The organism is Olleya sp. KKT75, from assembly GCF_055635485.1.
Genome location: NZ_CM145759.1, coordinates 1491614 through 1549284, shown reverse-complemented (window position 1 = coordinate 1549284; position 57671 = coordinate 1491614). Strand labels below are relative to the sequence as shown.

General features: G+C 33.4%; 53 protein-coding genes (2 of these 53 running past the window's edge). 35 read left to right on the top strand and 18 right to left on the bottom strand.

Annotation, left to right across the window (positions count from 1 at the left end; genetic code table 11):
- The 7 genes from ACZ2G2_RS06875 to ACZ2G2_RS06845 all read left to right on the top strand — a co-directional run.
- On the top strand, positions 1-111 hold the 3' portion of the coding sequence (locus ACZ2G2_RS06875; protein ID WP_470394695.1) for a DUF4270 domain-containing protein. It extends 1524 nt beyond the left edge of the window; the window shows 111 of its 1635 coding nt (coding positions 1525-1635); its start codon lies beyond the left edge, outside the window; the stop codon is at positions 109-111.
- A 6-nt stretch (positions 112-117) separates the two neighbouring features.
- Positions 118-1965 (top strand): glutamine--fructose-6-phosphate transaminase (isomerizing), encoded by a 1848-nt coding sequence (glmS, locus tag ACZ2G2_RS06870; protein WP_470394693.1) that lies wholly within the window; start codon positions 118-120, stop codon positions 1963-1965.
- Between the two features lie 193 nt (positions 1966-2158).
- Complete coding sequence (locus ACZ2G2_RS06865; RefSeq protein ID WP_101202093.1) at positions 2159-4957, top strand: TonB-dependent receptor; 2799 nt, start codon at positions 2159-2161, stop codon at positions 4955-4957.
- A 2-nt stretch (positions 4958-4959) separates the two neighbouring features.
- Complete coding sequence (locus tag ACZ2G2_RS06860; RefSeq protein WP_470394691.1) at positions 4960-6561, top strand: SGNH/GDSL hydrolase family protein; 1602 nt, start codon at positions 4960-4962, stop codon at positions 6559-6561.
- A gap of 174 nt (positions 6562-6735) precedes the next feature.
- Positions 6736-8244, top strand: a complete 1509-nt coding sequence (atpD, locus tag ACZ2G2_RS06855; RefSeq protein WP_090836729.1) for a F0F1 ATP synthase subunit beta — start codon at positions 6736-6738, stop codon at positions 8242-8244.
- Positions 8245-8317: 73 nt separating this feature from the next.
- Positions 8318-8596 carry a F0F1 ATP synthase subunit delta/epsilon gene (locus ACZ2G2_RS06850; RefSeq protein WP_470394689.1) on the top strand — a complete coding sequence of 93 codons (279 nt, stop codon included), beginning with the start codon at positions 8318-8320 and terminating at the stop codon, positions 8594-8596.
- Positions 8597-8673: 77 nt separating this feature from the next.
- Positions 8674-9387 carry a hypothetical protein gene (locus ACZ2G2_RS06845; RefSeq protein ID WP_470394687.1) on the top strand — a complete coding sequence of 238 codons (714 nt, stop codon included), beginning with the start codon at positions 8674-8676 and terminating at the stop codon, positions 9385-9387.
- Here ACZ2G2_RS06845 and ACZ2G2_RS06840 read toward each other — a convergent pair whose 3' ends face one another.
- Complete coding sequence (locus ACZ2G2_RS06840; RefSeq protein ID WP_090836731.1) at positions 9388-9828, bottom strand: LexA family protein; 441 nt, start codon at positions 9826-9828, stop codon at positions 9388-9390. It lies immediately after the preceding gene.
- Between the two features lie 353 nt (positions 9829-10181).
- Here ACZ2G2_RS06840 and ACZ2G2_RS06835 point away from each other — a divergent pair, with 353 nt between their 5' ends.
- Complete coding sequence (locus ACZ2G2_RS06835; RefSeq protein ID WP_470394684.1) at positions 10182-10757, top strand: hypothetical protein; 576 nt, start codon at positions 10182-10184, stop codon at positions 10755-10757.
- 8 nt (positions 10758-10765) lie between these two features.
- A complete protein-coding gene (locus ACZ2G2_RS06830; RefSeq protein ID WP_101202096.1) occupies positions 10766-12184 on the top strand; it encodes a flotillin family protein in 1419 nt (472 codons plus the stop codon).
- Between the two features lie 57 nt (positions 12185-12241).
- On the opposite strand, the gene ACZ2G2_RS06825 is transcribed toward ACZ2G2_RS06830, so the two are convergent.
- Genes ACZ2G2_RS06825 through ACZ2G2_RS06815 form a run of 3 tightly spaced genes read right to left on the bottom strand, consistent with a single transcriptional unit; the run spans position 12242 to position 13749 of the window.
- A complete protein-coding gene (locus ACZ2G2_RS06825) occupies positions 12242-12448 on the bottom strand; it encodes a helix-turn-helix domain-containing protein (protein WP_470394682.1) in 207 nt (68 codons plus the stop codon).
- Between the two features lie 3 nt (positions 12449-12451).
- Positions 12452-13267 carry a DUF2975 domain-containing protein gene (locus ACZ2G2_RS06820; RefSeq protein ID WP_470394680.1) on the bottom strand — a complete coding sequence of 272 codons (816 nt, stop codon included), beginning with the start codon at positions 13265-13267 and terminating at the stop codon, positions 12452-12454.
- 2 nt (positions 13268-13269) lie between these two features.
- A complete protein-coding gene (locus ACZ2G2_RS06815; RefSeq protein WP_470394678.1) occupies positions 13270-13749 on the bottom strand; it encodes a hypothetical protein in 480 nt (159 codons plus the stop codon).
- Positions 13750-13906: 157 nt separating this feature from the next.
- On the opposite strand from ACZ2G2_RS06815, the gene ACZ2G2_RS06810 reads away from it, so the two are divergent.
- Both ACZ2G2_RS06810 and ACZ2G2_RS06805 read left to right on the top strand, forming a co-directional pair.
- Positions 13907-14320, top strand: a complete 414-nt coding sequence (locus ACZ2G2_RS06810; RefSeq protein WP_470394677.1) for a putative signal transducing protein — start codon at positions 13907-13909, stop codon at positions 14318-14320.
- Positions 14321-14851: a hypothetical protein gene (locus ACZ2G2_RS06805; protein ID WP_470394676.1), complete on the top strand. Its 531-nt coding sequence runs from the start codon at positions 14321-14323 to the stop codon at positions 14849-14851.
- Here the strand turns inward: ACZ2G2_RS06805 and ACZ2G2_RS06800 are convergent.
- Complete coding sequence (locus ACZ2G2_RS06800; RefSeq protein ID WP_470394675.1) at positions 14848-16347, bottom strand: aminotransferase-like domain-containing protein; 1500 nt, start codon at positions 16345-16347, stop codon at positions 14848-14850. The genes ACZ2G2_RS06805 and ACZ2G2_RS06800 overlap by 4 nt on opposite strands.
- A 76-nt stretch (positions 16348-16423) precedes the next feature.
- Here ACZ2G2_RS06800 and ACZ2G2_RS06795 point away from each other — a divergent pair, with 76 nt between their 5' ends.
- The 3 genes from ACZ2G2_RS06795 to ACZ2G2_RS06785 all read left to right on the top strand — a co-directional run bounded on the left by ACZ2G2_RS06795 (position 16424) and on the right by ACZ2G2_RS06785 (position 19681).
- Entirely contained in the window at positions 16424-18244 is a 1821-nt protein-coding gene (locus ACZ2G2_RS06795) for a TonB-dependent receptor plug domain-containing protein (protein ID WP_470394673.1), read from the top strand.
- Between the two features lie 67 nt (positions 18245-18311).
- Positions 18312-19181, top strand: coding sequence for a cupin-like domain-containing protein (locus ACZ2G2_RS06790; RefSeq protein ID WP_090836747.1), 870 nt, complete (start codon positions 18312-18314; stop codon positions 19179-19181).
- Positions 19182-19186: 5 nt separating this feature from the next.
- A complete protein-coding gene (locus tag ACZ2G2_RS06785; RefSeq protein ID WP_101202101.1) occupies positions 19187-19681 on the top strand; it encodes a DUF6646 family protein in 495 nt (164 codons plus the stop codon).
- Positions 19682-19741: 60 nt separating this feature from the next.
- On the opposite strand, the gene ACZ2G2_RS06780 is transcribed toward ACZ2G2_RS06785, so the two are convergent.
- Positions 19742-20218, bottom strand: coding sequence for a regulatory protein RecX (locus ACZ2G2_RS06780; RefSeq protein WP_090836751.1), 477 nt, complete (start codon positions 20216-20218; stop codon positions 19742-19744).
- A 48-nt stretch (positions 20219-20266) separates the two neighbouring features.
- Here ACZ2G2_RS06780 and ACZ2G2_RS06775 point away from each other — a divergent pair, with 48 nt between their 5' ends.
- Together ACZ2G2_RS06775 and ACZ2G2_RS06770 are read left to right on the top strand one after the other, a co-directional pair.
- Positions 20267-23494, top strand: a complete 3228-nt coding sequence (locus tag ACZ2G2_RS06775) for a lamin tail domain-containing protein (protein WP_470394670.1) — start codon at positions 20267-20269, stop codon at positions 23492-23494.
- Between the two features lie 216 nt (positions 23495-23710).
- Positions 23711-28282 carry a GEVED domain-containing protein gene (locus ACZ2G2_RS06770; protein ID WP_470394669.1) on the top strand — a complete coding sequence of 1524 codons (4572 nt, stop codon included), beginning with the start codon at positions 23711-23713 and terminating at the stop codon, positions 28280-28282.
- A gap of 42 nt (positions 28283-28324) precedes the next feature.
- On the opposite strand, the gene ACZ2G2_RS06765 is transcribed toward ACZ2G2_RS06770, so the two are convergent.
- The 4 genes from ACZ2G2_RS06765 to gdhA form a co-directional block, all read right to left on the bottom strand.
- Complete coding sequence (locus ACZ2G2_RS06765; protein WP_470394667.1) at positions 28325-30733, bottom strand: TonB-dependent receptor; 2409 nt, start codon at positions 30731-30733, stop codon at positions 28325-28327.
- Between the two features lie 4 nt (positions 30734-30737).
- Positions 30738-31460, bottom strand: coding sequence for a DNA repair protein RecO (gene recO, locus ACZ2G2_RS06760; protein WP_470394665.1), 723 nt, complete (start codon positions 31458-31460; stop codon positions 30738-30740).
- Positions 31460-33829 (bottom strand): type IX secretion system anionic LPS delivery protein PorZ, encoded by a 2370-nt coding sequence (gene porZ, locus ACZ2G2_RS06755; protein ID WP_470394663.1) that lies wholly within the window; start codon positions 33827-33829, stop codon positions 31460-31462. The genes recO and porZ overlap by 1 nt, the downstream gene beginning before the upstream one ends.
- 126 nt (positions 33830-33955) lie before the next feature.
- The gene (gdhA, locus tag ACZ2G2_RS06750; protein WP_101202106.1) at positions 33956-35299 is read right to left on the bottom strand and encodes an NADP-specific glutamate dehydrogenase; all 1344 of its coding nucleotides are present in this window, start codon (positions 35297-35299) and stop codon (positions 33956-33958) included.
- Between the two features lie 224 nt (positions 35300-35523).
- Here gdhA and ACZ2G2_RS06745 point away from each other — a divergent pair, with 224 nt between their 5' ends.
- On the top strand, positions 35524-36324 hold the full coding sequence (locus tag ACZ2G2_RS06745; protein WP_470394661.1) for a THC0290_0291 family protein: 801 nt from the start codon (positions 35524-35526) through the stop codon (positions 36322-36324).
- Between the two features lie 90 nt (positions 36325-36414).
- On the opposite strand, the gene ACZ2G2_RS06740 is transcribed toward ACZ2G2_RS06745, so the two are convergent.
- Positions 36415-37554 carry a cystathionine gamma-synthase gene (locus tag ACZ2G2_RS06740; RefSeq protein ID WP_470394659.1) on the bottom strand — a complete coding sequence of 380 codons (1140 nt, stop codon included), beginning with the start codon at positions 37552-37554 and terminating at the stop codon, positions 36415-36417.
- Between the two features lie 73 nt (positions 37555-37627).
- Between ACZ2G2_RS06740 and ACZ2G2_RS06735 the strand changes: the two genes are divergently transcribed.
- A complete protein-coding gene (locus ACZ2G2_RS06735; protein ID WP_470394658.1) occupies positions 37628-38371 on the top strand; it encodes a PdaC/SigV domain-containing protein in 744 nt (247 codons plus the stop codon).
- Here the strand turns inward: ACZ2G2_RS06735 and ACZ2G2_RS06730 are convergent.
- A complete protein-coding gene (locus ACZ2G2_RS06730) occupies positions 38368-38823 on the bottom strand; it encodes a DinB family protein (protein WP_470394657.1) in 456 nt (151 codons plus the stop codon). The two genes, ACZ2G2_RS06735 and ACZ2G2_RS06730, sit on opposite strands and share 4 nt — an antisense overlap.
- A gap of 88 nt (positions 38824-38911) precedes the next feature.
- On the opposite strand from ACZ2G2_RS06730, the gene ACZ2G2_RS06725 reads away from it, so the two are divergent.
- The 3 genes from ACZ2G2_RS06725 (at position 38912) to ACZ2G2_RS06715 (ending at position 40701) form a co-directional block, all read left to right on the top strand.
- Positions 38912-39394, top strand: coding sequence for an OsmC family protein (locus ACZ2G2_RS06725; RefSeq protein WP_470394656.1), 483 nt, complete (start codon positions 38912-38914; stop codon positions 39392-39394).
- Between the two features lie 64 nt (positions 39395-39458).
- Positions 39459-39815, top strand: a complete 357-nt coding sequence (locus ACZ2G2_RS06720) for an arsenate reductase family protein (RefSeq protein ID WP_470394655.1) — start codon at positions 39459-39461, stop codon at positions 39813-39815.
- On the top strand, positions 39805-40701 hold the full coding sequence (locus ACZ2G2_RS06715) for a DMT family transporter (protein ID WP_101202112.1): 897 nt from the start codon (positions 39805-39807) through the stop codon (positions 40699-40701). Before ACZ2G2_RS06720 ends, ACZ2G2_RS06715 begins: the two co-directional genes overlap by 11 nt.
- On the opposite strand, the gene ACZ2G2_RS06710 is transcribed toward ACZ2G2_RS06715, so the two are convergent.
- The gene (locus ACZ2G2_RS06710; protein WP_090836772.1) at positions 40682-41161 is read right to left on the bottom strand and encodes an acyl-CoA thioesterase; all 480 of its coding nucleotides are present in this window, start codon (positions 41159-41161) and stop codon (positions 40682-40684) included. The genes ACZ2G2_RS06715 and ACZ2G2_RS06710 overlap by 20 nt on opposite strands.
- Positions 41162-41277: 116 nt before the next feature.
- Between ACZ2G2_RS06710 and ACZ2G2_RS06705 the strand changes: the two genes are divergently transcribed.
- From ACZ2G2_RS06705 to ACZ2G2_RS06655, 11 genes are all read left to right on the top strand, one after another.
- Positions 41278-42138: a YicC/YloC family endoribonuclease gene (locus tag ACZ2G2_RS06705; RefSeq protein ID WP_232782552.1), complete on the top strand. Its 861-nt coding sequence runs from the start codon at positions 41278-41280 to the stop codon at positions 42136-42138.
- Positions 42139-42149: 11 nt separating this feature from the next.
- The gene (gmk, locus tag ACZ2G2_RS06700; protein ID WP_282069691.1) at positions 42150-42737 is read left to right on the top strand and encodes a guanylate kinase; all 588 of its coding nucleotides are present in this window, start codon (positions 42150-42152) and stop codon (positions 42735-42737) included.
- Between the two features lie 97 nt (positions 42738-42834).
- Positions 42835-43413, top strand: a complete 579-nt coding sequence (gene nadD / locus ACZ2G2_RS06695) for a nicotinate (nicotinamide) nucleotide adenylyltransferase (protein WP_090836776.1) — start codon at positions 42835-42837, stop codon at positions 43411-43413.
- A 193-nt stretch (positions 43414-43606) separates the two neighbouring features.
- Positions 43607-43960, top strand: coding sequence for a DUF6567 family protein (locus tag ACZ2G2_RS06690; protein ID WP_090836778.1), 354 nt, complete (start codon positions 43607-43609; stop codon positions 43958-43960).
- Between the two features lie 277 nt (positions 43961-44237).
- Entirely contained in the window at positions 44238-45191 is a 954-nt protein-coding gene (locus tag ACZ2G2_RS06685) for a Fic family protein (protein ID WP_470394651.1), read from the top strand.
- Between the two features lie 171 nt (positions 45192-45362).
- Entirely contained in the window at positions 45363-46175 is an 813-nt protein-coding gene (locus ACZ2G2_RS06680; RefSeq protein ID WP_470394650.1) for a hypothetical protein, read from the top strand.
- Positions 46176-46502: 327 nt separating this feature from the next.
- Positions 46503-46883: a hypothetical protein gene (locus ACZ2G2_RS06675; protein WP_470394648.1), complete on the top strand. Its 381-nt coding sequence runs from the start codon at positions 46503-46505 to the stop codon at positions 46881-46883.
- Between the two features lie 165 nt (positions 46884-47048).
- Positions 47049-48965, top strand: coding sequence for an ATP-dependent nuclease (locus tag ACZ2G2_RS06670; RefSeq protein WP_470394646.1), 1917 nt, complete (start codon positions 47049-47051; stop codon positions 48963-48965).
- Between the two features lie 365 nt (positions 48966-49330).
- On the top strand, positions 49331-49663 hold the full coding sequence (locus ACZ2G2_RS06665) for a hypothetical protein (RefSeq protein ID WP_470394644.1): 333 nt from the start codon (positions 49331-49333) through the stop codon (positions 49661-49663).
- Between the two features lie 157 nt (positions 49664-49820).
- A complete protein-coding gene (locus tag ACZ2G2_RS06660) occupies positions 49821-50162 on the top strand; it encodes a hypothetical protein (RefSeq protein ID WP_470394642.1) in 342 nt (113 codons plus the stop codon).
- Between the two features lie 113 nt (positions 50163-50275).
- The gene (locus ACZ2G2_RS06655) at positions 50276-50776 is read left to right on the top strand and encodes a DUF4440 domain-containing protein (RefSeq protein ID WP_470394640.1); all 501 of its coding nucleotides are present in this window, start codon (positions 50276-50278) and stop codon (positions 50774-50776) included.
- A gap of 136 nt (positions 50777-50912) precedes the next feature.
- Here the strand turns inward: ACZ2G2_RS06655 and lysM are convergent, their stop codons facing one another.
- Positions 50913-51407, bottom strand: a complete 495-nt coding sequence (gene lysM / locus ACZ2G2_RS06650) for a peptidoglycan-binding protein LysM (protein ID WP_090836797.1) — start codon at positions 51405-51407, stop codon at positions 50913-50915.
- 194 nt (positions 51408-51601) lie between these two features.
- On the bottom strand, positions 51602-52543 hold the full coding sequence (locus ACZ2G2_RS06645) for a nicotinic acid mononucleotide adenyltransferase (RefSeq protein ID WP_090836799.1): 942 nt from the start codon (positions 52541-52543) through the stop codon (positions 51602-51604).
- Positions 52544-52673: 130 nt separating this feature from the next.
- On the opposite strand from ACZ2G2_RS06645, the gene ACZ2G2_RS06640 reads away from it, so the two are divergent.
- Entirely contained in the window at positions 52674-53675 is a 1002-nt protein-coding gene (locus ACZ2G2_RS06640; protein ID WP_090836800.1) for an NAD(P)H-dependent glycerol-3-phosphate dehydrogenase, read from the top strand.
- A 193-nt stretch (positions 53676-53868) separates the two neighbouring features.
- On the opposite strand, the gene ACZ2G2_RS06635 is transcribed toward ACZ2G2_RS06640, so the two are convergent.
- From ACZ2G2_RS06635 to ACZ2G2_RS06625, 3 genes are all read right to left on the bottom strand, one after another.
- Positions 53869-55641, bottom strand: a complete 1773-nt coding sequence (locus ACZ2G2_RS06635; protein WP_470394638.1) for an alpha/beta fold hydrolase — start codon at positions 55639-55641, stop codon at positions 53869-53871.
- Between the two features lie 75 nt (positions 55642-55716).
- On the bottom strand, positions 55717-56325 hold the full coding sequence (locus ACZ2G2_RS06630; RefSeq protein ID WP_470394636.1) for a Crp/Fnr family transcriptional regulator: 609 nt from the start codon (positions 56323-56325) through the stop codon (positions 55717-55719).
- A gap of 23 nt (positions 56326-56348) precedes the next feature.
- Positions 56349-56744 carry a hypothetical protein gene (locus ACZ2G2_RS06625; RefSeq protein WP_470394634.1) on the bottom strand — a complete coding sequence of 132 codons (396 nt, stop codon included), beginning with the start codon at positions 56742-56744 and terminating at the stop codon, positions 56349-56351.
- 113 nt (positions 56745-56857) lie between these two features.
- Between ACZ2G2_RS06625 and ACZ2G2_RS06620 the strand changes: the two genes are divergently transcribed.
- Positions 56858-57640 carry a hypothetical protein gene (locus ACZ2G2_RS06620; protein ID WP_470394632.1) on the top strand — a complete coding sequence of 261 codons (783 nt, stop codon included), beginning with the start codon at positions 56858-56860 and terminating at the stop codon, positions 57638-57640.
- Between the two features lie 20 nt (positions 57641-57660).
- Positions 57661-57671, top strand: the start of a protein-coding gene (locus ACZ2G2_RS06615) for a hypothetical protein (RefSeq protein WP_470394630.1). Its footprint extends 1123 nt past the window's final position; only the first 11 of its 1134 coding nucleotides appear in the window; it begins with the start codon at positions 57661-57663; the stop codon falls past the right edge of the window.

Sequence of the window (57671 nt, the reverse complement as noted above, 5' to 3'; positions counted from 1 at the left end):
AAAAGTTCTATAATAGCTCCGGAAGGAACTATATTACACGGTAGCAAATCTAGTGTCCCAGAAAATGTTAGAGCTACTTTTGAAATCTTTTATACAGAAATTGAAAATTAAAAACTTATGTGCGGAATAGTAGGATATATAGGAAAAAGAGAAGCTTATCCAATAGTAATGGAAGGCTTAAAACGATTAGAATACAGAGGATACGATAGCGCAGGTATTGCTTTATATGATGGTTCAGAAATAAAACTTTGTAAAACAAAAGGAAAAGTTGCAAACTTAGAAGCGCGCGTTAAAGAAGAAATTACAACTAACGGAAGTGTTGGTATAGGCCACACGCGTTGGGCAACACATGGTGTGCCAAACGATGTGAACTCTCACCCGCATTATTCTAATTCAGGAGATTTAGTTATTATTCACAATGGTATTATAGAAAATTATGATTCTATAAAAACAGAACTTATAAAGAGAGGATACGAATTCAAATCGGATACGGATACTGAAGTATTAATAAATCTTATTGAAGAAGTAAAGAAAAAGAACAACGTAAAATTAGGTAAAGCAGTACAACTAGCCTTAAAAGAAGTTGTAGGCGCTTACGCCATTGCTGTTTTTGACAAAAACAAACCAAACGAAATTGTTGTTGCAAAACTAGGAAGCCCTTTAGCTATAGGAATTGGTGAAGACGAATTTTTTATTGCAAGTGATGCTTCTCCTTTTATCGAGTACACAAAAAATGCTATTTACTTAGAAGATGAAGAAATGGCTATTGTACGTAGAGACAAAAAAATAAAAATCAGAAAAATAAAAGATGATTCTGAAGTAACTCCTGCAATGCAAGAGCTTAAGTTTAATATTGAGCAAATTGAAAAAGGTGGTTATGAACATTTCATGTTAAAAGAAATCCATGAACAACCAAATGCAATTAGAGACACATACAGAGGTCGATTACTTGCAAATGAAGGGATTATTAGAATGGCAGGGATTGATGATAACCTTGAAAAATTTCTAAATGCTAATAGGATTATAATCGTAGCCTGTGGTACATCATGGCACGCAGGTCTAGTTGCAGAATATATTTTTGAAGACCTAGCTAGAATTCCTGTAGAAGTAGAATATGCTTCAGAATTTAGATATCGTAATCCGGTAATTACAGATAAAGATGTGGTTATCGCCATATCTCAATCAGGAGAAACTGCAGATACACTAGCAGCAATAAAACTAGCGAAATCTAAAGGCGCTTTTGTTTTTGGAGTTTGTAACGTTGTTGGATCTACTATCGCCAGAGAAACTAACGCAGGTGCTTATACGCATGCAGGTCCTGAAATTGGTGTTGCTTCAACAAAAGCATTTACTACACAAATTACTGTTTTAACTTTAATTGCTTTAAAGCTAGCAAAAGCAAACGGAAGTATGTCAAATACAGTCTTCCATAGTCATTTACAAGAATTAGAACTAATACCTGATAAGGTAAAAGAAGCTCTAAAAGCTGATGAACATATCAAAGCAGTAGCACAAATTTATAAGGATGCTAAAAACTGTTTATATTTAGGAAGAGGTTACAACTTCCCAGTTGCTTTAGAGGGCGCTTTAAAACTAAAAGAGATTTCATACATACACGCTGAAGGTTATCCTGCTGCCGAAATGAAACATGGCCCTATAGCTCTAATTGACGAGCAAATGCCTGTATTTGTAATAGCTACCAAAAAAGGGCATTACGAAAAAGTGGTTAGTAACATTCAAGAAATTAAATCAAGATCTGGTAAAATCATTGGAATTGTGACCAAAGGAGATATTGATGTAAAAAAAGTAGCAGATCACGTTATTGAAGTACCAGAAACAATAGAGTCATTAACACCTTTATTGACAACTATACCACTTCAATTATTATCCTACCATATAGCAGTAATGCTTGACAAAAATGTTGATCAACCAAGAAACTTAGCTAAATCAGTAACTGTAGAGTAACATTACTCACTTTTATATAGACGCTTCAAAGCTCATAATTATTCATAAAAACATATAAGATTTTATGAATAATTAGCTTTGAAGCGTCTTTTTTTCACAAATACTTATTATGCACGCATAATTTATTGTCTCTTTTTATTAAAATTTCGTTAAAAAACGTATATTGGCTACATAAATTAACTAAATCTAAAAAATGAGAACAATCCTTTCAATTGTATTGTTGTGTTTTTGCGGAATCGCTTTTTCGCAATCAACGATAACAGGAACAGTGTTAGACGACGTAAGTCAACAACCTATTCCAAGCGCAAATGTTGTAATAGTTGGTACATCTGTAGGAACTGCTACAGACTTTGACGGTAACTTCACCCTTAGTACCGATAAAAACCCACCATTTACTATACAAGTTAGTAGCGTTGGTTTTTCTGCAAAAGACATAGAAGTTACTTCAAAAAAACAAGTTATAAACGTAATCCTTAACGAAGGAACATCCTTAGATGAAGTTGTTATTTCAGCTTCAAGGACTCCTGAGCGTATTTTCGAATCTTCTGTTACGGTAGAACGTTTTGGTTTAAAAGAGATTAAAAACACTGCGTCTGCCGATTTCTACGATGGACTAGAAAACTTAAAAGGTGTAGATGTTAACACAAATAGTTTAACGTTCAAATCTGTTAACACTCGTGGTTTTGCCACTTTTGCAAACACACGTTTTATGCAGTTAGTTGATGGTATGGACAACTCAACACCAGCTCTAAACTTTCCAATTGGAAACTTAGTAGGTATGACTGAAACTGATGTTTTAAGTGTAGAGTTACTTCCTGGTGCTTCTTCTGCGTTATACGGAGCAAATGCATTTAATGGTATTTTATTTATGAGAAGTAAAAACCCATTTGATCATCAAGGAATAAGTGCATCTATCAAAAGAGGAATTACTTCTCAAGAAGCTGCAGGAGACAACCCTTATACTGACTTAAGTTTAAGAATGGCTCACAAATTCAGTGATAAAATTGCTGTTAAAGTTAACTTCGGATACTTGAAAGGTACAGATTGGCAAGCAACTAGCGAAGTTGATAAAATTGACCCAACTAGAACAAGATCAAACACAAACTATGACGGTATAAATGTATATGGAGACGAAGTGTCTACTAATATTAGAGCTGCGTCAGGATTAGGTATTATTCCAGATGTAGTTGTAAGTAGAACAGGTTATAACGAACGTGACTTAACTAATTACAATGCAGAAAGCATTAAATCTGATTGGGGATTATATTACCGTCCAATTGAAGATAGTAATTTAGAAATTTCTTACGTAGGAAAGGTAGGAACAGGAACAACTATTTACCAAGGAACAAACAGATATAACATTAATGGTTTTTTCCAACAACAACATAAACTAGAAGTTAAAAATGACAACTTCTTTGTTCGTGCTTATGAGGTTTCTGATAAAGCAGGAAAATCTTACGACATGGTATTTACTGGAATTAACATAAACAGAGCTTGGAAGAGTGATACTGATTGGTTTCAAGATTATATCGGAGCCTATGCTGGACTTGAATTAACAGGTAATCCAGGAGGTTTAACAGATCAGCAAAAACATGACTTTGCAAGATCTGTCGCTGATGAAGTAATTGACCCAGATGGTGTTGATGACGGAATAGAGCGATTTGTTCCTGGTTCTCCAGAATATGTTGCTGCTTTCAATAAAAGTATAAATGATCCAGATTTAAGAACTGGTTCTAAATTTCAAGATGCTTCTAAGTATTTTCATAGTGATGCTAACTACAACCTCGGACACTTAATTGATTTTGCTGAAATACAAGTAGGTGGATCTTACAGAAAGTATAAATTAAATTCTGGTGGAACAATCTACACAGATAGACTTAGTCCTATAGAGTACTCTGAATTTGGAATCTATTCTCAAATACAAAAGGAAATTGAACTAGATGAAGAAATGGAATTAAAACTTACTGTTTCTGGTAGATACGATAAATCAGAATTATTTGATGGTTTTTTCTCTCCTAGATTATCTGCCGCACTAACATTAAATAGAAATCATAATGTTAGAGCCTCGGTACAAACTGGTTTTAGAAACCCAACGACTCAAGATTTATTTATTGGATTAGATGCTGGTAGAGCTATATTAGTAGGATCTGCTGCTAGTAACTTAAACAGGTATTCTGGAGACTATGATGTTAGTTTAGTAGGACAGACAACTTATGGTCAATCAGCTTCAATAACACAAACAGGAGCAGCAGCATATAACAATTCTTATTCTGCAAGCTCAGTAGTTGCATTTGCAGCAGCTGGAAACCCTGCATTATTAGACATTGCTAACCCAGAGATTATCAAACCAGAAAAAGTAACTTCAATGGAAGTTGGGTATAGAGGTAAATACGAAAGTATCATTGTAGATTTAAGTGCATACTATAACAAATATGAAGATTTTATTTCTCAAGAAGTTGTTGTTGCACCACTTTACGGAACTGTTGGAGACAATAGTTTATCTGTAGCTGCATTAGCAAACGGAGATTTTAAAACATATAGTGCTTATACCAACTCTGATGTTGATGTAAACTCTTATGGTGCTTCAATTGGTTTATCCACTAAAGTATTTAATGGTTTTGATTTAGGAGGAAGTTATACGTTTACAAAACAAGATTTTGATCAAGCAGCAAATCCAGATTTTCAAACCAATTTTAACACACCGGAACATAAGTTTAAAGCATCTTTTGGGAATACTAATTTATTCGAAAACTTTGGATTTAATGTCGCTTATAGATTTAGTGATGACTACTTCTGGGAAGCAACATTTGGGAATGGAATCGTTCCAGAATTTCACACTATAGATGCACAAATAAACTATAGAGTTCCTAGTTTAAAATCAATAATAAAAGTAGGTGCTACAAACTTAACCGGTAATGAATATTTTACTGCTTTTGGAACAGGATTTATTGGATCAATGTATTATGCATCACTAACAATTAACAACTTATAATAATGAAGACATTAAAAAACATAAAATATATAGGGCTTCTTGCCATAGCTATAGGTTTTACAGCATGTAGTGATGAATCAGATTTTGAGGAGTTTTTAGACCAACCACCAACGGATGCGGCAGTATTGCCTAGCTTAACTGCTGGTTCTGCAGATTTCTCAAACTTTGTATCTTTAGGGGCTTCTTTTACATCTGGATTTACAGATGGTGCTTTATTTATTGCAGCACAAGAAAACTCTTTTCCAAACACATTGTCAAAACAATTTGCAAACGCTAATGGAGGTGTTTTTACACAACCATTAATGAATGACAATATTGGAGGATTACTATTTGGAACTACTGTTGTAGCAAACCCTAGATTATTCTTCAACGGTGCTGGACCTTCTGTATTACCTGCAACTCCAACTACTGATATTACAGTAAGTTTAGCTGCAGACGGAAGCATCTTTAAAAACGTAGGTGTACCAGGAGCAAAAAGTACACATATAGATTTTAATGGTTACGCAAGTTTAAATCCATATTTTGGAAGAATGGCTAACTCAGCATCAGTATCAATGCTAGAATATACAATTGCACAAAACCCAACATTTTTCACTTTATCAGAAATAGGTGGAAATGATGTATTAGGATATGCAACTAAAGGTGGTGACGGAACAGACCCTATTACACCAACAGCTACTTTTGATTTTGTTTTTAACGACATGGTGAATCAATTAACAGCTGTTTGTCCAAACGGAGTAGTAACTAACGTACCATATATTACAGATTTACCACACTTTACAACGGTACCTCATAACCCACTAGATCCTACAAACCCAGCTTTTGGACCACAAATACCATTACTTAATTCAATATTTGGTGCATTAAACCCAATATTTGAAGCAGTAGATCCAGCTAGAGCAATTGTGTTTTCTGAAACTGCAGCAAGTGCAGTTGTTATTAGAGACGAAAGCTTAGCTGACATATCAAGTATAATCATTGCACAATTAAATGCTAGTCCAACATTCCCAGCATTTATTGCTCAATTTGGATTACCGGCAGCAGCAGCGCCATTAGTAGCTAACTTATTAGGTACAACTTATGGTCAAACTAGACAAGCAACAGCGTCGGATTTATTAGTCCTTCCTAGTTCTAGTATTATTGGAACAGTAAATACAGCTAATGTAGTAATCTTAATGGGACAAGGCTTACCTCAAGCTTTAGCAGGACAGTTTTCTGTAGAAGGTGTTAGTTTACCTCTTGAAGACAAATGGGTACTAATCCCTACAGAACAAGATGAAATTAAAACAGCAACTGATGCATACAATGCAACTATTGCAAGTGTAGCTAGTGCAAAAGGATTAGCTTTAGTAGATTTAAACGACATATTAGGTCAAGCTTCAACAGTTGGAGTTGATTTTGATAGCTATAACCTAACTACAGATTTAGTAACTGGAGGACTAGTAAGTTTAGATGGAATACATTTAACAGCTAGAGGCTATGGGTTAATGGCAAACAAGTTTTTAGAAGCTATTGATGCTACTTACGGATCTAACTTCGTAGCTTCAGGAAATGTAGCTATCGCAGAAGACTTTGGTGTAACATATTCACCTACATTACAATAGACAATAAACAGTATATCTAAAGCACCTGTATATTACATAATAATACGCAGGTGTTTTTTTATATATAAAAAAGTTTCTGTCCACTTTCATTTTAAATTAAAACACCTATCTTTGCACGCGAAAACAGAAGGTGTTTTCTTTCAATTAAATACCATAATATTAAACACATAAGTAATGTCAAAAGTTACAGGTAAAGTTGCTCAAATAGTAGGTCCAGTTATCGATGTAGAATTCGCTGCTGGTTCTGAACTACCAAAAATTTACGATTCATTAGAAATTAATAAAGCTGATGGTTCAAAACTAGTATTAGAAGTACAATCTCACATTGGTGAAGACACAGTGCGTACAATTGCTATGGACTCTTCAGATGGATTAAGTAGAGGAACAGAAGTTATTGCTACTGGTGCTCCAATACAAATGCCAATTGGTGGAGATATCTACGGACGTTTATTTAACGTTATTGGAGATGCAATTGACGGTTTAGGTGATTTACCTAAAGCTGGAGATGCTGGTTTACCAATACACAGACAAGCGCCTAAATTTGAAGACTTATCAACATCTACTGAGGTGCTATTTACAGGTATTAAGGTAATTGATTTAATTGAGCCTTATGCAAAAGGAGGTAAAATTGGATTATTTGGTGGTGCCGGAGTAGGTAAAACTGTATTAATTCAAGAATTAATTAACAACATTGCAAAAGGACATGGTGGACTTTCAGTATTCGCAGGAGTAGGAGAAAGAACACGTGAAGGTAACGATTTACTTCGTGAGATGTTAGAGTCAGGAATTATCAAGTATGGTGATGACTTTATGCACTCTATGGAAGAAGGCGGTTGGGATCTTCAAAAGGTTGACAAAAACGTAATGAAGGATTCAAAAGCAACTTTTGTTTTTGGACAAATGAATGAGCCACCTGGAGCTCGTGCTCGTGTAGCACTTTCAGGATTAACAATAGCAGAATACTTCCGTGATGGCGCTGGAGAAGGACAAGGAAAAGATGTACTTTTCTTCGTAGATAACATCTTCCGTTTTACACAAGCTGGTTCTGAGGTATCTGCATTATTAGGTCGTATGCCTTCTGCAGTAGGTTACCAACCAACATTAGCAACAGAGATGGGTGCAATGCAAGAGCGTATTACATCAACTAAAAGAGGTTCTATTACATCTGTACAAGCAGTATATGTACCTGCAGATGATTTAACAGATCCTGCACCAGCAACAACGTTTGCTCACTTAGATGCAACAACTGTATTATCACGTAAAATTGCTGAGCTAGGTATTTACCCAGCAGTAGATCCATTAGATTCTACATCAAGAATTTTAACAGCTGATATTTTAGGTGATGAGCACTATGACTGTGCACAACGTGTTAAGGAATTATTACAACGTTATAAAGAATTACAAGATATTATCGCCATTTTAGGAATGGAGGAATTATCTGAAGAAGATAAAATGGCTGTAGGTAGAGCAAGACGTGTACAACGTTTCTTATCTCAACCTTTCCACGTAGCAGAGCAGTTTACTGGTCTTAAAGGTGTTTTAGTAGACATTAAGGAAACAATTAAAGGATTTAACATGATTATGGATGGTGGTTTAGATCACTTACCAGAAGCTGCCTTTAACCTTAAAGGATCTATTGAAGAAGCTATCGAAGCTGGAGAGAAAATGCTTGCTGAAGCTTAATATGAGTTAGTAGTTTACAGTGTAATCTTTTTAAAAGAAACACTGTAAACTGCAAACTGCAAACTATAAGACTATGTATTTAGAAATTGTATCACCAGAAGCAACCTTATTTAGTGGAGAAGTAACTAGCGTTACAGTTCCTGGACTAGATGGTGACTTTGAAATGTTAAACAATCACGCACCGGTAGTGTCTCTTTTAAAAGAAGGAACTGTAAAAATTACAGGAAACATTACTTTAGATAAAGAAGTTGAATCTAACTTTACAAAGGGAGATAAAAACACTACTTTATTGAAAATTAATTCTGGTACGCTAGAAATGAATGGCAACAAAATAATAGTATTAGCTGACTAATACTATTATTAAATTTATATAAAAAAAGCGAAACATTAGTTTCGCTTTTTTTTTGTATTTTTATGTAAACAAAAAAAATGAAAAAAATAATACTGTTTTATATTGTTCTATTTCTTGGCTACCTACCTGTTAGTTCTCAGAATAATACATTTATGCAATCCTCGTCAACAAACAATAAATTAAATAGAATATTAGTATCACCTGTTTATGACGGTTCAGATCCTAGTAATTTAAAAGACATAAAGGGATCTCCATACATGTCAACAGATTTTCAAGTAGGAACTGTAAATGCAATAAAAGAAAACGTTCTAATTAGATACAATGCTTTTAATGATTTATTTGAAATAAAACAAGGCACAGATAGTATTTTAAACCTTAATAAATCAAACACAAACTATGTTGTTAAACTAAGTAATTACAAATTTAAATCATTTGCATACTCTAAGGACACAAAACAGGAGTATTCGTATTTCGCATTTCTTACCGAATTAGATAGCACAAAAACAGTATTACTAAAAACAATGCGAAAAAAGCTCACTAAGGCACAAAAAGCGACAAATTCATACTCTCAACCTAAACCAGCAAGTTTTAGTTCCAATACAATTGACAACTATTATATCCTAAATAAAAACCAAGAAATAATAGACTTTAAACCTAAATCAAAAATTCTATACACGTTATTTCCTAACATAAAAACGGAACTAAAAAACTATATTAAAGACAAAAATATTGATCTAAAAACTGAAGAAGACCTGATTAAAACTTTTAAATATATAAACACTCTAAATTAATCACACCTTTTTAATCACGTTGGTTACAATACCCCAAATTAAAAAATTATTATCTTCTGTTATTTTGATAATTGGATAGTTTGGATTTTCTGGCTGTAGCCAAACTTCGTCTTGAGAAACACGAAGACGCTTAACCGTAAATTCGCCATCCAAAAAGCACACTGCTATTTTATTGTTTGCTGGTTCTAGGCTTCTGTCAATTACTAGTAAATCGTTATCGTCTAATCCAGCACCAATCATAGACTGCCCGCTGACTTTTGCATAAAAGGTTGTTTCTTTATTTTTAACCAACTCCTCATCTAAAGATAATCGTTGTTGATTAAAATCTTCGGCAGGTGCAGGAAAACCAGCAGATATACCGGTATCAAAAAACTGTCCAGCTGCGTCATCTACTGCGTCCGGTGTAAAGAAGGTTAAGCTTCCTGATTTATGTGCTATCATAACTATTATTCTATTAGATTACTGCGTATGCGTTAAGGATTGAGCGGTCTGTCTGAGCTCCTCGCAGAGAGCGAGCAGCGAAAGCCTGACCCTTGGGTAACGCCCTTAATACCTTTTTTTAAAGATAGGCATTACAGTATATAACTTACAACATTATTTTACTACAATTCCCTTTTATTAACGTCTAACTATCAATACAGTTAGCGCATAGGATAATAAAAATAGTTAGATTAATTATTTTTGTAACAAATATTAAGTTTTGACTACCTATAGTTAAGAAACTGAAATAGGCGACTTTAAATTTTGCCTAACAAATTCAAACACACTATATTCAATCTTTAAAACTAAACATTATGTTAGAGTGGTTTAATGCCTTAGCGTGGTTCCCAAAAGTATTTTGGATGATCGCAATAATAGCGTCCTTTATATTTATTATTACTATTATCATGTCTTTTGCTGGCGGAGATACCGACGATTTTGGAGATGTTGATGCGGATATTGATGGTGATACAGGAATTGGTTTTCAGTTTATTACATTTAAAAACCTTGTTGGTTTCTTTACTATTTTTGGATGGTCCGGAATTGCATGTATCGATGCGGGATTATCTCAAACATTAACCATTATAATTGCAATTGCCTGTGGTATGGTAATGATGGCAATAATGGCTGTGATGTTTTATTCTATGAGAAAACTAAGTGATAGCGGTACTTTAGATTACAACAATGCCATAAACCAAATTGGAGAAGTCTATTTAACGGTTGGTGCCAACCGCTCTAAAATAGGAAAAGCACATGTTAGAATACAAGGCGCTTTACGCGAATTAGAAGCTTTAACGGATAACCCAACAGATTTAAAAACAGGGACCGTTATACAAGTCAAGGAAGTGACTTCTAATGGCATATTAATTATTGATAAACTAAACAACTAAATAAACCTATGACTTTACAAATCACACAAGACTCCTTAAATTTAGGATTCCCGGTAGCTATTATTGCTGCTGTATTATTTATTTTCTTATTTTTTATTGTATTAATAAGACGTTACAAACGTTGTCCTTCTGACCGTATACTTGTGGTTTACGGAAAAGTTGGAGGCGGGCAATCTGCCAAATGTATACATGGTGGTGCTGCCTTTATTTTACCGGTAATACAAGATTATCAGTTTTTAGATTTAACCCCAATATCTATTGAGGTAAACCTAGTTAATGCTTTATCTAAACAAAATATCCGTGTAAATGTGCCTTCAAGATTTACTATTGGTGTATCTACAGAGCCAGGTATTATGCAAAATGCTGCAGAGCGTTTATTAGGATTACCTCAAGATAGCATACAAGAATTAGCACAAGAAATAATTTTTGGACAATTACGTTTAGTTGTTGCATCCATGGATATTGAAGAAATTAACAGTGATAGAGATAAGTTTTTAACTAACATATCGCAAAGTGTTGAATCTGAATTAAAGAAAGTAGGTCTTAAACTTATTAACGTAAACATTACGGATATTGTTGATGAGTCTGGTTATATCGAAGCTTTAGGAAAAGAAGCTGCTGCACATGCTATTAACGCCGCACGTAAATCTGTAGCAGAGAAAAACAGAGATGGATCTATTGGTGAAGCAAATGCTGTACAAGATGAAAGATCACAGGTTGCTGCTGCTAATGCACAAGCTGTAGAAGGAGAAAACACTGCTAAAATTGCTGTTGCTAATTCGGACTCTTTACGTCGTCAGCGTGAAGCTGAAGCCGGACGTGTCGCTGTGGCTTCAGAGAAGGTACAAACTGCAAAAGCTTTAGAAGAGTCTTATGCTGCAGAACAAATTGCTGAAGCTGCGAGAGCGGAGCGCGAACGCTCTTCTCAAATGGCAGATATTATTGTCCCTGCTGAAATTGATAAACGTAAGGTTGAAATTGATGCTGAAGCACGTGCAGAAAATATTAGAAGAATTGCAAAAGGTGAAGCTGATGCTATTTTATTTAAAGCACAAGCAGAAGCACAAGGTCAGTTTGAAATTTTAACCAAGCAAGCTGCGGGTATGGAACAAATTGTTAAAGCTGCCGGTAACAACTCTAAGGATGCGGTACTATTATTAATTGCAGATAAGCTACCAGAATTAGTAAAAACGCAAGCAGAAGCTATTAAAAACATAAAAATAGACAAGGTAACGGTTTGGGAGAATGGTGGAAGTGGCGCTGATGGAAAATCATCAACTGCTAACTTTTTATCAGGAATGTATAAATCGGTACCACCACTTCAAGACATGTTTAATATGGCAGGAATGGACTTACCAGAATATTTAAAAGGTAAAGATAAAACACCTATTGAAGAGGCTAAAATAGATGATAGTAAAACTGAATAATCTTAATAGTAAATCATAAATAAAAAAACTCACAGATTTAAAATCTGTGAGTTTTTTTTAATCTTCTGTGTATTCTAAAATATCTGCTGGCTGACAATCTAATGCTTTACAAATAGCTTCTAAAGTAGAAAATCGCACCGCTTTAGCTTTCCCTGATTTGAGAATAGATAGATTAGCGGTTGTAATACCTATAAGCTCAGCCAATTCTTTACTTTTCATCTTGCGCTTGGCAAGCATGACGTCTAAGTTTACTGTTATTGACATAGGCTATATTGTTAGGTCGTTTTCTTGTTGCAGTTGATTACCTGATTTTAATAAACTAGCCAAAACTAATAATGAAAGTCCAACTACAAAAAAGGCAAAATCAAATTCTAATCGAGGATTAATAGACAACTCTAAACCATCAGACAATCTTTTACCCTCTATCAAAGTTTTTACACCTATACGTCCATAATAAGTACTTAAGACATAACTAAATAACAAACTTAGAGATTCCGAAATAATAAAAACTGCCCCTAACCATCTAACCTCCTTATAAAGATTATTAGTAAAAGATAAAGATTTCTTAAGACGAAAAAATATTCTTTCTAGAAAGAAAAGGATGACTATTAGACTAAACAGCCCTATATAAGCCTTAAATATTTGCAAGAAACTAATTAATTTATTTTCAGACTTAGCAATAATATAACCATCAGATCTAAAAGAAGAGGCTTTGGTGTGAAAATATTCCTTGTCACTGTCAAAATGAAAACTTAGTATATTTTTTGTACCATCGTTAATGTCGTCCGGAAGTATATCTACATATTTTGGATTACTACTCCACCCTTTTCGACCACCCTTACTTACATGTTTTTTTACATTTAAACTAATCTCATTATTAAAAATAGGCTTATTAACTCTTGTGTTTATTGTTACCGGAATAGGATACCCATTAGAATGATGAGTTCCACTAAAATTTCCAACCTTTCCATTGTCAGTAAAAATATCGAAACCTATATTAATTAGTAAGAAAAGAGACATTATTACTAGTAAACCAGCAAATAATCGATGTAATATATTTATCAAAGTTTTATTTTTTTTCATAATTATATAGTTAAATTATTTTCTTGTTGTAATTGATTCCCATTGTTGATAAAATCCGTTAGAATTATCAAACCAAAACCTACTAATATTAAAAGCGCACTTGAACTTAATCCAGAAAACAGAGTCATACCATTAGAGTAAATCAACAATGTTATGCTCCAAATTAAACTTAGACTACCTGAAACCATGAAAAGCTGACCTGTTCTTTTAAATTTTATAACATTGTTATTATTAAAAAAACCGTTTTTAATAGTGTCTTTTAACCCTCTTTCTAAGAAAAATAAAGAACTAAATGTTATCACAGAAATTGCTAAACCAACAAACTGCGTATAGTATCCAAATATAAACTTTTGATAATGTTCCTCTGGAAAATTCATAAAGTCAGGAGTGTAAACCGTTAGATAAATATTGGATAAAAAATCAACACAATACATCACTATCAACGCTATTATAAACCAATGTAAGATTCTTATTTTTTTCATATTTAAAACACATTTATTATCGTTTAACAATAACAAATATATAAAAATTATTGATAAACAATAATTATAATTAAAAAATATAATGGAAAATCAGTCTTTTCATTTTTAAAAAGAAACCAAGCATTGTATATTTAACAAAATACAAAATTCACATTCTATGAGCCAAACCTTTAAAACTATAGCTAAATTTCAGTATTCAACAGAAGCGCAGATAATAAAAGGCAGATTAGAATCTGAAGGTATCCAAGTATTTTTAAGTGATAATATAACTATAGATACAGACCCTTTGGTAAGTAATGCAATTGGTGGCGTTAAACTTAAAGTACTAACTACGGATGCTATGGAAGCACAACACATACTTGAAAGTATAAGTAAATACGCTATTAATGATGAAGGTAACGCCATCAATTGCCCAAATTGTGCTAGCACAGAGGTGCAGCTATTTTCTACAATAACCAGTTTAAAATCTTTTATAGCGTTTGTCTTTGGTTTTATTTCGGGCACACTTCCCTTCTACTCTAAAGATAAATACAGATGCGCAAATTGCAACACTGAATTTGATGTAAAATAAATGGACGACCAAACAATAAACTACATCAAAAAAGTACCAGTTTGGAAAACAGTAGCTGGGCTTATAATTGCGTGCTTCACTATCTTTGAATTCGTGACTGGAAATTATTATGCATTAGTAATTATTTCATTTAGTGTGCTTCTACTGCAAACAGAAGGCTGTCAAATCAATTTAAAAACAAAAACTTACCGGAATACCTATTCTATTCTAGGTCTTAATTTTGGAGCATGGGAACCTCTTCCTAATCCCAAATATGTTACTGTATTTGCTACTGATCAAATTACTGAAGTATGGGTTAGCACTGCATCAACCACAGTAACAGAAGATGTCTATGAAATTAATATTTTTTGCGAGAATAATAAAAAAATAAAAGCCAGTGTAAGTTATGACAAAAAAGAAGCCTTTAATATTGCTTTACTTTTTGCCGATAGTTTAAAGATCAATATGCTTGATGCAACTGTTTCTCAAGATTTTAAATGGATAGATGTAAATCATTACAAAACTACAGGTACAATTATCTACAAGGATTAGAGCAGGCGTTTAACATCCTCAAAAGCAGTCTTTAAAATTTTAATTACGTTTTCTATTTCATCTTCGTTTAAATGTCCAAACCCTAATCGTAGGGCACAAATAGCTTTATTTTGATACATAATAGTTTTAGGTAAAAACAGGTCATACGTTTTTGCTTTTTCGGCTAACTTTATAAGCGAAATTCTAGAATCAAAATTTAACCAAACCGCTAATCCTCCCGCTGGTACTTGCCACGTAGCATCGTTTTTAAAATAGGTGGTCAAACAAGCACATAAATAGTCACGTCTTTGCTTATAAATGGTAATATTTTTTTTAATTAAACGGTGAATTTCACCTTCAGAAATAAGTTCTGTCAACATTTGTTTCTGAATCAGATCCCCTTGTTTATCTAATATTTGCAAATAGTTTTTGGCTTCATTAATAATATTCTGAGGCGCAACGACAAACCCGATCTGAAAACTAGGAAAAAAAGATTGCCCTAATCGTCCTAAATAAATTACAACACCTTGCCCATCTGCACTAGCCATAGGCAACATGGCAGAACCATCAAACTGAAAATCGTAATCAAAATCGTCCTCAATTATCGCAAAATTGTAAGCTTTTGCTAGTTGCAATAATTTTAATCGGCGTTCTGCGGTCAGTGTTACCGCTGTAGGATATTGCCTATGCGCACAAACATACACACATCTAATACTATTTTTAGTGAAGTTTTTTTCAATAAAATCAACATCCATACCATTAGCGTCAACCGGAATAGTAATTATATTAGCACCTGCTTGTTGGAAAATCATATTAGATTTATAATGACTTAACGCTCCAACAATTACAACATCTTTTTCTTTTATTAACAATTGCGATACAATATACAAGCTCATTTCCGTACTTCTTGTACTTACAATGTTGTCTGGTTTAATATGAAATCCTCTTGTGGCATTTAAATAATTACACAACTGTTTGCTAAAAGTGGTATAAGATTGTTCTTGGGTTTGATTCCATTTTGAAATTAAAGCACCACGTTTCATTGATGCGCTGTACCATTTTGAAAATTGGTGTGTTGGATGCAATCTTAAATCCGGCTGTCCATCGTTAATAACATACTTACTTACAGAAAACTCTTCTGTAGAAGCTAAATTAAAAGAAGACTGAAACGGAAACCCTGCAACGTCCGGATATGCTTTTAGTTTATCCAAACCTTGTAAAACACCTTTTATGGCGGCTGTTTTCTTTTCTGGCATTAACACAAATGTGCCTTTATTTGCCACAATATCCACCCAACCTTGAGATGCTAACTCATCATAAACAGCAACTGCAGTATTTCTATTTATATCAAATAGTGTACTAAATTTTCGGGTTCCTGGTAAAGCAGTTCCTTCCGCTAAATAACCACGTTGAATAGCATTAATGATCTGTTGTGAGATCTGAATATAAATTGACGTGGTAGTCGATTTCTCAAAACTAATTAAAGATTCTAATATATTATCAACCGGACTACTCATTGTTTTAAAACTGGACTATTTTAATGATCCGGAAAGTTACGAATTTTGCACCGCAAAAATGCGAATAACTATTATTATGAAATTGACTTACTTATTTACTTTACTTGCTTTGTTTACAATAACAATACAAGCACAAGATCTAGAACAAGAACAAAAATTAGACTCTGTAATTATTACATCTTCTAGAATTGACTTACCGTTTAAAGAAAACTCTAGAACTATTACTGTTATTTCGTCTTCAGACATAAAAAACAGTGCAGCAACTAACGTCGCTGATGTATTGCAACAAGTTGCCGGTGTAGATATTAGACGTCGTGGAACAGCAGGTAGTCAAGCAGATTTATATATTCGAGGTGGCGGTTTTGACCAAACGTTATTACTAATTGACGGAATTAAAATGGATGATGCACAAACAGGTCATCACACCATGAACGCAGCTTTACCTCTTGAGGTTATTGAGCGTATCGAGATTATCAAAGGGCCCGCTGCCAGAGTATTTGGTCAAAATGCTTTTACTGGAGCTATTAATATTGTTACCAAGAAAAACTTGAACAACACGGTCTCTGTTAATTTAGAAACAGGTTCTTTTGGGCAATTAAATGGAGGTGTTACAGTTGGAACTGAATTAGAAAACTCGTCACACATCGTTCACGTTGGAAAAATGACATCAGAAGGTTATAGGAATAACTCGGACTACGACAATACTAATTACTTTATTAAAAGTGTATTTAATAAAAAAGCACAAGCAATAGAGATGATTACAACGTTTTCTGATCGTAAATTTGGAGCTGAAAACTTCTACACAACTAACCCTACTTTTAATGAGTATGAAGAAACTAAAAATAGCTTAGTAGGTTTTACTACTACTTTTAATACGGAGAAATTTAAAATCAAACCTCGTGTTTATTGGAAACGTAACGAAGACGAATTTTTACTAAGACGTGATGATCCTGCTTTTTATAGAAATTTACATATTACAGATAAAATTGGAGCCGAGGTTAATGCGTCTTACACGTCTGAAGCTGGTGTTACCGGTTTTGGTGTAGACATCTCTAAAATATACCTAAGAAGTAATAATTTAGGTAATCGTAATCGTTTTATGACAAACTTATTTTTAGAGCATCGTTTTAAACTTTTAGATAACAAATTAGATATCACACCTGGTATTGCTGTAACTTATTTTTCTGATTTTAAATTTCATGCATTCCCGGGACTAGATGTTGGTTACCAAATTAACAACGACTTAAAAGTGTACGGAAACATTGGTTATACTTACAGAATACCAACATATACGGATTTATATTACAGTGATTTTAGAACGTCTGGTAATGAAAACTTAGATCCAGAAGAAGCTTTTGCACAAGAAATTGGTGTTAAATACAATACCAATGGATTTAATATGTCATTAGCTTTATTTAATAGAGATTCTAAAAACCTAATTGATTATATCAGACCTAGCGAAATTGAAGAAATATATACAGCAACAAACATTGCAGAAGTAAACACTAAAGGTTTTGAGTTTAATACGTCTTACAACTTTAAAATCAGTAATTTTAATCAAACATTAGCTGTAGGTTATACGTTTTTAGAAGATGATATATTAGATCAAAACGAAGCATTATCGCGATACTCTCTAAATACATTAAAGCATCATTTTACAACACGTTTAAGTACACAATTACTTAAAAACCTTAGACAAAACATTGTTTATAAGCATGCGGAGCGCACAACAGGACAAAGCTACAATGTATGGGATGCTTCTTTAGTGTATACTTTAAAACAACTAGAGTTTACGGCTACTGCAAACAATATTTTTAACACAGATTACATCGAAACAGGATTTACACCAATGCCTCCAAGTAATGCGTTATTTGGATTACGTTACAACTTTAACTAAAGTGTAACAACAAAAACTACAATCCATTTGGTATCGTTTTAGTAACTTTGGCTCTTAAATTTGAAATTTGAAACTAAACCTTCAAGACATACCAAGAGTTAAAGCTATAACTAAGCAAGAGTTTATAAAACATTATTTTAAACCTCAAAAGCCAGTAGTTATAGAACAGTTTATTACAGACTGGCCTGCGTATACCAAATGGAATTTAGAGTATATTAAAGACGTGGCGGGAGACAAAATAGTCCCTTTGTATGACGACAGACCTGTTGATCACAAAGATGGATTTAATGAGCCTCACGCTAAAATGAAAATGAGTGACTATGTAGATTTATTGAAACGTGAACCTACAAAATTCAGAATATTTCTATGGAATATTCTAAAAGAAGTCCCTCAACTACAACAAGATTACACCTTTCCTGATTTTGGACTACGTTTAATGAAAGGGCTTCCTATGCTGTTTTTTGGCGGTCGCGATAGCTATACTTTCATGCATTACGATATAGATTTGGCTAATATTTTTCATTTTCATTTTGAAGGCGAAAAACAGATCATTTTGTTTGATCAAAACCAAAATCAACACTTATACAAAGTACCACATGCTTTAATTACTAGAGAAGATATAGATTTTTCTAATCCAGACTTTAAAAAATGGCCAGCACTTAAAAACGCTAAAGGTTGGCAATGCCAATTAAAACATGGCGAAATATTATATATGCCAGAAGGCTATTGGCATTACATGAAATATATTACACCAGGTTTTTCAATGAGCTTACGTGCAGTAGCTAGACGTCCAAAAAATTTAGGAAAAGCGATATACAATGTCTTTATAATGCGTAATTTTGACAACTTAATGCGACGCATAAAAGGTCAAAAGTGGATTGATTGGAAAAATAAAAAAGCCATATCAAACACAAATAACAAATTAAAAAAGGACTAAATACAATGAAAAAAGGACTACTATTAATTGCTTTATTACTAACTGCTGGATTAGTAAACGCACAAGTTTTTGAAGGTAAAGGAGATCAAAAATTTCAAATTGGTGCAAATTTCCAAGACAATGTTAACGGTATAGTATTGGCTTATGACTACGGTTTAGGAGAAAACATATCTGTTGGTATTGTTACCGGTTATGCTTTAAACCTAAGTAATGGTTTGTCTGCAAATTTTGAAGATAGATTTGAATTAGAGGGACGTTTTAATGCTAACCTAGGAAGTGTATTAAACATTAGTGATAATTTTGATGTTTACCCAGGTATTAGCTTAAGTTTAAAAAACTTTGGAGGTCACTTAGGGATGCGTTACTTTTTCTCTACTGGTTTTGGTGTTTTTACTGAATTTGGTACAACGTTCGCTAAATACAATTCAGAAATTTTAACACCTGCTGAAAAAATAAACAATCAATTTACAGTAAATTTAGGAGCTGTTTTTAACTTATAGTCAACCTATTACATTATAAAAAAACCTTTCATTTTTAGTAATGAAAGGTTTTTTTATGTCTTATTTTATCAACTCATTAGCTTTATCATAAACCAAAAAAGTTTCCCAACCACGATACAGCAAATAGTCTATTAACTTTTTTCTTCTTTTGTATTTATCCGTTTCTTTTAGAGAATTATTTCTTTTTTCGGCTAAATCATTAAAAACATCGATGTACTCCTCTTCATCTATTTCTTTTAACGCCTCATTTAGATTAAATTTGGATATCTCTTTTCGCTTTAGTTCAAGCGTGATTCGATATTTACCCCACTTTTTAATTCTGAACTTACCTCGAGCATAAGCTTTGGCAAAACGCTCTTCATTTAGAAAATTTTGCTCCAAAAGATGAACCACTATCATATCTGATGCTTCAGGTATCATATTCATATCTTTTAGTTTCTGCTTAACCTCTTTGTGACAACGTTCTTGATAAGCACAATAGTGTTCCAACTTTTTAGTTGCTTCTTCTACTGTGTACGACTCTTGACTTCTAACCATAAGTCAAAAATACACCATAAAAACCAAAAAAAAATAAACTCGCTATTTATGAAACATCCAAAATTACTTTTTGCTTTACTGATTTTTAATTATTTCGGCTTTGCTCAAAGTATAATTTATAACGAAACCTTTACCAACAGTCCCAATAAAGGTGCTATATACAATAACACAACAGGATTAACTGATATTGATTTATCCGGAGTAAACTGGACCATAGACGTTTCCGGAGCTGCATTTGACAATAATGGCGATAGATTTATAGTCGCAGGTAATCCTAGATTTTTTGAAGGGCGAGACATTGATGGTTTTGCAATATGGTATTCTCCCGTACTAAATATTACAGATTTTACAGACATCACTTTTGAATTAGAGGCCTATGACAATCGTCCTACATTTGATGACTTTGAAGCATCAGATTCTTTTACTACAGAATACAGTTTGGATGGTGGTGCTTGGCAAATAGCCGATACTAATGGTGTATTAGTGGATGATATTGACACTGTTACATTAGTGCGCCAAGTTGCTCCTTTATTAGGAAACACAATAGCCATAAGAGTTACTATGAGAAATAATGCTAATGCAGAACGTTACCGATTGGATAATATAAAAGTTAGCGGTGTAGCTTCTGCAAGCCCAAGAATAACAATTAATCCAGATACTAATTTAGTGTCTGGTTTAACCAATGTGGAAGGCAATGTAGATATTGTACCAGAAACCTTTACTGTGCTAGGAACGTCATTAACAAATGATGTTGTAATAACTGCTCCTTCAAGTTTTGAAATTTCATTGTCCCCTAATGGCGCATACTCCAACAGTTTAACATTAGCACTTACCGGAACCACTTTAGATTTAACCACCATATACACAAAACTAACATATGGATTAGCTGTTGGAACGTATAACGAAAACATAATTATAACTAGTACTGGAGCACCGTCCCAAAACGTAAACGCACAAGGTGAAGTGTTTGGTTATACTGCACCTTCAGATTGTAGCTCATTATTAATATCAGAATATCACGAAGCAAACAACGCCACTCCAGACGAAAGATATATCGAATTATATAACGCATCAAGTTCGCCTATTAGCCTTGCTAATTTTCAACTAGCAAGATTTACTAATGGCCGAATTAATTTTAACCCAACAATTAGAACTTTACCCAACACAGCTGTTATAGCGCCATACTCCACATACATAATTGCTAGAAACGGCTCAGAATTATGCGCAAACGGAACTGCCGATTATTGTAACAGCTCTGGCTTTTTTAATTTTGATGGTAATGATGTGATTGCTCTACAAACTGCAGAAGGAGTAAACATAGATGTTATTGGAGTATTAAATTCAAATACTAATTTTGCTCAAAATGTAAATCTTGTTAGAAACAACAACGTACAAGCACCAAGTACAACATACACAGTAACAGATTGGACTAGCTCTCCTTCAAACAACATCAATTTTCTAGGATATCATATTAACGATTGCGCCTGTTCTGGACCTGTCGTAACTTGGGACGGCTCAACATGGTCTAATGGCGTTGGTCCTAACATAAATACCCCTGTTGTAATTAACGGTCCTTTTACAACTGGCGTTGGTAGCGCTACTAGTTTTTCTGCTTGTCGCTTAACAATAAATGCTACAACAATTATTACCTCAAATTTTTATATTGAAGTAGAACACAATATTAATAATACAAATAAACTTATAGTTCAGACAGAAGGAACTTTAATTCAGAATAATGAAACTACTAAATTTATAAATAACTCTTCTGAAACATTCCCAATAGAAGTTGTAAAACGCACCGCTCCTTTTGTTGCTTGGTACGAATATACATATTGGGGTAGCCCGTTAACAGACGCTATACTTGAAGACCTAGTCCCAAATACAGCAAGTGGTAGAAAATTCACCTTTAATGGCGCTAATTTTAATGATGCGCTTGCCGAAGATTTAGGAAACAACAATACGTATACTGCGGGACAAGACGACGTAGATGACGAAGGAGATGATTGGCAATTTTACGCTACAGGACTAATGACTCCAGGTGTAGGATACGCAACCACCATGTCAGAAATAGACCTTGCAGCTCCTGGAGCGATGACAAACGGTATAAACCTAACCTTCTTTGGATCCGAAGCAAATTCTGGGGTGGTCAAAGTGCCTGTAGCCAGAAACGATGACTCTAACTTAGACAACAACTGGCAATTTATTGGTAACCCTTATCCAAGCGCAATAGATGCTACTGCTTTTTTTAACGAAAACACAACAACGCTAAGTACTGTTGATCCCGGAGTTATAGATGGTGCCATTTATTACTGGTCTCAAGCAACACCGCCATCCGCAACCACAATCGGTAACGAGCAGATTAACTTTAGCATCAACGATTATGCAATAATCAACTTTAGTGCTAACGTTGCCGGAGAGCGCTATGCTCCAAATAATTTTATTCCTTCAGGACAAGGTTTTTTTGTCAACTTTTCTGATAGCTATAGCAGTGCTGCGGGAGAAGTTGTTTTTAACAATAGCATGCGCGTTATTGGAAATAATGACCAATTTTTTCGTACTGAAAACACAAACTTAGATAATAAGCTTTGGCTTAACTTAACCTCGGATAATGGTGTATTTAGCCAAGTTGCAATTGCCTATCTTGATGGCGCCACTAATAATGACGATGGCCCATCATATGATGCAAGACGTTATTATAGTGGTGGCTCTGCCATGATAACCACGTTTGCCGAAAATAACGACATTCCGTTAGCAATACAAGGAAAGCACCCAGAGGGTTTAGATCTTGATGAAACAATTCGTCTGGGCTTAACAACAGGAATTACGTCACCAACAATTTATACGATTTCAATAGATCATTTTCAAGGTGACTTTTTCTCAAGCAATGCCATTTATTTAAAAGATAACTTTAACGACACCTACCAAGACTTAACAGTTTCGGACTATTCTTTTACTTCAGAAATGGGTGGTTTTGATAATAGATTTGAAATAGTCTTTACACAACCTGTTTTATCAATAGATCAACAAATTTTAGCATCCAATAGCTTATTAATAATTGAAGATAATAATAGCAACGTTACTTTTAAATTATCGAATAAGGAATTAACAATTAGCACTATTCAAATCTATGATGCTTTGGGCCGATTAATTTACAATCTTAAAGGTCAAAGCACCTCAGAAACTTATAATTTATCAAACCTTAGCCAGGCAGCTTACATAGTACAAATTGAATTAAATACTGGTCAAAAAATAAGGAAGAAGGCTATTAAAAAATAGATTAAAACACCCCTTTAAAGGTTAAACCAATCATGGTTTGACCTTTTTTTTTGCTCTTAAACCACTTTAATATAGCTTAACATAATGATAATATGTTTTCGTCGATTAAATAGTGCCTGTAATCGGTATTTTTATATATTTGTAGTAAACCACTTATAATCAACCGATACTATATTATCAAAACTTATTGCTGCCCTCAATTCCAATACGTTTATTATGAAAAAACCCCTCCTTGTTCTTTTAAACATTCTGTTTATAAATGTTTCATATAGTCAAATTATATCTGACGATTGCTCATCTTTAACTGCCAACTGGGCTTTTAATAGTGTCACTCAAGAATCTGGATATTGGCTCTTAAATAATGCCTCAGATTTTGTTATTTCCGAATCCTTCGATTTATGCCCTTACAGTTCTGCTGCATTAACAACACAACTAAGGTCTTTTGGATCGGGATCTGCACCAGAATGCACTATTGAAGTCTCCAATGACGACGGTATAACATGGACAGCAGCAAGTACAACAATTTCATCAATACCAAATTCCTATACAAATTATACTTTTTCATTTGGACCAATCACTAGCACATCCGTAAAAATAAGATGGAAAAAGACCGGAGGAACTAGAGGCTTACGAATTAACAATATTGAACTAACTGGATCAGGTAGCGGAAGCTGTGGACCACCGCCAGATATTATTCTAAATTCAAATAATCCTGCTAGTCCTGCCATAAATATAATAGAGGCATCAAATAACAACATTGTATACGCATTTAATTTATCTGTTTCAACTTCAAACGCATTGTTATCAACTGTAAATATCAATACTACTGGAACATATTTACCTTCAGATTTTGCAAATTTCTCATTATGGTACTCTACCAACTCATCACTTGATTTGGTTTCTGATATTTTATTAGATGACATTACAACTTCTTTAAGCACAGGTACACATACATTTTCAAATTTTAGTCAACTTATTAATAATGGAGATACCGGATATCTTTTTATAACTGTAGATGCATTGTGTGGAGTAAATTCTGGAAATACTATTGCTATTAATGCCATATCAACTTCAGATTTAACTTTTTCCTCAGGTAATAAAACTGGTATAGCTTACAGTAGTGATTCACACACAATCCAAGCAGCAACACCTAATAACGTAACTTTATTAACGTCCTTAAATTGCGAAAACAGTGCAACAACAATTAATTGGGTTAATCCAATAGATTGCTACGACACTATTTTAGTATTTGCTACTAACTCTAGTTTTTCAAGCGCCACGCCGTCCGGAAATGGCGACTTGTATGTGGCTAACAGCAACTATGGCCTAGGAACGTTTTTTGATGGAGGATTTTGCGTATACAATGGCACAGCAACCTCAGAAACTATTACTGCTTTAACTAATGGCACAAATTACACGTATAAGGTATTTACAAAAAATAACACGCTATGGTCCAATGGGATCGAAGTTTCCTGCTCCCCTCAAATAGAATATTGTAATGCTGGACCCACCAATTATGAAGATTCTGAAATAGAAAATGTTACTTTAATTGGAGAAAACAACACAATAACTAATAATACAACCGACCTATGCACGGGAGGAACAAGCGGTACCATAAATGATTATACCGCGCAAAGTGCAGATCTTAATATTGGAGGATCATACACATTAATTGTAGAATTTGGAGACTGCGATAATGGCACACAATATGATGGAGCAGCAGGTGTATGGGTAGACTGGAATAATGATGGTGATTTTAATGATACTAACGAAACAATCACCCTATTAAATATTGCAACAGGAAGTGGAAATATAATAGAAAATATAACTATCAATGTTCCAATAACTCAACCTACCGGAAATTACAGAGTAAGAATTATTCAAGAAGAAGGTGGTAGTTCGGCAACCATATCTCCTTGTGCAACATTTAACTGGGGATCCATAGAAGATTACACAATAGAAGTTATTGCTGCGTGCACAGCTACACACTCTATAACAAGTTTCACCCCTTCTTCGGGCCCAGAATTAAGTCATATAACAATAAATGGACTAGGCTTTACCCCAAGTACATCCGTGACCTTTAATGGTAGTTCTGCAAACATAATTTCTCAAACAGCAACGACCCTTCTTGTAGAAATCCCTGCCAATGTAACATCAGGAGACATAATTGTAACAGAAGGAGGCTGTCCCGTAACATCAGGAACAAATTTTACCGTTTTAACTACCTCAGGAAGTTGTATTGATTCAACTAATTTTACTGATTTAATCATTACAGAAGTTTATGATTCTAACTCTGGAAACGGTTGGTATATAGAATTATACAACCCAACAAACACATCCATAGATTTAAATGCATCAGGTACTGATTTTGAAATAGAGCGATTTGGAGATGTGGGAGACGCTAGCCCTACAAGAACCATAGACTTAACAGGAACTGTTGCTGCTAACAGCGTCTTTAGTTTAAGAGTCGGAAGTGCATCACCAAACCCTTGTAATACATCCGTTTTTGATTTCACGGAATATAATGCTGGAATTAATGAAAATGATGAAGTTAAATTAACAAAAAACGGTGCTCCACATGATGTAGTAGAGTGCCCAAATAATATTGGCTACTCAATCCTAAGAAACACGTCTTCCTCGGGACCATCAACCACTTACAACGGACTGGATTGGAACACTAATACTACAGAATCTTGTTTAGATTTAGGTACATTTATTACGCCGTCCACTTTACCATCCGTATCATCAATAAATAATCTTTCTGACTGTAATAACACTTCTTTTTCAGTAACAGCCACACCCGGAAATAGCGGTACTTTATCTTATCAATGGTATTATAACAATAAGGTTTCTACCAATTGGACAGCCATATCTTCATCTAGTTTCTCTCCCGGAATTACTACCGGAAATACTTCTAACGTAATAACTATATCTGGATACAACTTAGATGACTTTCAGTTTTATTGTGAAGTGACAGAAGATGCATCTTGCTCAAAATTAACCAGCGTAGTACAAGCAAATTCAAACACAACAACATGGACTCTAGGAGCTTGGGACAACGGAACACCTAGTTTAACAACGCAAGCTATTATAAATGACGACTACAATACCAGCATTAACGGAAACATAGACGCTTGCAGTCTAATAATTAACCCTTCCTATCTTTTAATAGTTTCAAGTAACAATTATGTCAAAGTTCAAAATAATATCACTAACAACGGAACATTATTAATAAACGATTCGGGTTCTGTTGTTCAAATTAATGATTCGGGGACTTATGATGATTCCGGAAGTAGCGACACCAATCCAACCACAGTAGAGCGTCTTACAGCCACTATAAGCGATTGGTATGAATATACTTACTGGAGCAGTCCTGTAACTAATGAAACAATTGGAAACGCTTTATTTCAAGCAGATGCCAATAGACGCTTTAGTTTTATTGCTGCAAATTTTGTAGATAGTACTTACGAAACAAATAATGACAACACAACTACCGTAGGTGCGGGTGTTGATGATATTGACGATAATGGAGACGATTGGCTATCACAACCACCAACAGCACAAATGACACCTGGGGTTGGATATGCAGCAACACATTCTACAGCTGCTTTTGCTGGCACTAACAATTACAATTATTCTTTTAGAGGACCTTTAAATAATGGCGTAATTACTGTTCCTGTGGAAAGAAATGATGCAGAACTTGGAGACTCTAATTGGAACTTAATAGGAAACCCTTATCCTTCTGCAATAGATGCAAAATTATTTTTTGACGAGAACACGTACTCAACAAATCCAGCGACAGGAACCTTAGATGGTGCCATACACCTATGGTCACACTCCACACCTCCATCCTCGACAGCTAACGGAAACGAAATATTAAACTTTGATTTAAATGATTATATTGTAATAAATTACACAGGATCTTCTGTCTCTGGAGTGACTAGTCATGTTGCCTCTGGACAAAGCTTTTTTACAACTTTTTCTGATGCCCTACCAACCACAACAGGAACTGTAACATTCAACAATAGTATGCGTGTGGATGGTAATAATAATCAATTTTTCCGAGCAAGTAATCAATCTGCAGAAAACAAGTTATGGCTAAAACTAACAAGTGATTCTGGATTAAAAGATAATATTCTAATTGGATATGTTAATAGTGCTACTAGTGGTAATGATGGAGATGCCTATGACGCTAAAGCGAATGGTTCTTACACAAAAAGCATGACCTTCTACTCACTTATACCTACTGTAAACAGAAAATTTAGTATTCAAGGTAAAGCCATTAATGATTTAGATATTGATGAAACCATTGCTATTGGATTCTTAAACAACTTAGATACACCAACAATTTACACCTTTAGTATAGCAGAACTTCAAGGTGATTTTTTAACAAACAATACAGTCTATTTAAAAGATAACTTAACCTCAACTACATTTAATTTATCTGATAACGATTACAGCTTTACTTCGCCTGTAGGCGAATTTAATAGTAGGTTTGAGATTGTTTTCAAAGACAACAGCCTATCTATTGATCAATACAATTTAACTGCTGATAATTTATTAATAATTGAGGATAGCAATAACAACGTTACTTTTAAATTACCTAACAAAGACGTAACACTTAAAACAATCAAAATCTATGATGCCTTAGGCAGACTAATCTATAATCTAAAAGCCCAAAACACGTCAGACACCTTTAACCTCTCTAATCTTAGTCAGGCTACTTATATTGCACAAATAGAATTGAGTAATGGTAAAATAATTAGAAAAAAAGCGGTAAAAAAATAGCTAGAAATTCGTGTTAACAAATTCGTTTAATGTCTTTCAATTTTACAAACTATACTTTAAAGAAACAATAAGGTTTCTACCTGGAGCAGCTATACCAGAAGAATATGTTCTATAACGTTGGTCAGAGATATTCTCTAAAGCAGCTGTTACGGTAACATCATTACCTATTTGATATTGTGTTCTAAAATTTAAAGTGTGCCAAGAAGGCGAGTAAGGGTTTCCGTTTTGATCTAAAGCGTAGATATAATCTTTCTCAGCTTCAGAAGGCGCTAATTTATTATTTGCTAATGCATTGTTATAATTAACAAATGCATCTAGTTTTAATCTATTTTTTTGCCAAACTAAATGTGTATTTCCAAAACTTGGAGCCACATGTCTTACCGGTACTTCAACACCATCTGTTTCTTCAATACCACCAATAAGATTATATTGTGACGTTAATTTAAATGCTTTTGAAAAATTTACTTGTGCTCCTATTTCAAAACCATAAATCCAGGATTTTGAAGCATTTTGTATGGATTGTACCGTACTTAACTCACCATCATAAATAATTTGTGATTCGCCATTTAAAGTCCCATCACGTCTTACTAACGCATTATCCAAGTAAGTATAATAAGTCGCCATATCTAGGATTACTACTTTATTAAAATTAAGCTTCAACCCAAGTTCTCCACTATAGGCATATTCTGGATCCAAATTATCATTTGGCACAACAACAGAGCCTGGTTCTGAATCAAAGACCTTACCAATATCATCAATATTTGGTGCCCTAAAAGCAGAAGACAAATTAAATTTCCATTGTAAAATTGGATTAGGTAACCACGTAACACCAGCAGTACCTGTTAAAGCATTTGCTGTATTATTAGATTCTGTAAAAGGTAGATTTAAAAACTGATTATTTTCTGTAAAATCGGCTTTTTGAGTAACCATATTATAACGTAATCCTGATTGAAACACAAACTTAGTGTTGGGTTTATACTTATAGCTTGCATACACTGCTGCACTCTGCCATGTTGCACCATCGGGATATCTGGATACCGTTTTTTGAGTTGTATTAGTCTCTAGATTTTCAACATAACCTATAGACCCGACTGTATTGTAAACATATTCAAAACCATAAAATAACTTTGAAGTCTGGTGTAATTGTTTTTCAAAATCTATATTAAAAGATAATGCATCCACAGACTCTTCTCTGACGTTTCTTTCCACTTCCTGAAAATCACGATCCATTCTACTTTCTTGAAAATTCTGATATGCTAAAGTGGCTTTTATATTATCATAAAACAAAGCATTACTACTTCGTTTTGTAACACTCACATTAGACATAAACCATTTTTGAGGACCATAATTCCATTCTGCAGACCTTAAATCATCGCCTCTATAACGTATTAACCTATCGTATCTTGGATAATCTGATGTTGCTGTATAAAACACCCCTAAATCAACATCTAAATCTTCAGCAGCCTTATAGCTTACTTTTTGCATCAAGTTAATTTGATTATATCCTGTAAACTTCTGAACTCTTGAATCATTATTTTGCACGATAACATCCTGATTATTTTGAGTAACCACAAATTCTGGCCTTAAATAATCATCTGGACCATGACTACCCATGGTTAAATCATTAAAATCAGTATAACTTACATTTGACAGAAATGCCCATTTTTTATAGCCAACATTAACATCAATATGCGCTGTTTTTTCCTGGCTAGCTGTTGCATACCTCAATAAGACATTACTCTTAATATTTAAAGTATCAGAAAATGAAAACTCTGGTTTTTTTGTGTAAAAACTCATAACACCTCCAATGGCATCACTACCGTAAATAATAGATCCTGCACCTAACGTCACTTCTGTGTTTTGAATAGACAAAGGATCGATAGAGATAACATTTTGAAGATTTCCGCCTCTAAAAATAGCATTATTCATACGTACTCCATCCACTGTAATTAATAGCCTATTAGTAGAAAACCCTCTTATCATAGGACTTCCACCTCCCAACTGACTTTTTTGAATATAAACCTGACCTGTACCTTCTAATAAGTCTGCACTTGTTTGCGGATTATTAAAAGAAACGTCTTTTGCCGTAATGGTTGCAATGGTTTTAGGAATGTCTTTTTTTCTTTGCCCAAAATTTGAGGCAGAAATAACAATCTCATCCAAGCCTTGCTGACCAGCCATTAAATACACACGTCCGTTTTGGATATTACTTTTTTTTATTGTTTTTAATTTATGAGAAATATGCTGAAAATAAAGCAACTCGGTAGCCATAAAGGCATCCAAATTAGCCTGACCATTAAGATCCGTAATTTCGCTTTTAGATTTATCTTTATTATAAATAGCGACTCCAAATACAGGCTCGTTAGTAGTTTTATTTAACACCTTAATAGTCTGTGCTGAAACAGAAAACGAGACCAAAAAGAGTAAACAAATACTAATAAGAAACTTCATATATTTAATTAAAAACGTCATTAAGAATTTGTAAAGATTTAGGCTTTTTAAAACTCCCCAAATGTAATTCAAAATATACTAAAATAAGAGCCAAAAAAGACTGTCTTTGCTTGGCATTAATTTTAATACCATCTAAATCATCAAACGTTGTGCCTAAAAGCTGTTTTAGTAGTGTTAAATTTTCACCCGTAACATTGTACTTAGAAACACTTTCATCTTGAAATTCGCCATCATATAAATTAAAACACAAAGCGGTTTCCATTTCTGTTTGATCTGGATAAAACCCCAAGTATTTTGTTAGCTGCAACAGAAACAATAAATGAAAATTAGAATAACTATCATTGGTATCCAACCATTGCAAAGTTGTCTGAATATAGCTATATAAAGCATCATTCTGCTCTTCCTCTTGTAAAGCATGTGCTAGTACTTCTGCCAGAAACATAACAATAGCACTCTTTAAAATATTAGTATGAAGCGAAGCATATAAAAAATCTGTTTTAATATCTTTTATATATTGTAAAGACCGATTTGGTTTGTAGTCTGTGTTTAACTGTAATTGTGATAATGGCTGAAAATAGGCCACTTTTTTATTACTCTTTTTAGAAGTCAAAACGCCTTTTAGCAAATAACTAACAACACCTTGTTTTTGAGTATAACACTTTACAATAAGGTCATTATCTTTAAACCGTAGTTTGGACAGTACAATTGCATTTGTAGTTGTTAACATTATCTAACAACCATTAATTTTAGCACTTTAGTCTCAAAAGTATCTAAATCGTTAAGCATGATTAAATACACGCCAGATGCTACAATATTTCCACCCAAATTTTTACCATTCCATAAAGCCGTACCTCCATCTATTTCTAGATTATAGCCTTGAAATCTACCATTAGTTCTAGACTGTGCTTCTGCCACCAAATTACCTTCAATATCAGTAATTTTTATATTAACATTCTCTGATATGTCTCTAATCTTAACTTTATCCGTTAAAATATTAAAGTTTGGTCTTACAGGATTAGGATAAACATAGGCGTTTTCTAAAGTCGACTGCGGTTTAGATGCATCAGATTTAAAAGACACCAAGCCTTTATCTGTTGCAATATAAATCATTCCGTTTACATCATCTATAGACACATCCAACACGTCATTAGTTGGTAAAGGAGAATTATCTTTTGTAAAATGAAAGATGGTACTTTGTCCGTCTGAAGAGAAATAATACAGTCCTGTATCTAAAGTTCCAATCCACTTATTATTTGAGCCATCTACCTCAATATCTGTTATGTATTGTTGGAATAATAACTCTCTAGGAACACCATCATCTAAAACAATAATATCATCTACTTCTGGTGTACCCGTTATAAAGTCCGTAGTATTATAAATAACCCTCAACCCTTTATCTGTTCCTACCCATAACTGCCCACTTCTATCAATGGTTAAAGCTGTAATAGCGTTTGATGGCATAGCATCTTCTTCTGAAACAGTATTAAAAGCTCCGCTACTTTCATCATAACCAATAATTCCATAATTATAAGAGCCCGTAAAAATAGTATTATTAGCATCTGTAGTTATAGCTGCAAATCCTTTGTTACTTTGTGCAGGCTCAATAACCTCCAAAAAACTAAAAGACGACCACTGCCCTTCCCTAAACTTATTTAAAGGAGAATCATACCTACTGTTCATAACCCATAGTGATCCAGCAGCATCAAAAACAGAGGCATGCACAAAATGATTGATTGTGAAAAATGGATTTATAGTACTATTCTCTCCAGTATAAAAAGTTACAGGAACATTGTTTTCTAATTTTAAAAGCCCACCTATTGAAGAACTTATATAAGCAATTTCAGGATTAAGGGGATCCACAGAAATATGAGACAAAGATCTAGGATTATTGGCAGCAGCCAAAATAGTATCATAACTTACGTTTTGCCAAGACTCATCAAAAAAGTGACTAATACCAGCCCTAGACGTTGCTACCGCGTATGGATTAAAACTAACATCATAACCACCATGTGTTCCATAAATATGACCTGGAGCTACTTCAATTTTAAAAAAATTATTTAGCAAAGGACCACTAGGATGTATTTCCTCTAATATAGACGTATCAGTTATTGACGTCTTCAATACTCCAAATCCTGTTTTACCTATTCCTACAGTCCCTTCCGTACCAATATAAATTTGGTCAGTATCATCCATTAAAGCACAGGTATAATTGGAGCTAAATTCTGCATTATTACCAACCTGGGCTATACCCGAAAAGCCCACAGGATTATAAATATAAACCTCTTTTTGCGTCGTTACTATCAACTTGCTATCAAAGACTCTAAAATCTGTAATAAAGTTAGGATATGTTGCCTTAAGCTGCAATGCACCACTAACCAATTCATAAACCTTTCTGCTTGCATCCGCCGCAAACAATTGTGTACCTACTGCTTCAATTCCGACCCAATTACCGCCATTAACTTGCTCCCACTCTTGGTAGTCAATTAAATTTGGATTAATTACTGCTCCTCTTTTAATTCCAGTTGCAGTTGCTGCATAAATATCACCATCAAAAATTGTGGTTTGAGAAATTATTATTTGCGAACCTCCCGCACCAATATAATACGTATCACCAAACTCTAAGCCCTCTAAATCATACACTGAAATACCATAATCTGTTGCTATGTACAACGTATCATCAACTAAGTTAAAATGATTAATTTTTTTATCACTTTGAGGAATTGTTGGTTTTTCTAAAATATCTACAACCGATAAAACCGCGTTATCACTCTCGTCATATATTTGAATTAACCCGTTTTCGAAACCCAGAAATAATAAGCCACGGTCTTCAGCATATTTTATAACTGATATCTCCTCTCCTGACAAGCCATGTATTGTAGAAATAGTTTCGATCTCGTTACTATTTTTATTATACACAAAAACAGCATTTTCTGATGCACCAAAAACCCTGTCAGCACCTTGAGATACATCTTTAATATTTAAATATGAGAAATAGCCCGTCCATTGATCAGAAAAATCTTGGGCATTAGTTAGTTGTAAAGTTAAAAAACTTAAACACAGAAAAAACAATTTAAGATTAGTCTTATTTGTCAGCATTATTTTAAAATCAACTATTAAAACTCAAAAATACCACAATTTATTGTATCCCTAAGCGTATATAAAACACTAAAAAACCCCTAACCTTAATAAGGTTAGGGGTTTTAATATATAAACTGTTTTTATCTACACAACTCCTTGTGCTAACATAGCATCAGCGACCTTTACAAAACCAGCAACATTTGCTCCTTTTACGTAATCTACTGTACCATCTTTTTGTGTACCATACTGTACACAAGAAGCGTGAATGTCTTCCATAATTTGGTATAACTTAGCATCAACCTCTTCTCTAGTCCAATTGTAACGTAAAGAGTTTTGACTCATTTCTAAACCTGAAGTTGCAACACCTCCTGCATTAGATGCTTTTCCTGGAGAGAACAATACTTTAGCTTTTTGAAGTACTTCAATAGCTTCTGGTGTTGTTGGCATGTTTGCTCCTTCTGCAACCACTAATACGTTGTTTTTAACCAACATTTCAGCTTCAGCTTTATCCAACTCGTTTTGAGTTGCACATGGCATTGCTATATCACAATTAACACTCCAAGGTCTTTCTCCTTTGTGGAACGTCGCAGATGTATACTTATCTGTATACTCGCTAATTCTACCTCTGTTAATGTTTTTAATTTCCATGATATATGCTAATTTCTCAGCATCTATACCATCTTTATCGTGAATGTATCCAGAAGAATCTGACATTGTCACAACGGTACCACCTAACTCAGTTGCTTTTTCACAAGCATATTGAGCTACGTTTCCTGATCCAGAAATAACAACTGTTTTTCCATCAAAAGAATCGTTTTTAGTAGCTAACATATTTTTTGCAAAATACACCGTACCATAACCAGTAGCTTCTGGTCTGATTAAAGATCCTCCATAAGATAATCCTTTTCCTGTCAGTACTCCTGTAAATTCGTTTGTCAAACGCTTATATTGACCAAACATATAACCAATCTCACGTCCTCCAACACCAATATCTCCGGCTGGCACATCCGTGTTTGCTCCAATATGTCTAAACAATTCTGACATAAAAGATTGGCAAAAACGCATGACTTCGTTATCACTTTTTCCTTTTGGATCAAAATCACTTCCTCCTTTTCCTCCACCCATTGGTAAAGTTGTTAGAGAGTTTTTAAATACTTGTTCAAAACCTAAAAACTTTAAAATACTAAGGTTTACAGATGGGTGAAAACGCAACCCTCCTTTGTAAGGTCCAATAGCTGAGTTAAACTCTACTCTAAAAGCTCTGTTTACTTGCGTGTTTCCTTTATCGTCAATCCAAGGCACTCTAAAAATTATTGTACGCTCAGGTTCTACCATACGCTCCAATAACATTTTACCTTGATATTTTGGATTTTCTTCTATAAACGGAATTACCGTTTCTGCAACTTCGTGTACTGCTTGTAAAAACTCTGGCTCATTACCATTTTTTTGTTTTACTAAGTCTAAAAATGCTTCAATTTTATCTTTCATTATGTAAATAATTACGATACTGTTATACAATCCATAAAAATGTAGAACAAAGATACATTATCTTTAATACAGCACCTACTTTTTTTTTATTTTCGCAATCGTTATAGTTGATATTAACGTTTCTTTAATAATTCATATTTATGATGCGTTTTATCTGTAAAATTTGTATGTTCGTCGAGATTTTATATATTTGCCGAACAAATTGTTAATAACAAAGCCGTATTATGCTTAACCCTAAACACTTGATACTAGTTGTACTTATCTTATTAAGTACCAGCAGTGCATATGCGCAACTAGGCTTTTCTCACGAAATAGGTATCATTACAGGACCTGTCGCTTTTAAAGCTGACTTTGGAGAACGTTTAGATTCTGACACCAATGCTGGTAATACCGGTTTTGGAATTGGACTAGTACATTATATCAACTTTGCTTATCAAGCGGATTGTAATTGTTACACAACAGACAATTATTTTAATGATCATTTTAAATTACGTACAGAAATTTCCTTTAATAAAACCAAACTAAATCATTTAGGTAAATGGGTAGAAGACTCAAGAACTAGTGACGAGGCAGATAAATTAAGAGCACATACCGGAGAGGCTAACAATTTTGATATTGGAATGCAATTAGAATTTTTTCCGTTAAGTATTAGATCTTTTCAAGCTTTTGGATATAAACTAGCACCTTTTGTTAGTTTAGGCGCGCACTACGTATCTTATAACCCAAAAGTATATACAGATTATGATAATGGCACCAATGATGTTGGTAACGTTTTAGATAATAATAATTTTTACTCAGGTTGGGATCCTGGTTCTATTAATCCCGATTCAGGTTCTACGTGGTCTGTAGTTTCCAGTATTGGTGTTAGATATAAGCTAAATATGCTGTCTGATTTAATGATAGATCTTAGAGGACAATATTACTTTAGCGACTGGGTAGATGGTTTAGACCACCAATTAAATTCGAACAAATACAATGACTGGTTAGTTTGGCTAAATGTAGGTTACATTTACTACTTAGATTAGACTCAAATTAAAACATAAGTTTATAAAAAAAGCTCAAGTTAACACTTGAGCTTTTTTTATGCACCACTATTTAGGCTATCAATTAACCTATTAACCTAAGGCTTGTTTTAGATCGTTAATTAAATCTTCTTCATCCTCAATACCAACACTTAATCTAATCATACTGTCAACAACACCTATCTTTTCTCTCTCTTCCTTAGGGATACTAGCATGTGTCATACTTGCTGGATGACCACACAACGACTCCACACCTCCTAAAGATTCTGCCAATGTAAAGACCTTAAGGTTTTCTACCACCTTAATTGCGTCTTCGTAATTGTTTCCTTTAGTTACAAAACTAACCATACCACCAAAATCTTTCATTTGTGATAATGCAATATCATGATTAGGATGATTCTTAAATCCTGGCCAATACACTGTTTCAATTTTAGGATGTGTATTTAAAAATTCGGCTACAGCCTTACCATTTTCGCAATGACGTTGCATTCTAACGTGCAAGGTTTTAATTCCGCGTAAAGCTAAAAAGGCATCTTGTGGTCCACAAATAGCACCACTTGCATTCTGGATAAAATATAATCTTTTTGCTAAATCTTTATCTTTTACAACTAATGCGCCCATAACCAAATCGCTATGTCCACCAAGGTATTTTGTTGCGGAGTGCATTACAATATCCGCGCCCAGATCCAAAGGTTGTTGTAAATAAGGCGTTGCAAAGGTATTATCCACTGCAAGTAACACCTTATGCTTTTTAGCAATTTTTGCAGCAGCTGCAATATCTATAATATTTAGCATTGGGTTAGTTGGTGTTTCTACCCAAATTAACTTTGTGTTTTTATTTACGTAATCTTCAATATTGGCAGCATTTTGCATGCCTACAAAATGAAACTTAATACCAAAACCTTCAAAAATTTTAGTAAACAAACGGTACGTCCCACCATACAAATCGTTGGTAGAAATAACCTCATCTCCTGGCTGCAATAACTTTAACACAGCATCAATAGCAGCTAATCCAGAACCAAAAGCCAATCCAAACGCTCCGTTTTCCAAACTAGCAAACGCATTTTCTAAAGCCTGACGTGTTGGGTTATGACTTCTAGAATACTCAAAACCTTTGTGTCCTCCTGGTGTTGTTTGTGCGTAAGTAGAGGTTTGATATATTGGTGGCATCACTGCGCCGTATGCTGGATCAGGTTTTTGACCGCCATGTATTGTTTTTGTATTAAATTTCATGAGGAAATTTTTTGTTAGCAACAAAAATAGTTTTTAATTCGTTGTATTAAAACTAGAACAATACCTTTAGTCAATGTTTAACACTTTATCGATTTCAAAATCAGCCCTTTTTACTGTAATTACTTGTTTTTTCCTGGCGGTCTCTTGCCAAAAGGACAAACCAATAACGTTTTCTGAAACCGAAGTTTCTTCAGAAAAGGAAACACTTGTAGAAATTATTATACCAAAAGCGGATGGTAATTCTAAAACAGCAAAAACTATAAATGCAACACTAACTGGTTTTGCATGTACTATTTTAAACATTGATAGCGCTAAAAATAAAAAAGAAACTATTGCAGAAAGCATCACAGCTTTTAACGACGCCTATATCAATTTTAATAAAACGCTACTTACAGAGTTTGAAGACAAATTTCCGAGATGGGAAGCCCTAATTGACGGTGAAGTTTCTTACCAAAACGAAGCTATAGTAAGTATTGCCATGAATGGTAATATTAATACAGGAGCCGCAAGTAGCACCCTAAGATTTAAGTTTTTTAATTTTGATTTATCAAACGGTAAAGCGTTAACTACAGCAGACCTTATTAATAATATGGAAGCTTTTAAAACCATAGTTAAAAAGTACTACGACAAAGAGCTATTAACCACTTACACCAGTCTAGACGATAGCGCTAGTAGTTTTAAACTACCAGAAACTATCGGCTTTAATGAGGATGGTGTTATAATAATTTACGACAATTTTGAGTTAGGCGATTTTAGCAAACAACTAATTGAGTTTACAATACCTTTTACTGTCATTGACCAATACTTAAACTACTAAATATTCTTTTTTAAGGCTAAAATATATCCCAAGTGGATGCCTTCATGAAAGTTGTTAAACGCAATAGCATCTTCTGCAGACGCTAACGTACTTTTTGTAGACACCGTATACTCGTTGTACGTTTTAAACACCTTGTTGTTATAATCTTCTATTGTTTTTTCGATTGTAGAAAACAGCAATGCTTTGATCTCGTCAACCTCAACCTGAGTTACATCACCTTCCGTTTTAGTTCCTTTTCTATACCTTTCCACTAAATCGTCACTAACCATCATATCCAAACCAGACAATTTATACACCAATAATTGTTGGGTAACCACGGTGTGCGCTACATTCCAAAAAATATTATTACTGTAACCTTCTGGCACTGTATTTAATTGCTCTAAAGTAAATTGCTCTAAAAACTGTTTAAATATAGCTCTGTTTTTTAATGCAATGTCAAATGTAAACTCCATCTCTTTATTTTTTTTTACAAGAAACTAAATAAAAAAAACTTAAACTAATTACAATTGGATTTTTAACTTTAACCATTAATATTCCATAATGAAAACGCACCACTACCAAGCCACAATACAATGGACCGGAAACCTAGGTCAAGGCACTACGCATTACAAAGACTATAATCGCAACCATACCATAACCGCCACACATAAAACACAACCTATTTTGGCAAGTTCCGATCCCGCTTTTTTAGGAGACCAAACCCGTTATAATCCAGAGGAATTATTACTGTCTTCCATTGCCTCTTGCCATATGCTTTGGTACTTACATCTTTGCGCCACCAACAATATTATTGTGGTAAACTACACCGACCAGCCAGAAGGCACAATGGAAGAAAACGCTAATGGTAGCGGGCAATTTGCCAACGTGACGTTATACCCAAAAGTAATAGTACAAAATGCGGATATGATACAAAAAGCCAACCAATTACATCACAACGCTAACAGCATGTGTTTTATAGCAAGATCCTGTAATTTTCCAATAACACATAACGCTTCCGCGGAAGCTTCGCCTGGCACAGACTAGTTTTAACCAAAAAAAGGAGTTCTTTTTAGTAAAAAAAACGACCTTTGACAAAATTTTTAGCAAAATGAAAAAAGTATACTACCTAAAAACCTGCAGTACTTGTGTCCGTATTTTAAAAGAACTTGATCTACCTTCAGATTTTGAGCTTCAAGACATCAAGACCAATCCAATTACGGAAACGCAATTAGAAGCCTTAAAAGCATTATCTGGTAGTTACGAAGCATTGTTTAGCAAACGTGCAAAATTATATAAAGAAAAAGGGTTAAAAGACCAAAGCCTAACCGAAAAAGACTATAAACATTACCTTTTAGAGCACTATACGTTTTTAAGTAGACCCGTTATAGTTATTAATGACGCCATCTTTATCGGAAATGCTAAAAAAACAACAGCATCCACAAAACTAGCATTAAATGAAAGCTAGATATTGGGCACTATTAGCAGCATTGTTTGTACAAATATTATACGGCTTAAACTACACATTTGCTAAAGACGTTATGGTTGGAGGTTTTATAAAACCCTCAGGATTTATTGTGCTTCGTGTTGGTGGTGCGTCTATTTTATTCTGGCTATTCAGTTTTTTGGGACCCACAGAAAAAATAGAAAAAAAAGACATTCTAACTTTAGTCTACGCAGCCTTTTTTGGAGTAGCCACAAATATGCTTCTGTTTTTTAAAGGATTGGAGTTAACTACACCTATACATGCCTCGGTAATAATGATTATTAGTCCCATAATCGTATTATTACTATCATCATTCTATTTAGAAGAAAAGATTACAAAAATCAAAATACTAGGTGTTATTTTTGGTTTTGCTGGCGCAGCTATATTAACCGTTTACGGTAAATCCGCAAGTCCTGGAGACAATGTGTTTTTAGGTAACATTATGATATTACTTAATGCTATTTCCTATAGTATTTACATTATAATAATCAAGAAATTAACCTATCGTTACCATCCGTTTACATTTATTAGATGGTTATTTTTAATAGGGTTCTTTATGGTATTACCATTTGGATTTAATGACATACTAGCCATAAACACAGTCACGTTTACACCGTACATTTGGTTTTCTGTAGTGTTTGTAATTGTCGGTGCCACTTTTGGAACCTACTTATTAAACCCACTTGCCTTAAGACATCTTAAAGCCTCTACAGTAACCGTGTTTATATACTTGCAACCATTAATTGCAGGTATTTATGCAGTAATTGCGGGTAGTGATGCTGTAACAGCAGTAAAGCTAACAGCATCATCCCTAATATTTTTTGGTGTGTATTTGGTAACTAAAAAGCCTAAAGCTCTAAATGCTTAGGTAAACGTCCATGCAAGCGCATGTCTTCTTTAGTTAATATTTTATAGTCTTCCGTTTTTGGAAACTTACTGGTCATGTCTAATAAATCTTGTGGTAACCCAATAAGTTTTCTTGTACCAAGGTCAATCCAAGCGCCTACAATTTCGCAAAACGCTAAATTTTGGCCTTTACTGTTATAAAAGTTATGATCAAATTTAAAAAACATACCATCTTCACTTAAACCAGACACTTCAAGACTAACCGTTATTGGTTGTCCTAAAAAAGCCTCTTTAAAGTAGTGTACATGTTCATGAAAAACAACAGGACCAACACCAGCTTTACTTAAAGCCATTAAAGAAAACCCATGGTCTTGTAAAAAAGCGGTTCTGGTATGAGACATGTAGTTAATATAAGCCGAGTTTGCTAAATGTCTGTTAGCATCAATATCACTCCATCTAATTTCAAATTCTTTTGTGTACATAGTGTTAGCGTTTGTTACTTCAAAACTACAATAATTACTTCTGCACGCATAATAAAATTTCGATTTCTTGGGCGTTAACATTTTACTTACCTTTGTAGCAATTAATTAGTGTTTATATGATTTATTCAATGACAGGTTATGGCAAATCTGTATTACAATTGCCAACAAAGAAGATAACTATAGAGTTAAAATCGCTTAACAGTAAAAACCTAGATTTGAATGCGCGTATGCCTTCAATTTACAGAGAAAAAGAACTGGACCTACGTAAACTAATGGCTAAGCAGTTAGAACGTGGTAAAGTAGACTTTTCTATCTACGTAGAAACTACTGCAGATGATACCTCAACACAAATAAACGCACCTGTTGTTAAGCAATATATGCAACAACTAAAAGCGGTTTATAATGATGGTAATGATATTGAATTGCTAAAAATGGCGGTTCGTTTTCCTGACGCTTTAAATACTGTCAGAGAAGAAATTGATAATACAGAATGGGCACAGATTGAAACCGAAATCCATACTGCTTTAAATAGCCTAAAAGACTACAGACTAAACGAAGGAAAAGTTTTAGAACAAGACTTTAACGACCGTGTAAAAAATATTGCTGACTTATTAGAGCAAGTTATTACTATGGATCCGGAGCGTGTAGAAGGTGTTAAAGAGCGTTTAAGAAAAGGCGTTGATGACCTTAAAGAAAAGTATGACGAAAACCGTTTTGAACAAGAACTGGTATATTACATAGAAAAATTTGATATTACTGAAGAAAAAGTACGTTTAAACAATCACTTAAACTACTTTATTGAAAGCATAAACAGTACAGATTCTAACGGAAAAAAATTAGGCTTTATCGCTCAAGAAATTGGTAGAGAAGTTAATACTATTGGATCAAAAAGTAACTACGCACCAATGCAACAATTGGTTGTACAAATGAAGGACGAATTAGAAAAAATTAAGGAACAATTATTAAACGTCCTTTAAACAATAGCACATTGACTGAACACACCAAAACACAAGGTAAACTAATAGTATTTTCAGCACCTTCTGGATCTGGAAAAACAACGATAGTTAGACATTTATTAAAGCAAGAGCACTTAAACTTAGCCTTTTCTATTTCTGCAACTTCTAGAGAAAAACGTGGTACAGAAGAGGACGCTAAGGATTATTATTTTTTATCTGCCTCAGACTTTAAACAACACATCAAAGACGACGACTTTTTAGAGTGGGAAGAAGTGTACAGAGATAACTTTTACGGAACTTTAAAAACCGAAGTCGAACGTATTTGGGCATTAGGTAAAAACGTAATTTTTGATATTGACGTCTCTGGCGGATTACGTATAAAACGTAAATTTCCAGAACAGACTATCGCCATTTTTGTTAAGCCACCTAGTATTGATGAGCTTAAAATACGTTTAAAAAAGCGCAAGACAGAAAGTGATGACAAAATAAACATGCGTATTAGTAAAGCTAGTGCAGAGTTGGCAACAGCGCCTTTATTTGATGTTATTATAGAAAATGACAATCTTGACAAAGCATTACTAGAAGCCGAAACCACCGTTAGCGACTTTATAAAAAAATAATAACATACTGTAAATTTTGGTCGTTTCTGAGGTGTAAAAATGCAGCTTTCAAACACCAAAAGCACCTCGACTGCGCACAGTATGATACTTTTAAAAAATGAAAATAGGCTTATACTTTGGATCCTTTAACCCAATACACATTGGGCATCTTGTAATTGCTAACCAAATGGTAGAAAATAGCGATTTAGATCAAATTTGGTTTGTAGTAACACCACACAACCCATTTAAAAAGAAAAGCACACTGCTAGATAACCACCAACGCTTAGAAATGGTTTATCTAGCCACAAAAGACTACGACACGCTTAAAGAGAGCGATATCGAGTTTAACTTACCCCAACCCAATTACACCGTTAATACCTTAGCGTATCTAACCGAGAAGTATCCTGACAAGGATTTTTCTTTAATTATGGGAGAAGACAACTTGAAAAGCTTCCATAAGTGGAAAAACTATCAAGTTATTTTAGACAACCACCATATTTACGTCTATCCAAGAATAAGTACTGGCACAATAGAAACCCAGTTTGACAACCACGCTAAAATACATCATGTTGAGGCACCAATCATGGAAATATCTTCAACCTTAATACGTAATAGTATTAAAGCTGGAAAAAATATTAAACCATTATTACCAGAGCATGTTTGGGCGTATTTAGATGACATGAATTTTTATAGATAGTAAAGCTGCTGTAATTAACGTTCTAACAGCTTTAAACCAATTATAATTTATAATAAGAGGCATTAAAACCACCTAATCAGGTGGTTTTTTTTATTTTTTTGCTAGAAAATATTAAAATAAAATTAACAAAAAAGTGTACTTTCGTTTACCTAAATAAAACGCCTTCAAAAAGGCAAAACCAAATCAATTTAAAATGAAAAAAATTATCCTACCACTTGCTATTCTAGCATTATTATCATCATGTAGATCAAGCATACACTCTGGTGGCTACAACCAATTAAACCAAACACAAACCGTTTTATCAAACTCAAATTTTAATGTACTTGGAAGTTTTACAGGAAGTGCAACAACAAAAATAAAAACAGGAAATATTACTAACAAAGAAGGTATTATCTCTCAAGCAAAAGCAAAACTACTTGAAAATGCAAAAGCTGCTGGTGTAGAGTTATTAGGAAGCAGAACGCTTACTAACGTAACAATTGATATTATTGAAACTAAAAAAAGAATTAACGCAACAATGTCTGCTGAAATTATTGAGTTTAAATAAAATAATGACCTCAAAACAAAACTATCATTCTTAGTAATGCGAAGAATCTTAAAACTAAAACCATCTAAACAGGTGGTTTTTTTATGCTTTTTTTACAGCCTTACAGAAAGCCTTAAGATTTAATTAGTAAACCATTACAACTTAGTCCAAGTAAATAAATTTATGCAGTTATACGCATTTTAAACACGTAATAACAATTGTAAGTTTATGGAAGAGTACTAAGGTAAATCAGATTAAATGATTGTATCTTTGATAGTATCAAATGATAGTATCACAAATGAAACCACCTTACGAAATAACATCTTCTATTTTAAAATTAATAACTTCTATTTCAGAGAAAATAGGAGAAGTAAATGCTAATTTATTAAACAAACCTTCTCCGAAATTAAGAAAACAGAATAGAATTAAAACTATTCATTCTTCGCTAAAAATAGAAGGGAACACACTTACAGAAGAACAAATAACAGCACTTCTTGAAAACAAAAGAGTTATCGGTCCTAAAAAAGATGTTCTTGAAGTTTTAAATGCAATTAAAATATATGAAAATTTAGAAGATTACAATCCTTCAAATGAAAAATCCTTTTTAAAAGCACATCAAAACTTAATGGAAGGTTTAATTGAAAATTCTGGAAAATATAGAAATCAAAGTGTCGGAATTGTAAAAGGCTCAAAAGTTGAGCATTTGGCACCACCTTTTGAAAATGTTCCGTACTTAATGAAAGACCTTTTTGAATATTTGAAAAAGTCTGATGAAATTGAATTAATTAAAAGTTGTGTTTTCCATTACGAAATGGAATTTATACATCCATTTTTAGATGGAAATGGCAGAATGGGAAGATTATGGCAAACTTTAATTTTGATGGAAAAATATCCAATATTTGAATTTCTACCCTTTGAAACGTTAATTAGCAACGACCAAAAAAAATATTACAAAGCCTTAGCTGAAAGTGATAAATCAGGAAAATCTACTAAGTTTATTGAATATATGCTAAACGTGATAGACATTTCAATTAGTGAACTATTAGATTTTAATAATCGAACTTTAAATGAAAAAGACAGATTAGAATATTTTGTTTCATTAAATAAAACTGAATTTACAAGGAAAGATTATATGAATATTTTTAAAGATATTTCTTCAGCAACAGCAAGTAGAGATTTAAAGAAAGGTGCTGAATTAGGTTTATTTGAAAAAATAGGAGAAAAAAATAAAACAATCTACCGTTTAAAATAACTGGGCACAACACCACATATAATTAATTGCTAGATTTAAACCTACTTACAACCATTCCTGCGGAATATCCTATCTGTAATTTATTTGCTAACTTTAGTACTTAAGCTACGTAACGAAATCATACACAATCACGTAATTAAACATTTAAGACAAACATTCTGCTGAATTAAAATGGCAAGAGAAAATTGGAAAAGCGAGAAAATTTTTGACCGATTAGTAAACAACAAATCGCAGAAAACTTATTGGAATAATATATCGGAATTGCGCAAAAGGGCAACTGAAGAAATTTATGACCAAGCGTATGAACTTGCCAAATCTCAAAATGATAAAAATAAGATTATTGGAATTGATGTTTTAGCACAATTAGGTTTTGAACCAAGAATTGGGCAACAAAAAACTGTAGCACTATACTTTAAGTTATTAGAAAACGGACAAAATGATGATGTCCTTTTTTCTCTACTTTTTGGAATAAGTCATAACAATGAAAACCTTACAGAAAAGCAAGTTGAAAAACTAACGGAGTTAAAGAATTCAAAAAATAAAGATATTCGATATAGTTTAGTTCATGCTTTGTCGACAATCGAAAACCCAAAAGCTATCGAAGCTTTAATTGAACTTTCCGAAGATACATTTTCATCAATACGGAATTGGGCAACTTTCGGAATCGGAACTTTGATCGAAAAAAATGATGACCGAATTTTAAACGCTTTATGGAAAAGAACAAAAGATAAACATCAAGAAACCAAACTTGAAGCTATTGTTGCACTAGCAAACCGAAATGAAATTGAAGTTAAGGCACAAATAATAGCCGAGCTTAAAAATGGCGAATATGGAACTTTGTTATTTGATGCTATCAATACACTTAAAGACAAGGATTTTATTCCATATTTAGAAAGTAAATTAAAATCTGCTAAAAAAGATAGTGGAATAAAAGAAGAATGGATTTCCGATTTAAAGCAATGTCTAATTAAACTCAAAGCATAAAAAACCCCTTTTTTTATGCTTTTTTTACAATTTTACGGAAACCCGTAAAACTTAATTAGTACACCATTGTAACTTAGTCCAAGCAAATAAATTTACGTAGTTATACGTATTTTAAACACGCAATAATAATTGTAAGTTTGTGAAAGAGTACTTAAGTAAATTAGGAATAATAATTCCACATATCCCGTAATTCTTATGGGATATTTGCTATTTTAGTCCTCATAAAACTAGTTGTGCAAAATATGGGAACGCAACGCACAACGAGTTGAATATTTATAATCAACACAATTAACGAATAAAAAAAAAAACGAATTAAAACTGACCTTTATGAATGACGAAGAACAAGGATATTTAAATGATTTTTTAGAAATCGAAACCAAAGTTGAAGGACAAAAAGACACTTTCGAAACGAGCCATTATACAGGTGTAGAAGCATTTTTCTACGAACATTTAAAGAACACTTTAAACACAAAGTACGATTTTGATGATGTGAATATTTATAACATCGAAATCGGAGATAAACTATATTTATCACAATCTAATTGGTCAATTGAATTTAGGAAAAAACACGGATTGGAAGATGACTTATCTGAATACGAAATTGAATATGAAATCATAAATATTAAGATTGAATTTTTAAGTAAAAGTATTAATCCAGAAACGAATTTACCAAGAATGAAAATCATTGTAATTCTACAGAGGAATTAGGAAAAATACTTTACACAACACCGTATAAAAATAATTGCGGTTTAGTGCTTAATCAAAGGTCGTTGCGTGTTTGTAACGTCTGATTTTCCTTCGGAAAATCCTCGCATACAAACCCGCAACTATTCTTATACATAAACGTTGTGCGTCATGTAAAACCAACCGCGAATGAAAATAGAATCTATACGAATAGAAAACTTTAGAGCATATAAAGAAGAATTTATTGAATTTGATGACTATACTACATTTGTTGGTCCAAATGGAGTTGGAAAATCAACAGTATTTCATGCTCTAAACCTTTTTTTTAGACAAAATAAAGACAGTCAAACAGACTTATTAAAATTATCCGCAAATGACTTTCATCATTCTGACACAACGAAAGATATAAAAATAACTGTTACTTTTTCTTCTCTATCAGACGAAGCTAAAGAAGAATTAGCTGATTATGTAAGACAAGACAAATTAGTCGTAACTGCAATAGCAAAATATGATACAGTTACAGAAAGAGCTGACGTAAAACAATTTGGTAATCGTCTAGGAATGGAAGAATTCAGAAAATTCTTTGAAGCCGATAAAAATGGAGCAAAAGCAACCGAATTAAAGGCTATATTCAAATCTTTTAAGGATAAATATCCTGAAATAGCTTCTGCTAGTTCTAAAGCTGATATGACTTCAGCTTTAAATACATTTGAGGCTAATAATCCAGAAAATTGTGTTTTAATCCCTAGCGAAGACCAATTTTATGGAGTTTCAAGAGGTGTAAATAAACTTGAATCACATGTTCAATGGATTTTTGTTCCTGCCATTAAAGATGCGACCGAAGAAAGTGAAGAATCATCAAAGTCTGCTCTTGGACAACTTTTAGCTAGAACAGTAAGGTCAAAAGTTTCTTTTGATGATAAAGTTAGAGATTTAAGAAACAATGTTCGTGCTGAATATCAAAAACTACTTGATGCTGAACAACAAACATTAGATGACATTTCTAGTTCACTTCAAAATCGATTAGCTAATTGGGCTCACCCAAATATAACGGCTTCAATTCAATGGAAACAAGACCCAGAAAAATCTATTAAAATTGAAGAACCATTAGCAGGACTAAAAGTTGGAGAAAGAGGTTTTGAAGGCGAGCTTTCGAGATTCGGACATGGTTTACAACGTTCATATATGTTAGCTTTATTACAAGAGTTAACAAGTTTTGAATCAGAAAATGTTCCGACTTTGATAATGGGTATTGAAGAGCCTGAATTATTTCAGCATCCACCACAGACAAGATACCTTGCAGAAACTCTTTTTGATTTATCTCAAACAAATTCACAAATAATAATTTGCACTCATAATCCATTATTTATACCAGGAGATAGCTTTGATAAAATTAGATTAGTTTGCGAAGTTGGAGAACCAAGTGAAACAAAAGTAAAAAGATTATTCTATCAAGAATTAGCAGACCAATTACATAGTGTCGGAGAAAAACTAGTTAGCGAAAATGGTATGGTTGCAAAACTATACCCTTCCTTAAATCCAGTAATTAATGAAATGTTTTTCTGTAAAAAATTAATTTTAGTAGAGGGACATGAAGACATAGCACATATAAATTCATATTTACTACTTACGAATAAGATGATAGAGTTTAGACGACATGGTTGTCATATAGTTCCTGTTGAAGGTAAACACAAACTAATAAAGCCTTTAGCAATGGCAAAACTGCTAGATATTCCAACAATGGTAGTATATGATAGTGATACAGATAAAACTAGAGAACATGAAATTATTCAACATAAGAAAGAAAATAAAGCGATATTAGAATTAATGAATCTTAATTCCGAAAGTAATTGGCCAGAAAACTCTATAATAAAGGAAAATTTAACTTCATGGAAAACTAATTTAACAGATGAAATCTCTGTTGAATTTGGAGAAAACTTAAGAAAATACGAGGATAAAGCTATTGCTTTTTATGGAAATGCGGGAGGACTTAAAAAAAATCCTTTGGCTATTGCTAAAATGTTGGAATATGCTTGGATGGATGGAATTAAGTCTCAACAATTATTAAACTTGACTGATAGAATAGTTGAATTTATAAATAAGTAGAAAACACGAACGCACAACACCGTATATAATTTATTGCTGGCTTCTCGCCTACTTACGAAAGTCCTCGCGGACTTTCTTGGTTGGTAATTATTTACTAAATTAGTTGCTTAAACCACGCAACAAACCATATACAAACACGTTGTACAACATTTATGAAAAGCATTTTAACCGTCATAATATTAACTCTAATCAGTTATTCTTCCAATGCTCAACATACGGATAGGTTTTTAAATTTAGTAAAAGATTTAGAACAAGTTAGCTGTAAAAAGGACACGATATTTTACAAAAATGGAAACGTAAGATGGACTATGTGTTCGACAAATTTTAAGCATAATTCTGAAAAATTTTGGGCCAAAACTGGGAAAATGGTACAGTATTATAAAAACGGACAAATTGCCCATGAGTATTTTTTGGATAATTATGGAAACATGAAGAGAATGAAAATCTTTGACCGTAAAGGAAATAGGGTTGAAGAATATATCACAACAGAAATAGATTCTAATGCAAAATCACTAAATGAGTTTTTTGAATCTAAAGACCATATCAGTTATAAAACCTTTAGTCAATTTTATAAATGTTCAAAGAAGGATGGAATTTACTTTCTATTCAAAGAAGGTCTGAGAATAAATGGAAATAAAAATGGTATTTGGACAACATATTCTGAAAACGGAGAAGTAAAAAAGGAAAAAGAATATTAAAAACGTTGTACAACATTGTATATAAAAAATTGCTATTTTGTGCTTAACCAATGTGAGTTGCTTTGTTTGCTTGCATCTGATTTTCCTTCGGAAAATCCTCGCACACAAACACGCAACATTTCATATACGTAACCGTTAGCAAACAGTTGCCCATAAAATGAAAACAGGAACAATATCGGTAATAATAGCTCTAATTGGAATTTTATTTGTGATTTGGTTTAACATTCAAACATCGGAATTATTTCTAACTGAATTATCTAAAATGCAAAGTGGTTCGGGTTTAAGCCCTACAATAGTTACAAGTGGAAAATTGAATAAATTGATAGCAATAGGAATTGGATTACTCGGACTTTTTCTCGGAATCAAATCTTTAAGGAATAGAAAACGAATAGGAATACTTGGAATATTTCTTTCGATTTTTTTAATGCTTTTGACTTTTATACCGATTTGGGAATATATACTTTCTGATTCTGCTCTTGATATAAATTTCAGGAATTAAAAATCGATTTGCCACCAACCTATATAATTTACTATTGAGCTTCTTACCTAATTACTAAAACAAGCAACAAACCAAATACAACAACGTTGACAATCATTAAAAAAATGAAAATTATGAAGAGGTTTCTAATAGTACTTGTTATTTGTGCTTTCTATTCTTGTAATAACAAAATAAGTCCAGATTCAATAAATTATATTGAATTAAATGAATTTCAAAAACAGGCGGATATTGATTCCGTTAAAGGATTAATATCAAAATCATTTCAAGATATTTGGTCTGATTTAGATTCAACAAAAATAAAAAAACATCATACAACTGATTATTTTCTTCTTGAAAATGGTGTAGTATGGAATAATGATTCTATTTCTAATTTTATGATAAGAGCACGGATAAGAGACGCCAAACAACAATCCCTTAGAATAAATCGATTTGATTTCTTAAAAACCGTACATAATAAAAGTACAATATGGATTGCGTATGATAATTTTGGAACATGGATAAAAGAAAACGACACTCTAAACACCGCCCATTGGCTTGAAAGTGCAGTCGCAAAAAAGGAAGATGGCAAATGGAAAATTCAACAATTACATTCTACTTATGTAGGAAAACAATAGAATGAACTGCCCACAACGTGCACAACTATTAACTAGTATAAGTTACTTGCAATTCACCCAAAACCAACTCCAAATAAAACCCACAAAAAAAAACGCCAACTTCACAGTTGGCGTTTTTTATATATAAAAGTATACTTTAATCTAAAGCAGGGATACGTAATACTTGTCCAACATAAATTTTGTCTGGATCTGTAAGCATTGGTTTATTAGCCTCAAAAATCTCAGTATATTTCATGGCATTACCATAATACTTTTTGGCAATTTTACCTAAAGTGTCTCCGCTTACAACTGCATGAAACTGTGCTTCTGGCACAACTACTGCTGCTACTGCAACCGTCATTTTATCGTCTACTGTTGCAATACCGTCGCTGTTACCAACTAAAAGTACCATTTTTTCTTTTGTTGCTTGATCTGCTGCTTCACCAGAAATGGTTGCTGCATCATCATCTATAAAAATAGATAAGCCTTCTACGTGTAAGTCTAAGTCTCTTGCAGTTTCTTCTAGCTTACTGGCAGCTAATGCTTCCATTTTAACTTCAGCTGCAGCTGCTTCTGCTACTTCTTCTTTATCTGTTTTTCCTATTCCAAAAACTTTAGCTCCTGCGTTTTTAATAAATGAAAATAATCCCATAATTGTTTGTGTTAGTTTAATTGTTATTTAATAATTCTAAAGTTAAAACATTAGTTGCCCAACTCCAACTTATGTTAACAAATCTTATGCCAAGCCTTTGTTAAATTAGGATTTTTTACCCTAAAGTATACAAACAGAAAAACCGTTAAAAGCTCTCGCTTAAAACGGTTTTTACTAACTAACTAATTCACTCTTTATGCTCTTGTATTCTCTCTTTCGTTATCTTGTTTTTTGGTGTGTTGCACACGCTTTTTAAGTCCTGAAGTTTTAGATGTATTAACGTCTTTACCTTCTTTTAAAAATTCGATATAACCACGCCCAGTAAACTCGTAAGTCGTTCCAGAATTTGGGTGGAATAATTCAATACGTTGGTCGTTAAGGATACTTAACTCAAATTGTTCGTTATCAAAATAATCATAATCTAAAACCAATGTCTTTAAGTACATGTTACCACTAACGTTTCCTACGCCATATATTCCTGTATAATCCCAATATAAATTGTTAGGGTTTATTCCGTTTGGATCTTGACTGCTCTGGAAAGTGTTATCGTTTCCGCCTGATAAAAACTGTAAATAGTTTTCGTTATCAAACTCATTTAAAGCACCATAATTACTGGTATATGTTTTTTCCCAAGCATTATATTCTTGTAAAAAATATTGGATATTGTCATAAAACACAAAGTCATAATCAAAATTACTACGTTGGTATCCATGTAAAAAATACGATGTATCTGTAAATGGGTTGTACAACTCTATGGTGTTATTATTAACTTGGTACACATCAAAACTATCATAACCATCAATATCATGATCTATATCTAAGATGTTGTCATAGGCGTTATAATACCCAATCGGGATACCAAAACCGTTACCTTGACTACCAATACCTACTAAATTATTATTAGCGTAAAGCGTCCCATTTCTAAAAGACACGGTAAAAGCTATTTGTAAAAAAGGCGACTCGCCATAACCAATAGTCTCATCCACCGCAACGTACCACAGCTCGTTAGCGTTAAGCATTTGATTAATACTGATAGGTAGTGGATCGTTATAATTATCTACCGCTACTTCTGTATAACAAGATGTAAATAATGTTGCTATTAAAGCAAAACCTGTAAGTAGTTTTATCGTTTTCATAATCTGTCGTTTTAAGGATTGATACTAAGTGTGTTTCAAAAGCTGTGCCAAAAACAAAATAACATTGCTAAACCATTAACATAAAACATTAAAATTTTGCGTATTTTTGATATAGAATAGAAAGTTATTTATGAGTCAACAATTAAAATACGCTGTTTTTGGATCCGGAAGTTGGGCTACTGCAATTGTAAAAATGCTGTGCGAAAACTTGGATGAAGTAGGATGGTACATGCGTAGCGTTTACACCAAAGAGCATTTATTAAAAGAACAACATAACCCAAGTTACTTAAGCTCTGTCGAGTTTCATTTAGAGCAATTAAAACTAAGTAATGATATTAACGAAATGGCAGAATATGCTGATGTACTAATTTTTGTAGTACCATCTGCTTTTATACATTCTGAGTTACAAAAACTAACCGTAGATATTACCAATAAAACCGTAGTGTCTGCTGTAAAAGGAATACTTCCAGAAACAGGTATGCTTCTTGGCGAGTATTTTCATGACAGTTACAAAATACCGTTTGAGAACATTGCAGTTATCGCAGGGCCATGCCACGCAGAAGAGGTTGCTTTAGAGCGTTTATCCTATTTAACCATATCTTGTGCCGATCAGAAAAAAGCGCAAGCCATAGCGGATGTATTGTCAAGCGATTATATAAAAACCAAAACTAGTGATGATGTAATTGGTACAGAATACGCTGTAATGCTTAAAAACATTTACGCTATTGCTGCCGGAATTGCACACGGATTGGGTTACGGAGATAACTTCCAGAGTGTATTAATGAGTAACGCCATCCGAGAAATGAAGCGTTTTATTAAAAAAATGCACAAAATGAAACGTAACATAAATAACTCAGCCTACTTAGGCGATTTATTAGTTACCGGATACTCTACCTTTTCTAGAAACCGTTTATTTGGAAACATGATTGGTAAAGGCTACACCGTAAAATCTGCACAAATGGAAATGAGTATGGTTGCAGAAGGGTATTATGCCACAAAAAGCGCCCATATATTAAACGAAAAAAACAAAAAGAAAACACGCTTGCCAATTATAGAAGCGGTTTACGATGTGTTATACGAAGGTAAGGACGCCAAAAAGGTGTTTCAGAAACTAACCGATAAATTAGATTAAAAAAAGTCCCTTTGTATATAGTATATAAAGGGACTTTTTGCTTTTTGCCTGTTACTTTTTAAATCTATTTGGGCGTTACCCAAGGGTCGCGCTTTACGTTGCAATCTTTTTAATCGTGCCTCATAAAAAGAATTTACACTACAATCGCTAACGCAGACATCAGTAAAGGTATAAAGCCTAACCAAAAACCAGTTTAATCAACCACCGTTAATGGCTTTGACTGGACAACATCTACCTTTAAAATTTTAGCAAATTTATCGTTTGGATTATCCACAACATACCAAGTGTGCTGCGTTGTTCCTGCTAAATGTTTTCCATCCTTAGAGACGCCTTTCCAATCAAAAGCAACCGTCATTTCATATTCATTTTCCAGGATTTGTTTGACTTCAAAATTCTTAGGATAATGCTCGCTTTTAGATAATTGTTTTGGCGTACCGTTTAACCACTTCTCTAAACCTTCAATAGACGTTATCTTACTTTGAGTCGAAAAATTTAACACAAAATCATCCGCTAAAAGGGCTTTAAAAGGCGTTACATCTCCATCAAGATTTTCCATGGATGCAATCCAATAATACATCAAAGATTTAACTCTGTTAGTAGGATACGCATCCTCAAAATCGTCTTTAGTTTCTCCAGTAGGGATTATTTCAATAGACGCAAATTTAGGTAAGCCATCCTTACCCGGTACCAACTCTGTATTATAATGTATCGTGTAACTGGCTTTGACACCGTCAGGACGTATATTTTGATAACGTAAATCGGCTTCCAAATGCCATCCCTTTTCTGTAGCTGTAATCTGTACATCCTTGACATGATGTGCATTTTTCCAACCTTTATAAACGGTAAGTCTTTCTGGATAATTGGCTTTTCCTTTCATTTCTCCTGCAGTAGATTTCATAAAAATATCCTCATCTAAAAGATCCAATTGGTTATTAATACGTTGTGTATTCATGTCTCTTTCATATAACTGATACCACCTATGTAATTGTACTTTAGCTAAATGTACTGCCTTAGTTGTTGGTGCTGTAGTTTTCATAAGTTTGTTTGTTTTTATAAATAGGTTAATATCTGTAGCTACAACTTCTGGCACTTCTAGTTGTGGCGAGTGTGAGGCATTTTCTATAATTTTAATTTCTGATAAAGGGATCTCTCTATTATAACGTTCGGCAACATTAAACTTTACAACTGCGTCATGTTTTCCCCAAAGAATTAAAGTCGGTGCTTTAATTTGGTTAATCTGCTCTTTTAAATCAAAATAGTCTCCTTTTTTTATTTGCGGAATAATAGTATTATTTAAAAACGCACGACTGTCATTAATTTGAGAGATGTACATTTTTTTTATTGGTCCTGGCAAGTCAGGCACTTTATAAAACACACGGGACAATACTGCGTTTAAATCGGTTTCGTCCTTTAAAACACTACCAAACCCAGAATACACCACGTGGTTATCTAACGTTAAACCTGGTGCATTTAAAAGCACTAGAGACGTCACCTTATTTGGATACGCAATAGCATAAGCAGCAGAAATATGCCCACCCATAGAGTTACCTGCCAAATTAAAAGTTTGAATATTTAAACCTGTTAAAAACTGATTTACAAATGCAACTTGTCCTTTAATACTTAAATCTAAAGTCGCCTCTTTTTTGTTTTCTCCAGAAGCTAAAAGATCAGGAATAATTAAATAGTAGTCGTCCGTTAAAAATTTAGCCGATTGTACAAAGCTGTTTTTATCGTCGCCAAGTCCATGCAATAAGACTAAGGTGTCTTTTGCAGTCGTGTTATTGTTTGTGTAGTAATGGGTATTGTAACCATTTACAGTTATCGTTTTTGAGACTAACTTTGCTAGTCGTGCATTTTGAGCATAAGTAAAGTCTACTATTTTTTGAGGAAAAAAAAAGTAAACAATCCCTAATCCTAATGCAATAACTGCAAATAAACCGCCAATAATCTTCAATATTTTTCTCATAATAGTCTTACTAATTATTATAATACAAATATCTGAATGATAACATTGTAGGGCGTTGTCAAATGACAACTAGTACTATTTGTTAGCTATTTGATTACGAATTCTGCTTAACGAAAATTTTGTGATTCCTAAAAAAGAGGCAATATGCGTTTGAGGCACTCTATTTACAATCGATGGACTTTGCGCTAATAAACTTAAGTAAGACGCTTTAGCATCTTGATTGATTAACTGACGCTGAAAATTAGTTTTTTCCAACAAGATTTTAGATGTGATTTTTGCAATAATACTATTCCAATTATCAATCTGTTCAGAAAATAATGTCCATAATTTTCTGTCTATCATTAAAACAAGACAATCCGTTTCGGCAGCAATTGTCCCAGAACTAAAAGTGTATTCGTTAAAACTAGTAATATTAGTTACAAATTGGTTTTCGGATATAAAATACGAGGTAATCTCATTACCCTGACCATCATAAAAAAAGTATCTAAATACACCTTCGATAATAAAACCAACCTCATGTGCAACTTTTCCAGCAGGTAAAAATACCGCTCCTGTTTTATACGTTTTAACCTGTAAGTTATCTATTAAGCACAGCTTGTCCGCACTTGTTAAAGTGTCAAAATTTTCTAAATACTGTATTAATTGATTGGCGTGCATGCTTTTATAAAATTGATTTTTAATCACTTATGTAAAAGTACGCAAATAAGCTACTTAACCAAAACACCGCGCGCTTCCATTAACGGAACTGCCTGCAAAGCGTTTAAGTTAATCGTGTTTTTTCTAAAGGTATAGGTTTTATCAAACATGGCATTGCCTTCAAAAAAAGTGACTTTAAATTGATTGTTTAAAGTAAATAAATCCTCTTGCATCAACTCTATTTTAGCGTAACTCTTTTTAGGTAGTTTGTCTAGTTTTTTTCTAAAAATAGAAGTCATTTTATCATCAGAATACCCACTAGTTACAATTAAAACCATTTCTAAATCTACGTCTTTATCGTTAATGATATAAGCATTCCAATCTTGGGTCTTGTAAATGTCGTTATACTCATTTACTACTGCTATATAAACGTTTTCTACTGAAGGTATTTGGATGTCTTTTTTCATAAAAATATAATAAACTTGGACTAGCAAGTTGTGCAAAAATATAGATTAACAGCAAAGATTATGTAACATTCGGTAAGTTTTTATTACATATATTAGCACTAAATTAACAACCAATGACTTTTTTTAAACCATTTTTACTTTTATCCTTTTTATCAATAGCTCTTTTTTCTTGCGTAGACGGTCCTTCAAATGCACATGCTGCTACGTCTGAAGAGGACATTCCTGACTGTAAAATAATGATTATCCTTGGTGATGACAGAAGTGGATCATCACAAAGTCTTCAAAAACTAGACAAATCAGATTATGAAACTGTAATAAATATTATTACCGAAAACGGTAGCGGGTATTTTGCCTCAACCATTATTGGGAATCCTGCACCAAACTCTAAAGAGATTTTTAGATTAAAAGTTAGCGCGTTAAAAGATTACGAGGACATCTTAACGTCAGATAACCCAACGCTGACAGAGCAAGCAAAACAAAAAAAGCACAACGAAAAAATTAAAGCTAAAAACGAAAAGATTAAAAAGAAAAACCAATCGCGTGTCTCTACTTTTTTATCTAAAACATTAGAATCGTCAATTTTAGCATACAAACCATATAAAGGTAATGACATTACTAATATTGACTTAGCTTTTAACCATATTAACAAGCTTTTAAAAGAACCTAACATGGAGGATTACGACAAAATAATTGTTGTATTGTTTACAGACGGTGTTAATGAGCCTGTTAAATCTGGTAAAATTGAAAAGATTGAAAACGCTTTAGAACTTACTGATAATGCAGAATTGTATTTAGTAGGTTGGAAAGACACTTCCGTTTTTGGAGGTATTGAAATTAATGAATTTGAAGGTAAAGAAGGCTTTTTTAGCTACCTTGAAGACTTTGAATGTTTATAATAAACCACACATAACCAACTATGATTGTTAA

Bases quoted from the DNA above. Each gene is read 5' to 3' on its own strand.
- glmS (WP_470394693.1), top strand. From the start codon at position 118: ATGTGCGGAATAGTAGGATATATAGGAAAAAGAGAAGCTTATCCAATA.
- ACZ2G2_RS06865 (WP_101202093.1), top strand. From the start codon at position 2,159: ATGAGAACAATCCTTTCAATTGTATTGTTGTGTTTTTGCGGAATCGCT.
- ACZ2G2_RS06860 (WP_470394691.1), top strand. From the start codon at position 4,960: ATGAAGACATTAAAAAACATAAAATATATAGGGCTTCTTGCCATAGCT.
- atpD (WP_090836729.1), top strand. From the start codon at position 6,736: ATGTCAAAAGTTACAGGTAAAGTTGCTCAAATAGTAGGTCCAGTTATC.
- ACZ2G2_RS06850 (WP_470394689.1), top strand. From the start codon at position 8,318: ATGTATTTAGAAATTGTATCACCAGAAGCAACCTTATTTAGTGGAGAA.
- ACZ2G2_RS06845 (WP_470394687.1), top strand. From the start codon at position 8,674: ATGAAAAAAATAATACTGTTTTATATTGTTCTATTTCTTGGCTACCTA.
- ACZ2G2_RS06840 (WP_090836731.1), bottom strand. From the start codon at position 9,828: ATGATAGCACATAAATCAGGAAGCTTAACCTTCTTTACACCGGACGCA.
- ACZ2G2_RS06835 (WP_470394684.1), top strand. From the start codon at position 10,182: ATGTTAGAGTGGTTTAATGCCTTAGCGTGGTTCCCAAAAGTATTTTGG.
- ACZ2G2_RS06830 (WP_101202096.1), top strand. From the start codon at position 10,766: ATGACTTTACAAATCACACAAGACTCCTTAAATTTAGGATTCCCGGTA.
- ACZ2G2_RS06825 (WP_470394682.1), bottom strand. From the start codon at position 12,448: ATGTCAATAACAGTAAACTTAGACGTCATGCTTGCCAAGCGCAAGATG.
- ACZ2G2_RS06820 (WP_470394680.1), bottom strand. From the start codon at position 13,267: ATGAAAAAAAATAAAACTTTGATAAATATATTACATCGATTATTTGCT.
- ACZ2G2_RS06815 (WP_470394678.1), bottom strand. From the start codon at position 13,749: ATGAAAAAAATAAGAATCTTACATTGGTTTATAATAGCGTTGATAGTG.
- ACZ2G2_RS06810 (WP_470394677.1), top strand. From the start codon at position 13,907: ATGAGCCAAACCTTTAAAACTATAGCTAAATTTCAGTATTCAACAGAA.
- ACZ2G2_RS06805 (WP_470394676.1), top strand. From the start codon at position 14,321: ATGGACGACCAAACAATAAACTACATCAAAAAAGTACCAGTTTGGAAA.
- ACZ2G2_RS06800 (WP_470394675.1), bottom strand. From the start codon at position 16,347: ATGAGTAGTCCGGTTGATAATATATTAGAATCTTTAATTAGTTTTGAG.
- ACZ2G2_RS06795 (WP_470394673.1), top strand. From the start codon at position 16,424: ATGAAATTGACTTACTTATTTACTTTACTTGCTTTGTTTACAATAACA.
- ACZ2G2_RS06785 (WP_101202101.1), top strand. From the start codon at position 19,187: ATGAAAAAAGGACTACTATTAATTGCTTTATTACTAACTGCTGGATTA.
- ACZ2G2_RS06780 (WP_090836751.1), bottom strand. From the start codon at position 20,218: ATGGTTAGAAGTCAAGAGTCGTACACAGTAGAAGAAGCAACTAAAAAG.
- ACZ2G2_RS06775 (WP_470394670.1), top strand. From the start codon at position 20,267: ATGAAACATCCAAAATTACTTTTTGCTTTACTGATTTTTAATTATTTC.
- ACZ2G2_RS06770 (WP_470394669.1), top strand. From the start codon at position 23,711: ATGAAAAAACCCCTCCTTGTTCTTTTAAACATTCTGTTTATAAATGTT.
- ACZ2G2_RS06765 (WP_470394667.1), bottom strand. From the start codon at position 30,733: ATGAAGTTTCTTATTAGTATTTGTTTACTCTTTTTGGTCTCGTTTTCT.
- recO (WP_470394665.1), bottom strand. From the start codon at position 31,460: ATGTTAACAACTACAAATGCAATTGTACTGTCCAAACTACGGTTTAAA.
- porZ (WP_470394663.1), bottom strand. From the start codon at position 33,829: ATGCTGACAAATAAGACTAATCTTAAATTGTTTTTTCTGTGTTTAAGT.
- gdhA (WP_101202106.1), bottom strand. From the start codon at position 35,299: ATGAAAGATAAAATTGAAGCATTTTTAGACTTAGTAAAACAAAAAAAT.
- ACZ2G2_RS06745 (WP_470394661.1), top strand. From the start codon at position 35,524: ATGCTTAACCCTAAACACTTGATACTAGTTGTACTTATCTTATTAAGT.
- ACZ2G2_RS06740 (WP_470394659.1), bottom strand. From the start codon at position 37,554: ATGAAATTTAATACAAAAACAATACATGGCGGTCAAAAACCTGATCCA.
- ACZ2G2_RS06735 (WP_470394658.1), top strand. From the start codon at position 37,628: ATGTTTAACACTTTATCGATTTCAAAATCAGCCCTTTTTACTGTAATT.
- ACZ2G2_RS06730 (WP_470394657.1), bottom strand. From the start codon at position 38,823: ATGGAGTTTACATTTGACATTGCATTAAAAAACAGAGCTATATTTAAA.
- ACZ2G2_RS06725 (WP_470394656.1), top strand. From the start codon at position 38,912: ATGAAAACGCACCACTACCAAGCCACAATACAATGGACCGGAAACCTA.
- ACZ2G2_RS06720 (WP_470394655.1), top strand. From the start codon at position 39,459: ATGAAAAAAGTATACTACCTAAAAACCTGCAGTACTTGTGTCCGTATT.
- ACZ2G2_RS06715 (WP_101202112.1), top strand. From the start codon at position 39,805: ATGAAAGCTAGATATTGGGCACTATTAGCAGCATTGTTTGTACAAATA.
- ACZ2G2_RS06710 (WP_090836772.1), bottom strand. From the start codon at position 41,161: ATGTACACAAAAGAATTTGAAATTAGATGGAGTGATATTGATGCTAAC.
- ACZ2G2_RS06705 (WP_232782552.1), top strand. From the start codon at position 41,278: ATGATTTATTCAATGACAGGTTATGGCAAATCTGTATTACAATTGCCA.
- nadD (WP_090836776.1), top strand. From the start codon at position 42,835: ATGAAAATAGGCTTATACTTTGGATCCTTTAACCCAATACACATTGGG.
- ACZ2G2_RS06690 (WP_090836778.1), top strand. From the start codon at position 43,607: ATGAAAAAAATTATCCTACCACTTGCTATTCTAGCATTATTATCATCA.
- ACZ2G2_RS06685 (WP_470394651.1), top strand. From the start codon at position 44,238: ATGAAACCACCTTACGAAATAACATCTTCTATTTTAAAATTAATAACT.
- ACZ2G2_RS06680 (WP_470394650.1), top strand. From the start codon at position 45,363: ATGGCAAGAGAAAATTGGAAAAGCGAGAAAATTTTTGACCGATTAGTA.
- ACZ2G2_RS06675 (WP_470394648.1), top strand. From the start codon at position 46,503: ATGAATGACGAAGAACAAGGATATTTAAATGATTTTTTAGAAATCGAA.
- ACZ2G2_RS06670 (WP_470394646.1), top strand. From the start codon at position 47,049: ATGAAAATAGAATCTATACGAATAGAAAACTTTAGAGCATATAAAGAA.
- ACZ2G2_RS06665 (WP_470394644.1), top strand. From the start codon at position 49,331: ATGGTACAGTATTATAAAAACGGACAAATTGCCCATGAGTATTTTTTG.
- ACZ2G2_RS06660 (WP_470394642.1), top strand. From the start codon at position 49,821: ATGAAAACAGGAACAATATCGGTAATAATAGCTCTAATTGGAATTTTA.
- ACZ2G2_RS06655 (WP_470394640.1), top strand. From the start codon at position 50,276: ATGAAGAGGTTTCTAATAGTACTTGTTATTTGTGCTTTCTATTCTTGT.
- lysM (WP_090836797.1), bottom strand. From the start codon at position 51,407: ATGGGATTATTTTCATTTATTAAAAACGCAGGAGCTAAAGTTTTTGGA.
- ACZ2G2_RS06645 (WP_090836799.1), bottom strand. From the start codon at position 52,543: ATGAAAACGATAAAACTACTTACAGGTTTTGCTTTAATAGCAACATTA.
- ACZ2G2_RS06640 (WP_090836800.1), top strand. From the start codon at position 52,674: ATGAGTCAACAATTAAAATACGCTGTTTTTGGATCCGGAAGTTGGGCT.
- ACZ2G2_RS06635 (WP_470394638.1), bottom strand. From the start codon at position 55,641: ATGAGAAAAATATTGAAGATTATTGGCGGTTTATTTGCAGTTATTGCA.
- ACZ2G2_RS06625 (WP_470394634.1), bottom strand. From the start codon at position 56,744: ATGAAAAAAGACATCCAAATACCTTCAGTAGAAAACGTTTATATAGCA.
- ACZ2G2_RS06620 (WP_470394632.1), top strand. From the start codon at position 56,858: ATGACTTTTTTTAAACCATTTTTACTTTTATCCTTTTTATCAATAGCT.